This is a genomic window from Thalassospira sp. MCCC 1A02491, assembly GCF_001613785.1.
In the GTDB taxonomy this organism is placed as follows: domain Bacteria; phylum Pseudomonadota; class Alphaproteobacteria; order Rhodospirillales; family Thalassospiraceae; genus Thalassospira; species Thalassospira povalilytica.
The window spans coordinates 1-40,474 of the sequence record NZ_LPVX01000019.1; the positions used below are offsets into that span (position 1 = coordinate 1).

Here is a 40,474-nt window from a genome sequence, read left to right on the forward strand (position 1 = left end):
GACCAAGCGGACCAAAGACTTCTTCGCCCAGTTCATGGTTCGAAAGCCAGTTTTCACCGGTGGTTTCAAACAGATACGGCGTCGCATTGCGCAGATCACATGACGTGGTCAGAACTTCTTTCACGCCCGCAGTTGCGGCAACGCGCTTTGCCCCGGCACGATAGGTTTCCGCCATGCCATCGGTCAGCATGGTCTGGGCCGCCACACCCGAAAGGGCTTCCTTGGCAGCGCTTACAAAGGCATCGGCATCCGGACCATCAATCACAACCGCGATCCCCGGATTGGTGCAGAACTGCCCCGCCCCCATGGTCAGCGACCCTGCCCAGCCTTTGCCGAGCTCTGCGCCACGTGCGGCAACAGCCTTGGGCAGCAGGAACATCGGGTTGACCGAACCCAGTTCGCCAAAGAACGGGATCGGCTCCGGGCGCGATGCGCACAGATCAAACAGCGCACGACCACCGCCAAGCGATCCGGTAAAGCCGACCGCCTTGATCAGCGGATGCTGCACAAGCGACTGACCAACATCGCGTTTGCCACCCTGAATAAGGCTGAAGACGCCCGGATGGACGCCACATTTCTTGATCGCGGCATCAATGGCCTGGGCAACGATTTCACCGGTACCCGGATGGGCGGAATGGCCCTTGACCACAACCGGGCAACCAGCAGCCAGTGCCGATGCGGCATCACCACCGGCAACCGAGAATGCCAGCGGGAAGTTCGACGCGCCAAACACGGCAACCGGACCAATCGGACGCTGCATCAAACGCAGGTCGGGACGCGGCAGCGGCGCACGATCAGGCAATGCTTCGTCATAGCGACGATCCAGATAGGCACCGTCAAGAATGTGGCTGGCAAACAGGCGAAGCTGACCAACCGTACGGCCGCGTTCGCCCTGAAGACGGGCTTCGGGCAGGCCGGTTTCCTGGGTGCCGATTTCGGTGATTTCATCACCACGCGCATCGATTTCATCGGCAATAGTATTGAGGAACTTGGCGCGGTCTTCGCGGGTGGAATATCCGAAAGTCCAGAAGGCTTCTTCGGCGGCCTTGGCGGCCTGATCGACCAGATCAGGGGTGCCGACCGGGAACGTATTGGCCGGGCCGTGGGCCGGTTCGGACTGGAAGGTTGCGGCTCCGGCGACCCAGTCGCCCGCGATCAGATGTTTTCCTGTCAGGGTATAGGACATGGATGTCTCCTCTGTGCGGCGGGGCCGCTTATTTCACAAGATTGTTTTGACGCATGAAGCCAACCAGCTTGTCATGCTGCTTATCAGTCAACGGCCAGGCCGACGGCGGGCGGGTCGCACCGCAATCATCGCCAAGAAGCTTAAGGGCCGCTTTGACACCGGTCACGTTCGTACCGTTCATTTCTTCGGCGCGGACTTCTTCAAAGGCGCTCATATCGCGGATCAGATCGCGGGCCTTGGCATAGTCACCGGCCTCAAGGGCGGCATGGATTGCCATGGACCGTTCCGGCCAGACATTGATCAGCCCCGATGTAAAGCCACGCGCGCCAACCGCATAGAATGCCGGTGCCCAGGTTTCAGCCAGACCACCAACCCAGACAATATCCGGATCACAGGCATTGATCGCCTCGGACAATTTCATCGGGTTCGGGGTTGCCCATTTTACACCGGCCACACCTTCGATGGCACAAAGATCGGCAATCGCCTTGGTGCCAATCGCATCATTGCGCAGATACAGCATCATCGGAAGCCCGCCCGATGCATCGGCAATGCGTTTGATATATTCAACAACGCCACGCGGGGCGACAAAGGGATCTGGCGGCTGATGGATCATCAATGCTTCGGCCCCGGCTTCGGCAGATGCCTTGGCAAGTGCGCAGGCATCCTGTACGCCACGACCGATACCGGCCAGCATCGGCGCACGACCGTCAAGCATTTCGGCGACCGATTTGGCCATGGTGATGGCCTCAGCCGTGGTCAGTGCGTAAAACTCGCCGGTATTGCCATTCACCACCGGAAAATGAACACCCGCCGCAAGCGCGCGGTCGATAATCGGTTTCAGCTTGGCCGGTGCAATGTCGCCATTCTCGTCATAAGGGGTGACTAGAATGCCGGAAATACCTGACAGCACGCCACGCAGATCGGCTTTGGAAAGTGCCATGGGTCAATATCCCTGATTGATTTGGTTCGTGTCATTGCAACAGGGCGCAAATCACGCCCCGTTGCTGTTTCTGATGATGGTTTGCGGCAGCCTAGAAAATATCCGGCTCGCCCGCGGTTTCGCCAAATTCCGGCGACAGGAAGTCAAAGTCGCACCCTTCGTTGGCCTGGGTGACATGTTTGCCAAACATCCAGCCATATCCACGCTGATAGCGCGGCTCGGGCGTTTGCCAGGCTGCACGGCGACGCTCAAGCTCTTCCTCGTCGACCAGCATGTCGAGGCGACGGTTATCAAGATCAAGCTTGACGATATCGCCGGTTTTCAGAAGGGCAAGCGGACCACCGATATAGGATTCCGGTGCGACATGAAGCACACAAGCGCCATACGAGGTTCCCGACATACGAGCATCCGAAATGCGCAACATGTCACGGTGCCCCTGTTTGATCAGGGCTTTGGGGATCGGAAGCATGCCCCATTCCGGGAAGCCCGGACCACCGAGCGGACCGGCATTGCGCAGCACCATCACATGATCGGGCGTGATATCGAGATTTTCATCATCCACCGCCTTTTTCATTTCCGGGTAGCTGTCAAAGACAAGCGCCGGGCCCTGATGATTGCGGAACCGTTCATCACAGGCTGCCGGTTTGATCACCGCCCCGTCCGGGCAGAGATTGCCACGCAGAACCGCAAGCGATCCTTCATGATAGACCGGATTTGAAAGCGGGCGGATGACATCATCATTATAAACCGTCGCACCTTCGAGGGTCTGGGCAAGGGTTTTGCCCGTGACCGTGGTGACGGATGTATCGAGCTTGTCACCAAGCTGCGCCATCAGGGCGCGCAGGCCACCGGCATAGAAGAAATCTTCCATCAGGTAGTCGCCCTTGCCCGACGGGCGGATATTGGCGATCAGCGGCGTGGTGCGGCCAAGTTCATCAAGATCATCAAGGGTGATTTTAATTCCGGCACGACGCGCCATGGCCAGCAAATGCACAACAGCATTGGTCGAACAACCAGTTGCCATCGCAACCACGGCCGAGTTGCGCACAGATGCCGGGGTGACGACCTTGTTCGGGGTCAGATCTTCCCACACCATATCAACGATGCGACGGCCACACTGGGTCGACATACGGATATGACCGGCATCCGGTGCGGGGATCGACGATGCCCCCGGAAGGCAAAGGCCCATGGCCTCGGCAATTGCGGTCATGGTCGATGCCGTGCCCATGGTCATGCAGTGTCCATAGGAACGGGCAATCCCGCCTTCGACGCCGACCCATTCCTCGTCGCTGATGTTACCGGCACGGCGTTCATCCCAGTATTTCCAGGCATCAGAGCCCGAGCCCAGAATTTTACCGGCATAGTTGCCACGCAACATCGGACCGGCCGGAAGATAGATCATCGGAACACCGGCCGAAAGCGCGCCCATCACCAGACCCGGTGTGGTTTTGTCGCAGCCGCCCATCAGCACCACGCCATCAAGCGGGTGGGAGCGAATCATTTCCTCGGTCTCCATCGCAAGCAGGTTGCGATAGAGCATCGAAGTCGGCTTGGTAAAGGATTCGTCGACAGAAATGGTTGGCAGCTCAACCGGGAAACCACCGGCCTGATGAACGCCCTTTTTGACGTCGGCGGCACGTTCACGGAAATGCAGATGGCACGGGTTGATTTCAGACCAGGTATTGAGGATGCCGATCACCGGGCGACCGGTCCAGTCTTCGGGATCAAGCCCCATCTGCATCAGGCGTGAGCGATGCCCGAACGAACGAAGATCATCGGGCGCAAACCAGCGCGCACTTCTAAGATCTTCTGCGGATTTTTTGATTTTGTCGGACATGGCGTTCCTCCCGTCTCGCGATCGTCCCTGATCTTAACGCCAGCGGCTTGACCAGGACGACCTGCACTTTTGATTGATGCTTTATGTATGCGCATACACTAACAAGATGTCAAGCAAACTTACATGTCAAAAAGGTAGATTTATCCTACGCAAAACAGCCGAGAGATTCAGCAATTGACAGGCTTTGCAACAAGATGTATCAAAATATGTATGCGCATACATAAAGCTTGAAAGTTTACAAGCTGACTAACAACAAGAACAAGCAACACCAACGCCTTATGGGAACCACACCAGAAGGCATCACGGGGACATCCCCACCATTCAGGAATGCGTCATTCGGGAGGAATCTTATGACCGGACTTTTTAAATCCATCGCCGCCGCTGCCGGCTTTGCCGCCATGGTTGCAACGCCTGCTCTGGCGTCTGCTGCTGACCTGCCAAGCAACGTTCGCCTTGTCATCGGGTCGAAATCGACCGGTGGTGACACCTATCAGAACAGTGCCATTGTTGCAGAAGCGCTTGCCAAGAAACTCGACATCAATGTGAAGGTTGATGCAGTTGGCGCGGGCGAGGCATTCAAGGCATTGCAGCGCGATTCGCGCGGCACCACGATCATGATTTTCCATGATCAGTCCTATCTTGCGAACCTGTATGGCGTTCGCGGCTATGACGATATCTTTGAAAACTACGTTGTCGGACCGACGGTCGCGATCAATCCGGGCAATGCGTATCTGGTTGCCAAGAATTCGCCGATGCAGTCGATGGAAGACGTGTTTGCAGCAGCTGCTGCCGGCCAGCGCGTTCGCGTTGCCATTCAGGCCGGTGGCGTTTCCGAGATCGGTTTCTCGGCAATGAAAAATGCGGCCAAGGTCATGCATCCGGGATCGGAAGCAAACATCGTTCCGGTCAATACCGGTTCGCAGGCAGACAAAAACCAGCTGATGTTTGATGGTCAGGCTGATGTGATCAACGGATCGGTTCAGGCCAACGAACAGTTCACCCAGCTTGCCAATGACGACCAGAAAGCCATGCGCTTTATCTGGCTGACCGCACGTGAAGAAACCATTGAACAGGCAAATCCGGAAGGCATGGGCGACACCACCCGTGACGAACTTCTGGCATTTACCACTCCGAATGTCAGCGTTACGTTTGACGGGTCGAAAGACTTTACCTTCGACAAGGAATTCTTCTTCCTGTTCAACAAGGACATGGATGCAGAACAGATCGCCACGATCGACAATGCGCTGAAGGAAATCTATGCCGAAGGCGAGATCCAGAAAACGCAGAAGGCATCCTTCTTCATTCCGAACTACAAGCCGCAGGCAGAAGCCGCAGCTTACCTTAAGGCGAAACGCGACCAGTACCGCCAGGTCATCGACGCGATTGCAACCAACTAACTTCCCGGTTGGCCCGGCATATCAATGCCGGGCCCCTTTTGCCTGATCAGGTGGATGGATATTCTTCCACCCGCACGTCCCGCCATAACACCCCGACATGATTTCCATTCTGGTTGGAAATCAGTACCATGGGGAAAAACAGGCACATCCGGAGGCGTCCCATGTCGTTTGACTCCCCCTTTCATGTGACGATTGATTTCAACACGTCGCATATGATTTTCCCGACGATTATCGCCGTGATCCTGGGAATTCTTTTCGTTTCAATTCTGATCACACGCGGCAGCACCATTCTCGCCACGGTTAGCAATGGCAACTGGTGGCCTGCCGGCATCGACCACAAGCGTTTCTTTGGTACGATTGCCCTGACCGTGATCTATTTCATGGCCATGCCGGCAGTCGGGGACATTTTCCCCAATACCGGACTTGGATTTTACCTTTGCTCGATCCCGTATCTGTTCGCGCTTAGCACGCTTTACCTTCACGAGCGCAGCCGTCGAACATTGATGATCGCAGGCGCCAATGCGCTGATTGCGCCAAGCCTGGTCTGGTACATCCTGTCCGAACTTTTCAATATTTCGCTGCCATAAGGTGACCTGAACCCGGTTCTGGTCCCTGTTTGGCGCGGTATGATCCAAGAGATTTACCATGGAACTCCTATCCATTCTGACACCGATGTTCTTTGCGCTGGTTGCCGCGGGCACCGTGATCGGCATCATCTTCGGTGCAATTCCCGGCATGACGGCGACCATGGCGGTTGCTGTCTGTTTGCCACTGACCTATTCGCTGGGTCTTGAAAACGGTCTGGCACTTTTGCTGGGTCTTTATGTCGGGGGTATTTCCGGCGGCCTGGTCCCGGCCATTCTTCTGAACATCCCGGGAACGCCGTCATCGATCACCACCACCCTTGACGGGTACCCGATGACCCAGAATGGCGAAGGCGAACGCGCACTCAAGATCGGGATCACATCGTCACTGGTTGGTGGTCTGATCAGTCTTGCCGCGCTTTATCTGTTTGCCCCGGCACTGGCCGATTTTGCGATCAAGTTTTCCTATATCGAGAAATTCCTGATCATCTTCTTTGCCCTGACCGTGATGGCGGCCCTTTCCAACAGCTTGCTGGTCGGCATTTTCAGCGGTTTTCTTGGCATTTTCATCAGCCTGATCGGGGCTTATGACATTTCGCGCGGCGGCAATGGTGAATTGCGTCTGGTGCCGGAATTCCTTGAATATTACCTTGAAAGCGGCTTTTCGCTTTTGCCGGTTCTGATCGGTTTGTTCGGCCTTGCCACCATCCTGATCGAAGCCGAAGAAGGCATGAAGGAAGGAAAAGGTCTTTCGGGGGTGAAGATCGGCGGCAAGCCGTTCAAGATTTCCGTCTTCAAAGGCCAGATCGTCAACCTGATCCGGTCGTCATCAATCGGTACCTTTGTCGGCATCCTGCCCGGCGTTGGCGGCAGTGCGGCATCCATTCTTGCCTATAGCCAGGAAAAGAACTTTTCCAAGACACCGGAAAAATTCGGCAAAGGTGCGCCAGCCGGGGTGATTGCATCGGAAAGTGCCAATAACGGCCTGACGGGCGGCGCCCTGGTGCCGTTGCTGTCACTTGGCATTCCCGGGGATTCCACCACCGCCATTCTGATCGGTGCCTTTACCCTTCAAGGCATTCAGGTCGGCCCGCTGTTTATCGGCAACAATCCGGTGACGTGGGATGCGATGATCATTGCCATGCTGGCTGCCAATATCATCATGTTCCTGGTGATGGTCTTTGCCATTCGCCATCTGGCCAAGGTTGTGACGGTTCCGAAAAACATCCTGTTCCCGATCATTCTGATGATGTGTGTGGTCGGCGCCTATACCATCAATTACGGGGTGATGTTTGATGTCTGGACGCTTTTGATCTTTGGCCTGTTTGGTTATCTCGCCCACAAGATCCGGCTTGAAATTGCGCCCTTTATCATCGGCTTTATTCTGGGACCATCGGCGGAAATCTATTTCGTCAAAAGTCTGGAATCCTTTGGCACGTTTTCGATCTTCTTTACCAAAAGCTGGATCGCGGTGTTGCTGTGGATCCTGATTGCCCTGTCGATTGCGTTTTCGATTTCTGTCGCGCGCAAGAAAAAGCGCATGACCGACTAAACCAGAATACGTGCCCATAGCCGGGCTGTCACGGCAGCCCGGCCGCCCAACGACACCATCGGGCAAGAAGCAACAGCTCCCTCCCTGTGCTGTAAAGTGGTTCTCAGCCAAACCGCGCTTCTTGCCCACCTTTTTGTGCTGATGTAATGTCCGAAGCAGAACAGATTGGCTGACGTCGGACCAAAACCAAAGCCCGACCATTCCCGGTTCGGACATCAGATCAAGAGACCGTAACCCTTTGTCACTCGCGCCGAAAAATACAGACCAGACCACCATGGCCGAAATCAAAAGCGGCACCGTCACGATGGAAACCGTCGGACGGATAGCAGGTGTTTCGCAGGTCACGGTATCGCGCGCGCTGAATGACCCGAAAAAGGTTTCCGCCAAGACGCTGCAACGCATCCAGGATGCGATCGAGCTGACCGGATATGTGCCCAATATGGTGGCCGGTGCACTGGCGTCACGGCGCAGCAAACTGATTGCGGCCCTTGTGCCATCGATCACCAACGTCATCTATGCCGATCTGATGCAGAATTTCATCAATGTCATTCGCGGATCGGGCTATCACGTTCTGATGGCCGAAACCGGCTTTTCCCAGGATGAGGAACAGGCGGTTGTCTCCACGATGCTCAGCCGTCGCCCCGACGGCATCCTGTTGACCGGCATCCACCATTCGGCCGGCTGCAAACGCATGTTGCTGGGGGCTGGTATTCCGGTGATCGAAGTCTGGGATACGACGGAAAACCCACTTGATGTCTGTATCGGCTTTTCGCACATCAAGGCCGGCGAGGAAATGGCGCGCTATGCGGCGGGCAAAGGTTATCAGCAGGCACTGATCGTATCCGCCGGTGATGAACGCGCCCTGCGCCGCAAGGATTCCTTTGCCAGTCAGTTCAAACAAATGACCGGCAACGCGCCGATTGAAGTGCTTTATGAAGCAGGTGCGACCATCGAACGCGGTCGCAATGGCCTAAGCACCGGTCTGGAAAAAGGTTTTCGCAACGGCATCATCATGTGCAGTTCGGATCTTTTGGCCCATGGCATCCTGATCGAGGCGCAGGCACGCGGCTTGCGCGTACCACAAGACATGGCCGTTCTCGGTTTTGGCAATCAGGACTTTTCGCCCTTTACCCTGCCAGCCCTGACCACGGTCGAAGTCAATCGCGCCAATCTTGGCCGACGCGCCGCCGAGGCGCTGGTGGCACGGATCGAAAACGAACCGCTGCCGACCAAATCAATCGATGTCGGATTTGAAATCATCGAACGCGCATCAACCTGATCGCAACCTGATCGCGACCCGATCAGGCAAGTGCGCGGATCAGGCAAACCGGCGAAACAGTCCGCGCCGTTCACGACAAATCAGGGTAAGCCCCGCCTGCCGTGCAAGGTTCACCGCCGTCAGGGTCGGCCCCGACAGGGTCACAAGCCCGCCCACCCCGCATTGCACGGTTTTGGTGACGATTTCATAGGAACAGCGACTGGTCATCAGAACAAAGCCACCCGCAGTATCAATGCCCTGACGGGCAACCGCACCGAGCACCTTATCAAGGGCGTTATGACGTCCGATATCTTCGCGGACCAGCTTGATGTTACCGCTAACATCGACAAAGGCGCTGGCATGCAAAAGCCCGCCGCCTTCGCGGTTGCGGGTCTGATGATCGGGTAAGGCGTCGATGGCTTGCAACACGACATCCTGTGCCATATTGCCCGGCGTAACCTTGCCGATCTTGTCCATCGCGACGGCTTCAAGTGATTGCACCCCGCACAGACCACATCCCGACCGGCCTTCAAGGGTGCGTTGACGTTCATCAAGACGGTCAAACACATCTTCATGCAGGTCGGCTTCGATCACATAGCCCTGAAGGGTTTTTCGCACTTCGCGCAGCGTGATCTGGGAAATGTCATCAACGATGCCTTCGGACAGGGCAAAGCCGATCATGAAATCTTCGAGATCATGGGGCGATACCATCATCACCGCATGGGACTTGCCATTGAAAGTCAGAGCAGCCGGAACTTCCGGCTGCAACATCATCGGGGCATCGTCATTGGTATCATCACGCGAAATGGCACGGGCAAGATCAACATCGCGCCCGTCAAGGATGCGGTTCTCGGAAGGCTTGGGTGTCATGCAGGTTCCTTGACCTTGCGGATCATCGGGGCGGCTTCAAGCACAAGCGGGTCAATCCCGTCATACCCGTCCGCAATCAGGGCAAACAATTGTTTGCGCATGCGCGGTTCCCAGAAATCGCTGATATGGCCGGCAACACCGGCCACCCCTTCTTCGTGGGGTTTGGATTTGAAAAATGTCGCGATCTGATTGGCCATATAGACAAGCTTGTCAGGTGCCATTGTTCATTACTCTTTGGCTATGGTCTTTTTAACGGATACAGGATTTGCCAGATACTGTGCGCAAGGGAGTATAGCACAATATCTGGCAGGGCATCCTATTCGGCGGCATCGACACGCGGTTTGATCCGGCGCGCCTGTTCGGCCTGACGATCATATTCCACCTGCCATTCGGATGGTCCGTTTGATGCGGAAACCTGAACGGCGGTGACTTTGTATTCCGGACAGTTGGTTGCCCAGTCGGTAAAGTCAGTGGTGATCACGTTGGCCTGTGTCCCGGGATGGTGGAATGTGGTGTAAACCACGCCCGGTGCCACACGATCGGTAATGGTGGCGCGAAGGGATGTTTCGCCCGATCGCGATGCAAGGCGGATCCAGTCGCCTTCGCGAATGCCGCGCTGTTCGGCATCATGGGGATGGATTTCCAGAAGGTCTTCCTTGTGCCAGGCGGTATTTTCGGTACGGCGGGTCTGTGCGCCGACATTGTACTGACTCAGGATACGGCCGGTCGTCAGAAGCAGCGGGAAGCGCGGCCCGGTACGTTCATCGGTGGCGACATATTCGGTCACCACAAACTTGCCCTTGCCGCGGACGAAACCATCCATATGCATGACCGGTGTCCCCAGCGGGGCCTTGTCATTGCATGGCCATTGTACCGAACCTTCGCGTTCCAGAAGGTCATAGGTCACATTGGCAAAGCTTGGCGTGGTTGCCGCAATTTCGGCCATGACCTGTGACGGATGGGTGTAATTCCAGTTCTGCCCCATCGCACGGGCAAGGTTCTGGGTCACTTCCCAATCGGCAAAGCCGTTCTTTGGCGTCATCACCTTGCGCACGCGGTTGATGCGGCGTTCGGCGTTGGTAAACGTGCCATCCTTTTCAAGGAAGGTCGAACCGGGCAGGAACACATGGGCATAGTTCGCGGTTTCGTTCAGGAACAGGTCGTGGACGACAACACATTCCATCGCCGCCAAACCGGCTGCCACATGTTTGGTATCGGGATCGGATTGCAGGATATCCTCGCCCTGAATATAGATACCCTTGAACGTGCCTTCGACAGCGGCATCAAGCATGTTGGGGATCCGAAGCCCCGGTTCGTCATCAAGTTTAACCCCCCAGATATCTTCAAAAATATCGCGGGTGGCACTGTCCTGAATATGGCGATAGCCCGGCAATTCGTGCGGGAACGATCCCATGTCACAGGAACCCTGCACGTTGTTCTGACCACGCAGCGGGTTCACGCCAACGCCCGGACGGCCGATATTGCCGGTCGCCATGGCAAGGTTGGCAATTGCCATTACCGTGGTTGAACCCTGACTGTGTTCGGTCACGCCAAGCCCGTAATAGATCGCACCATTTCCACCCGTGGCAAAGGCCCGTGCGGCTTCGCGCATGGTCTGGGCATCAACACCGGTGACACCCGCAATGGCTTCGGGGCTGTGGCGCGGATCGGAAACAAATGTTGCCCAATCCTGGAATTCATCCCAGTCACAGCGTTCACGCACAAACGTTTCGTCAAACAGGCCTTCGGTCACAATCACATGGGCAAGTGACGTCAGAACCGCGACATTAGTTCCCGGACGCAGCGCCAGATGCGCGACAGCTTCGATATGCGGGGACCGGACCAGGTCAATCCGGCGCGGATCAATCACGATCAGTTTAGCACCCTGACGCAGACGTTTTTTCAAACGCGAGGCAAAAACAGGATGCCCGTCGGTCGGATTGGCCCCGATCAGGATGACCACATCGGTATGTTCGACAGAATCAAAATCCTGCGTCCCGGCCGATGTCCCAAACGTGGTTTTCAGGCCATACCCGGTTGGCGAGTGACAGACACGCGCACAGGTATCGACGTTGTTATTGCCGAACCCGGCACGGATCAGTTTCTGAACCAGGAAGGTTTCCTCGTTCGTGCAGCGAGATGACGTGATCCCGCCCAGCGCACCCTTGCCGTATTTGGCCTGGATGCCCTTGAACTTGTCAGCGGTAAAGCGAAGGGCTTCTTCCCAACTGACTTCCTGCCAGGGATCATTGACATTTTCGCGGATCATCGGATTGAGGATGCGGTCCTTGTGATTGGCATAACCATAGGCAAAGCGCCCCTTCACACAGGAATGCCCGCGGTTGGCCCGGCCATCCTTATAGGGGACCATGCGCACCAGTTCCTCGCCGCGCATTTCGGCCTTGAACGAACAGCCAACCCCGCAATAGGCACAGGTGGTAACGACCGAATGTTCAGGCTGACCGATTTCAATGACCGATTTTTCCTGAAGCGTTGCGGTCGGGCAGGCCTGAACACAGGCACCACAGGATACACATTCGGAATCAAGGAAATCTTCGTGCATGCCCGGTGACACACGGGATTCAAAACCGCGACCTTCGATGGTCAGGGCAAAGGTGCCCTGCACTTCTTCGCAGGCCCGCACACAGCGCGAACAGACAATGCATTTCGACGGGTCATAGGTGAAATACGGGTTGGTTTCATCCTTTGCCATATAGCGCGGATTTTCTTCACCATTCTGGCGGACCTCGACATGGTTGCCGCCGTCATAGCCATAGCGCACATCGCGCAGGCCAACCGCGCCTGCCATGTCCTGAAGTTCGCAATCACCATTGGCCGCACAGGTCAGGCAATCAAGCGGATGGTCGGAGATATAAAGTTCCATCACCCCTTTGCGGATTTTTTTAAGCCGCTCGGTCTGGGTGTGGACCACCATGCCGTCTGCCGCCGGTGTGGTACAGGATGCCGGGGTTCCGTTGCGGCCTTCGACTTCGACCAGACACAAACGGCAGGAACCGAATGCATCGACCATGTCGGTCGCACAGAGTTTGGGCACCTGAATGCCTGCTTCCATCGAGGCCCGCATAACCGATGTGCCTTCGGGCACGGTCACGTCCTTGCCATCAATGGTCAGCGTGACGGTTTTTTCGGATTTGGCGGCAGGAGTTCCGTAGTCGACTTCTTTGATCAAGGACATCGTATTACTCCGCAGCTATATCAAGCGCACGCGGCTTGAAATCATCAGGGAAATGGGTAATCGCGCTCATCACCGGATAGGGCGTAAATCCGCCGAGCGCGCACAACGATCCGAACTTCATGGTTTCACAAAGATCGCGCAGAAGATCGATCTGCAATTCCGGATCTTCGCCACGTTCAAGTTTGTCGACCACTTCGGTGCCACGGATCGATCCGATCCGGCACGGTGTGCATTTGCCACACGATTCAATGGCACAGAATTCCATGGCGAAACGCGCCTGTTTCATCATGTCGACCGTGTCGTCAAAAACGACCACACCAGCATGACCGATCAGGCCATCACGCTTGGCGAATTCTTCGTAGTCAAAGGGCGTGTCAAACAGTTCGCGGGGGAAATAGGCCCCCAAAGGACCGCCAACCTGAACCGCCTTGACCGGGCGTCCCGATGCGGTGCCACCGCCGATCTGTTCGACGATTTCACCCAGCGTCATGCCAAAGCCGATTTCATAAAGCCCGCCATGTTTGACATTGCCGGCAATCTGGATCGGGATGGTGCCGCGTGACCGGCCCATGCCGAAATCACGGTAATATTCCGGCCCCTTTTCAAGAATGACCGGCACCGAGCACAGCGAAATCACGTTATTGACAACCGTCGGACGGCCAAGGAAACCTTTCAGGGCGGGAAGCGGCGGCTTGGCGCGGACAACGCCACGCTTGCCTTCCATGCTGTTAAGAAGCGAGGTTTCCTCGCCACAGACATAGGCCCCTGCCCCCATACGGACTTCCATATCAAAGGTCTTTCCCGATCCGAGGATATTGGTGCCCAACACCCCGGCAGAACGGGCAACTTTTATGGCCTCGGTCATGATGCGGATGGCATCGGGATATTCCGAACGGGTATAGACATATCCCTTGGTCGCCCCGGTCGCGAGACCGGCAATGATCATGCCTTCGATCAGGACAAAGGGTTCGCCTTCCATGATCATGCGATCGGCAAAGGTGCCGCTGTCGCCTTCGTCAGCGTTACAGACGATGTATTTCTGATCACCTTCGGCTTCGCGCACCGTGTTCCATTTGATCCCGGTCGGGAAACCGGCACCCCCGCGTCCGCGAAGGCCGCTGTCAGTTACCGCCTTGACGATGTCGGCTGCCGACATTTTCAACGCGTTCTCAAGACCGGACAGACCGTCATGGGCGCGGTAATCATCAAGCGAAAGCGGATCAATGATGCCGCAACGCTGAAAGGTCAGACGCGACTGGCTTTTCAGGAACGGAATATCGCTGGTCCGGCCGAGATAAAGCTTGTGATCGCCGCCGGTCAGAAAATCTGCATCAAACAGGGTATCGATGTCATCGGTGCTGACCGGGCCATAGGCAACGCGACCGCGCGGTGTTTCCACCTCGACCATCGGTTCAAGCCAATACATGCCAAACGATCCGTTGCGCACGATTTTGATATCGGCACCGGACTTTGCGGCCTTGGTGGCAATCGCAGTTGCGACATCATCGGCCCCAAGGGCCACCGCACCGGAATCAAGCGGGACATAAACCTTGATCGTCATGCGCCCACCTCATTAAGAATGCGGTTCATACGATCACTGGTCACGCGCCCGACCACCTTGCCATCGACCATGGCGGCTGGTGCACAGGCACACAGGCCAAGACAGAAAACAGGTTCCAGCGTGATCTTGCGATCCGCCGTGGTTTGTGACCAATCCACCCGAAGATGACGGCGCACCTGATCGGCGAGCGCATCGGCCCCCATTGCCTGGCAGGCCTCGGCACGGCAAATCTTGATGATATGTTTGCCGGCCTTTTCTTCGCGGAAGTCGTGATAGAAACTGGCCACCCCGTGGACTTCGGCCCGGCTGAGGTTCAGTTTCTTGGCGATTGTTTGAAGTGCGCCTTCGGGGATATGGCCGAACTCTTCCTGCACTTCGTGCAAAATGGGAAGGAGCGGGCCTTCCATCGTGATCATCTGATCACAAATGGCCTCGACGCGGACATTCTGGTCCTCGGTCGTTTCCGACATGCAAGCCTCTCTCTCAAGCATGTTACAGTTATATTTATTGTTTTTAATAGTGTCGGGCATCTGTGGTGCCCGTTCAATAAAGCCATCCCGTTACGCGATAGCGAAAACCTATCAAGGCGCAATCAGGCGGTTTCGAGTTCCGAAATCAGCTTTGCCTCTTTCAGCAGGGCAGAGACCACCGGCGTTGCCGGTTCGCGTTTTGCGGTGATCAGTCCGACGGTATGGCTGGCGTCGGGATCGGTAATCGGGATGGATTTGACGCGATCGCGCATCCCGAAACTGTCGACCATTTTTTCGGGCATGATGCTGGCCCAGTTGCCGGTCTGAACATGGGTAAACAATGCGATCATGGAATCACTTTCCAGTGTCGCACTGACCTTGGCCCCGGCGGCATTAAGGTGCTGATCGATGATCCGGCGGTTCTGCATGTCTGGCGTCAGCAGACACAGGGGCAGTTGGGCTGCTTCGTGCCAGGTGATGTTTTTGCGATCCCCGAGATCATCAAGATTTGATGTCACCAGTTGATAGCGTTCGCGATAAAGCGGGATCGACGTCACACGACCAAGCGGTTCGTTATCAAGATAGGTAATGCCCGCATCGATCTGAAGATTGTCAAGCAGGGCCTGAATTTCGGTCGAGGTGCGCGACAGGATGGCGAAACTGACATCGGGATGTTTTTCGCGAAATGGCGTGGTCAGTTCATGAACCATGGCAAGTGCCGTCGGGATCACGGCAATTTGCACCTGCCCGGTCAGACCGGACCGCATGGCGCGCATTTCATCACGCATGGATCGGGTACTGCCAACAATATGGCGCGCCCATTCCAGAACACGTTCGCCTTCGGGTGTCAGACCCTGATAGCGCGACCCGCGCTTGACCAGGACCACACCAAGATGGTCTTCAAGCTGACGGAGTGCGCTGGACAAAGTCGGCTGGGTCACGCCGCATTCTTCGGCGGCATGTCCAAAATGCTGCTCACGGGCGAGCACCATAAACATTTCGAGTTTGTCGATCATATCACTTCCGGCAACCGGTTTCGCGGCATGCTTTTATCGGGCGTTGAAGTCGGCCAACTGTCGGGCCGAAGCGAGATTGGAAAACATGCGTTGTGACGCTTGTGTGTTCTGGTTGCAGGATAACCGATTACCTCGACGGGCAAAAAGGTTATTCCTGCAACAGAACGCAGGTCCGGGCTGGATGAACGGAACCCGGACCCAAGACATGACTGTGCCAATCATGCCCCCAAAATGACTGACAAGTTGGTGCGTCAGTCAAACGGGCGTCGATCACAGGGTGCGGCAATCGACGCCCAAGGTCGTTACGCTTTGGAAGTTGCTTCCTGTCCGGTGGTTGCACCACCGTCCTGCGTTTCCATGTAGTGCTTGTCGTCAATCGGACGGACCAGCTTGTTGGCAACAAGCGCAATCGCCAGAAGTGCCGCCATCGCATACATGGTGGTGTTATAGAGGCTCGACGTCGGATCAACCGTACCGGCCGGTGCGATTTCCATCAGACGACCGATGGTCACGGTTTTGGCCGCAACCAGCTGATCAAGCTGTTCGATACCGGCACCGAATTTGGCCTGGAATGCCGCCGGGTCGACCTTGCTTGCCAGATCCTTGATCGAATTGGTGACAGAGGTCTGACGCAGCTGGGTGATTGCCAGCGGGCCAAGAACGCCAGCCGTGCTCCATGCGGTCAGAAGACGCCCATGGATACCGCCGACATATTTGGTGCCGAACACGTCCGCCAGATAGGCCGGAATGGTTGCAAAACCACCGCCATACATCGTGAAGATGATCATGGTTGCGGCATAGAACATCACAAGCCAGGTGACAGCCGGGTTGATGCTGACCTGTTCTGCGGCAAACGGGATCGACAGATAAAGTGCGATACCCAGAATGAAGAAGCAGTAATAGGTGTTCTTGCGACCGATATAGTCCGACATGGACGCCCAGAAGAAGCGGCCACACATGTTAAAGACCGAAATCATGAACACATAGGTCGCCGCAAAGGCCGAGTTGACCACCAGCGGCAAGGTCGTGCCAAAGATTTCCGACATCATGGTTTTGGCAACGCCAATCACCCCGATGCCCGCCGTCACGTTGAAGCACAGAACAATCCACAGCAGATAGAATTGCGGGGTTTTCAGTGCCTGATCGATATGGACGTTTTTCTGCGTGATCATGCGCTTGGATGCGGTGTCTGCGGTCGGCGGGGTCCAGCCTTTGGGCAGCCAGCCATCACGCGGCACACGATACGAGAAGGATGCGATGATCATGACGATGAAATAGGCAATCCCGAGCGTGAAGAAGGTGCTGGCAGCACCGGTATTACCCGTGCCGGCGACATAGACGCCTTCTTCGATCGGAACCGGTGCGGCAGCAACCTGTGCTGCACCTGCCACAACGACTTCGACCATCTGGCCACCGACTTCGGCCATGCGCTTGCCACCTTCGGTAACAAGGTTAACCGCACTTTCCGGGCCAAGATATTCAGGAACCTTGTAGAAAGCCGAAAGCAGGCCTTCCTTGATCGGGGTTGCGATCATCGCACCACCGCCAAAGCCCATGATGGCCATGCCCGTTGCCATCCCGCGCCGGTCCGGGAACCAGCGGATCAGGGTCGAGACCGGCGACACATAGCCAAGGCCAAGCCCGGCCCCGCCAATCACGCCATAGCCAAGATAGACAAGCCACAATTGATGGCTGGCAATACCAAGACCGCCAATAATGAAACCACCGCCCCAGCAGAAAGCTGCGACAACGCCGACCATACGCGGGCCGACTTCTTCAAGCCACTTGCCGCCAAATGCAGCAGCAAGACCCAGGCTTACGATCGCAACAGAGAAAATCCAGACAACGGATTGCAGGCCCCAGTCACCGGAACTTGCTGCAACCACGCCGAATTCCTTGATCAGTGGCGGGTTAAAAATGCTCCATGCATACACAGAGCCAATACATAGATGAATTGCAATAGACGCTGGCGGCACCTTCCAGCGGTTAAAATCGTCGCTGGCGACGATATGTTCTTTTTTAAGCTTATCAAACATGTCGTTGTTACCTCCCGGCATTTTGATCTTCTTGCCTTGCCCACCCCCGGTTGAAGGCATTGTGCAGGGCAACCACGGTAGAACCCCGAACCCTCTTTATCGCAATCGCTGTGCCATCCGAAAAAATGCCATGATTTCCGCCACTTCGTCCTTAAATTGCCCCATATTGCACCGCACGCGCATGGACAAAATGTCCAACTTTTTCCACCCGCCAAGGTGGTATCAAGACAAAATGTCCACTCGCAAATGCAACATTTCACAGTGCATCTCTGCCCGGGCAGCAGGAATTTCGGTGATACGGACCTTGCTTTTTCACGCCGATCTGGTAGCCATTAAGGGTCAAAAACAGGTTAGGTCGGTGCGGTTGGCCCGGCCCCCGCAGATGCGGGTCCTTCCGTTGCACTGTAACGGCCCATGACTTTCAGGATGTGTGCAATGTGCGCACGCCAACAGAAAGGAATGGCCATGCAACAGCAAATCTCTGTCATTACGCTTGGAATCAACGATCTTGACCGGTCGCGGCGCTTTTATCAGCGCGGCTTTGGCTGGGTCCCGGTGTTTGAAAATGCCGATATCAGTTTTTACCAGATGAACGGGTTCGTTCTGGGGACCTGGTTAAAGGACGCGTTGCTTGATGATATGCAACGCCCCGAAGGCGATGGTCCATCGGCCTTTTCACTTGCCCATAATGTCGCAGATGGCCATCAGGTCGGGGAACTGATGGATCGGCTGATCGCGGCGGGTGGCAAAATGTTGCGCCCGGCCGATGCACCACCCTATGGCGGATTGCGGGGCTATGTTGCCGACCCGGACGGACATGCATGGGAAATCGCATGGAACCCGGCCTGGGCCATTGATGCCAACGGACATGTCCATTTTGGTGTTTGAGGGCATCTGTTACGCCCGCAAACCGGTGGCCGGGTCTTTGCCCTAGCCTGCTTCGGGCAGCCAGATGGTAAAGGTTGTGCCCTTTTGCGATGCGCTTTGAACATCAAGTCGGCCGCCCTGGCGATCAATCAGGGTCTTGGTGATCGACAGACCAAGACCCGTTCCCTGCTGTCGCTTGGTTGTATAGAACGGATCGAAAATCCGGTTCAGGACATCTTCGCTCATGCCAATGCCGGTATCGCGCACGGTGATGCGTATCCCCGGACGGCCATCGTGATCGGCGTCTTCGTCAATCAGGGTCAATGTGCCGCGGTCCGGCATTGCGTGCAGGGCATTGACCATCAGATTGACCAGCACCTGTTGCAGTTCGGTCCGATTCATCAGAACCAGTCGGGTTGACTGATGTTCGCGCACGACCTCGATATCGGCACGGCTGAGCAAATGGGCAACCAGCGGCATGCAGTCATCAATGACCTGTGCGACACTGTGGCGTTCGACAAAGCCTGCATATTCTTCGGGTTTGGCAAATTGCAGAAGCTTGGTCACGATCAGATTGATCCGGTTGACCTGTTCATCAATCAGGCGAAATTCCGTATTGGCGATCTTTGCATGATCGCCAAGCAGATCACGCACCACATCAAGATTGCCCTGAAGAACGGCGACCGGATTGTTGATTTCGTGGGCCACACCGGCGGTAATTTCGCCGATCGCGGCCAGCTTTTCGGACATGATCAGCTGTTTGGTCGTGGTTTCAAGCGCCCGATTGGCATCGCGCAATTCGCGGGTGCGCGCATCGACCCGGGCATTGAGCTGATCATTCCAGGCGCGAAGACGTTTGTCGCGTTCCTGAACCTGATCAAGCAGATCATCAAGATGATCGGCAACCAAAGTGATTTCGTCCTGCACCTGATCAAGGTTGGTTCGCGCCGACAAATCACCGCTTTCCACCCGGCCAATGGTGTTGGCCATGCGTTCAAGCGGTTTGAAGATGCCGCGCGCCCAGCGCAGGAAGATCGGCACCGACATTGCCGCCACAAACAAAAATGCCCCGATCAGGATCAAAAGGCTTTCATATTTGGTCTGGGCAAAGGGGGCTTCAAGGAAACCGACATACAGCATCCCGACCCGTTTGCCGAAACTGTCCTTGATCGGTTCATAGGCCGAAATATACCAGTCATTTACCACAAAGGCGCGATCAAGCCAGACCCGGCCGTCTTCAAGAACAGTTTTGCGCACGACACTTGAAACACGGGTGCCCAGCGCACGACGGTCGGCAAACAGCCGGACATTGGTGCTGATGCGCACATCATCAAGAAACAGGGTTGCGGTCCCCTGACTGCCTTCGGGCAGGCTGCTTTGCCGATAGACAAGATCATTGATCGTATCGATGAAGCCCAAATTCTGGTTCAGCAATATCCCGCCGACCAGGGCCGCCCGTTTGCCCGATGGCAATTCAACCGGACTTGCCGAATGGACCACCATGCCGCGGGTTTCGGCATTGCGCGTGGTCGGAACCGCATTGGGCGTATCAATCAGATCAACCCGCGCCCGTGCCGCAAGATCGGGTGAAAAACCCATCAGGTCGGTATTGCTGAAAATATCGATGCTGGTTGATGAACGTCCGGCAAAGGCGCTGGCAATGACCGGCCAGTCACCGGTCGTTTGTCCCGATGTTCCGCCATCAGCAAGATAAAGAAAATCAAGACCAAGCGCCTGTTTGCGTTGGGCCAGAAGCGATGCCAGCGCATCGGGATCATTCGCAGTCAGGACATTGCGAAAGGCGACAGATTGTCCAAGGGCAGCGATCTGTTCGCCGGTGTTATCAAGAATGTGGGTGAAATATTGATGGGCAATCGTCAAATCGCCGCTGACTTTCGAGGTCAGCAGTGCATCAAACTTGGAGTTCCAGCGCACCATCATCACGCCAAGCAACAGTGGCAAAATGACAAGCGTTGGCAAAAGTGCAATCGCCAAAAGCTTGAAACGCACAGAACGTGTGCGTTTTGGCCGATCAACAGATGATCCGGAAAACAGTATCATTCCTGTTCCCAGCTGGCGCATTTGCGGTCGATCGTCTTGCGCGAAACGCCAAGCCGCCGGGCCGCTTCATTCCGGTTGCCACCGGTTTTGTGCAACATCGCCAGAATGTGACGGCGTTCCATTTCATCAAGGGTTTCGTCGCTTTCGACCGCGGCATCCTGATCGCCATGGTCCCCGTGATCGGCAGTTTCGTCGCGAAATTCGTTGGGAAACCGTCCAAGGATCAATGTCCGTTCAATCAGGTTGCGCAATTCACGCACATTGCCCGGCCAGTCATAGCGCGTCAGCCCGGCACGCACGGCACTGTCCATCGCGACCTGGCGCACGCCCAGCTGTTTGGACAATTTGGCCATGAACAATTCAGCCAGTTCAAGCACGTCATCCCCGCGTTCGCGCAAGGGCGGCATTTCGATATGCATGACATTGATGCGGTAAAACAGATCGGCACGGAAACGCCCGGCTTCGACTTCGGCCTCAAGATCGGCATTGGTCGCAAAGATAAAGCGCAGATCGACCGGCGCTTCGCGTTCGGATCCGACCGGACGGATACGGCGACTTTCGATCGCACGCAAAAGCTTGCTTTGGGTGGCCAGTGACAATTCGCCGACCTCATCAAGAAACAGGGTGCCGCCCTGGGCATGCATGAACAGACCGTCGCGTGCGGTCTGTGCACCGGTAAAGGCACCTTTGACATGACCAAACAGCTCCGCCTCGATCATTTCGGACGGAATGGCGGCACAGTTGATCGGCACAAACGGCTTTTGCGCGCGGTCCGACAGGGCATGCAGCGAACGGGCGGTGACTTCCTTGCCCGTACCGCTTTGTCCCGAAATCAGGATTGATGTCGGAAGCGGTGCCACACGCGCAATGGTTTCGCGGATTTCCTGAATTTGCGGGGAATAGCCGATCAGTTTGTCACGCAGCAGCACGTGATCGGATGTTGCGCGCAATTCATGGCGCAACACATGGTTTTCCCGCCGCAAGCGCATCCGGTCCAGACAGCGGGCGACCGCGTTCAAAATCTGGTTGGACCGGAAAGGTTTGAGAACAAAATCAACCGCCCCGGCGCGCAGGGCCTTGATCGCGGTATCAAGATCGGCATAGGCCGTCATCAGGATGGCGTCGGAAAAGAAGCCGATTTCGCGTTGTTCGGTCAGCCATTCGACACCGCTTTTGCCCGGCATGATGTTATCAAGGATCACGACATCAAAATGGTGCTGATCCAGCAAGGCGGTTGCCTGTTCGCAATCCGCGGCTTCTTCGACCCGTTTGGCGCGCGGGCCCAATGTGCGGACCAGAAAGTTGCGCATGCCCGGTTCGTCATCGACGATCAGAATTGATGCCTTTTCAAGCCACGGACCGAATTCCGGTCCCGGCGCATTAAAAGCCGTGTCATTGCCAACAGTTGGCGCCGTCCCGTCCGATGCGCCCATAACGGTCGATCTCATGACGTCCTCCGCAGAAACTTATTATTGTTTTTATTATAGGTCTTACTCAGTCGAGTACAGTTCGCAAAAGCTTAGTGCAGCTATACATGAAATGCAAAACGTCGCCCCATGCCCCCGAACCCCGCCGGTTCGCAAGGCTTTGCGGTATTTACAATTGTTCCCACAAATCACAAAAGGCGGCCTTAAAGCCGCCTTTTGCATCATCACCTGGTTGAATTACCCGGGTTAACTAGTTCGGAATTACCGCCGTGGCTTCGATTTCAAGCAGGGCTTCGTCTTCGACAAGGGCGCTGACCACGACCATGGTCATGGCCGGGAAGTTCTTGCCAAGAACATCGCGGTAAGCACGGCCAACTTCGCGCTGCTTGGCGAGATATTCCTGTTTGTCGGTGACATACCAGGTCAGGCGGGTCAGATGTTCGGGCTTGCCGCCCGCCGCATCAAGAACTGCGGCAATGTTTTTAAGCGCCTGTTCCATCTGTCCGACAAAGTCCTTGGCAACGAAGACCTGATCTTCGTTCCAGCCAATTTGTCCGCCGATATACAGGGTGGCACCTTGTGCAAGGACACCGTTTGCATATCCCTTGGGCTCTTTCCATCCGTCTGGCTGAACGATTTTATGCATTGTTTTCTACCACTTGATTGATTTCTTTTTCGATTTTGGCACGCAAATCATCTGGCCATGCCACTGACTTTCCGGCCCCTTTTTTGGTAAAGACCAGTGTTACCGTTGTTTTCAGGCGTTGCTCGTCACCTGCGAAAGCTGCGATTTCCAGCTCAAGACTTGATCGTCCGATCCGGATCGGTTCCAGACGAAATTCCAGCTGATCACCCAACATGCTTGGCGCGGTAAAGGCGATGGTCAGCCCCGCCGTCGGAACGGCGGCCTGCATCGGGCCATGCATGGTCGGAAACCCGCATCCGATGACCGCGTCAAACCATTCTTCGACCGTCGCGTTCACCATTTCGAAATAGCGCGGATAAAAGACAATCCCCGCCGGATCGCAATGTTGAAACAGGACTTTCTGCCGATAGGTGAAGACAGCCATATCAGACCCCCAGATACCGGTCGGCCAGATCGTCGGTCAGTTCGTTCACCGCACCGGTCCAGGCGGTAACGCCCTTTTCAACGACGACATAGCGATCAGCCACACCGGAAAGTTCCTTGAGCGACTTATCGACCACCAGGATTGTCAGACCCGATTGTTTGAGCTGATTGATCGCCGCCCAGATTTCCTGACGCACCACGGGGGCCAGCCCCTCGGTTGCTTCATCCAGGATCAGCAAGCGCGGATTGGTCATCAATGCGCGCCCGATGGCCAGCATCTGCTGTTCACCACCCGAAAGGGTCATGGCCTTTTGATCGCGCCGTTCGGCCAGGCGCGGGAACAGTTCCGCGACCTTGTCAAAATCCCATTCCCCGGAACGGGCAGCGGCAATCAGGTTTTCAGTCACACTGAGGCGGGCAAAGCACCGGCGTCCTTCGGGCACCAGACCAAGGCCCAGACGGGCGGCCTTATGCGATGGCATCTTTGCTAGATCATGACCGGCAAAGCGGATCGAACCATCACGATGTTCCATCATGCGACAGATGGTTTTGATCGTGGTGGTCTTTCCCATGCCGTTACGGCCCATAAGGGCAACGGCCTCGCCCTCATTGAGCGTCAAATCAATACCAAACAACGCCTGCGATGCGCCGTAAAAGGCGGTCACGCCACTCAGTTCGAGAAGTGCAGTCATATCAGGCTTCCTCCCCGAGATAGGCACGTTTGACATCTTCGTTGCCGCGGATTTCATCGACCGTGCCGGTCGCAATAATCCGGCCATAGACCAGAACCGAAATCCGGTCGGCGAGCGCAAAGACCGCATCCATGTCATGTTCGACCAGAAGGATCGGCGCCTGCGCACGCAAACCATCAAGGAACCCGGTCAGGCGTTTGGAACCTTCCGGCCCCATACCGGCCATCGGTTCATCAAGAAGGAACGCCTTGGGTTCAAGGGCAAGGGCCACGGCCATTTCAAGCTGACGGCGTTCGCCATGCGAAATATCGGCCGCACGCATCTGTGCACGATCGGCCAAGCCGACCCGTTCAAGCTGTGCCATCGCCGGTTCGACAAGTGATTTGTCACCGAGAACCGGGCGGAAAAAGCGAAATACCTTTCCACTGACCGACTGGCGCGCCAACATCACATTTTGCAAAACCGAGAATTCCGGCATCAGGGATGACACCTGAAACGTTCGGGCAAGACCCATGCGCGAGCGGGCAACCGCATCAAATTCGTTGATCAGCTGACCATCGAAATGAATGTTACCGCTGTCAGATTGGATTTCGCCCGCGATCTGTTTGATCAGGGTCGATTTACCCGCCCCGTTCGGACCGATCAGGGCATGAATTTCACCGGGACGCAGATCAAGGGTCACATCATCACTGGCAAGTAACGATCCGAACTGTTTGGTGATGTTTGAAAGCGAAAGAATGGCATCAGGCATGTTTACGCTCCCCGGCCAGAACACCGACCAAACCACCGCGGGCAAACAGCACCACAATCAGCAACAACACACCAAGCGGCAGTTGCCAGAATTCCCACACACCGCCAAGCAGATGTTCGAGAATGATATAAAGTGCCGCACCGGCCAGCGGACCGAACAAACGTCCAACCCCGCCCAGAATGACAAAGATCATGATTTCGCCCGACATGTGCCAGGACAGCATGGTCGGGCTGACAAAGCGGTTAAGATCGGCATATAGCGCCCCGGCAAGGGCGGTAATCATTGCCGAAATCACAAAGGCAACCAGACGGATACGGAACGGCGCAATGCCCACCGCCGTCATGCGTTGCGCATTCTGGCGTGCGCCCTGAAGGGCAAGACCAAAGCGTGACCGGATCAGGACTGCCGAAAACAGCATGACAATCCCCAGCATCACCGCGCAAAGGGCAAAGAAGCTGATCGGATCCAGGGTATTGAGCCCCGGGAAACCATTGCGCACATAGATCGACAATCCGTCTTCGCCGCCATAAGCCGGCCAGGAAATGGCGAAGTAATAGATCATCTGGGCAAAGGCCAGGGTGATCATGATGAAATAGACGCCACTGGTCCGAAGCGTGATCGCCCCGATCGCCAGCGCAACAAGTGCCGATACCACAAGGGCCACGATCCAGATCACGATCATCTGGGTGGTGCCTTCGATCAGGAACGGGCTTTCCATGATCGGTTCATAATTGAGCGCATGGCTGGCAAGAATGCCCGCGGCATAGCCGCCAATGCCAAAGAACGCCGCATGACCGAATGATACAAGGCCGCCAAAACCAAGAACAAGGTTAAGTCCGACCCCGGCCATGGCAAAGATCGCCACCTTGGTTGCAAGGGTAATGATAAAGGGTTCATCCATCCCCATCGCAATCAGCGGCACAGCTACAAGTGCAATGGCCAGAATGGAATTGATAAGTGTTTCGCGGTTCATGGTCATATCAGGCTTCCGTCCCGAACAAACCGCTTGGACGCAGGAACAGAACCAGCGCCATCACGATATAAATCAACATGGATGCAAGTGCCGACCCGATTGCCGTCGCACTTGACGGATCAAGGAAGGTGGCAAAGGCATGCGGCAACAGGAAACGCCCCATCGTGTCGGTAAACCCGACCAGAAGCGATCCAACCAGCGCGCCCTTGATTGAGCCGATACCGCCAATAACAATCACGACAAAGGCCAGAATAAGCACGGGTTCACCCATGCCGACCTGAACCGACTGGGTGGTGCCGACAAAGGCACCGGCAAGCCCGGCCAACGCCGCGCCGAGCGCAAAGACAACCGTATAAAGACGGTCGATATTGACGCCGAGGGCAGCGATCATGCCACGATCTGCCTCACCCGCGCGGATGCGCACCCCAAGACGGGTCTTGCCAATCAAAAGGAACAGGCCGACCGCAACCAGAAGCCCGGCAATAATGATCGCCAGACGGAAAATCGGATATTCAAGCGCGCCGGGCAGAACGACCGTACCGGTCAGGATATCGGGGACGCTCAGGAAAAGCGGGAAGGAACCGAAAAGCCAGCGGGTCCCTTCGGAAAAAACCAAAATAAGGGCAAAAGTCGCCAACACCTGATCAAGATGATCACGGTTATACAAGCGGCGAATAATCAGCATTTCAACCAGAACACCGGCAAGTGCAGCGGCCATCAGACTTGCAACAAGACCAAGCCAGAATGAGCCGGTCCAGGCCGCAACAGCAGCACAGGCAAACGCACCAACCATATAGAGCGAGCCGTGGGCAAGGTTAATCAGCCCCATCACACCGAAAACCAGCGTCAGCCCCGATGCCATCAAAAACAGCATCAGACCGGACTGAAGGCTGTTTAACAGCTGCTCCAGAAAAAGAGAGAACATTATTGGAAACTCCGTCACAAGGTGGTCGGGGGCCGGTCATTGACCGTGACCGGCCCCCACCGTCTTGTCAGCTCGTCATTACATCGAGCATTCCGACGCATAGGCGTCAGAGTGGTCTTTAAGGGCGACACCAACGATCTTGTTGGTCAGAACGTCACCTTCCTTCACGACTTCACGAACATAGATGTCCTGAATCGGGTGCTGGTTCGGGCCAAAGATGAAGTTGCCACGCACCGAATTGAAATCGGCAGAACGCAGGGCGTCACGGAACGCTTCCTTATCGGAAATGCTTGCCTTGCCCATTGCTGAGAGCAGCAGGTTTGCCGTGTCAAAGCCATAGGATGCATAAAGCGACGGCAGACGACCATATTCGGCCTGGAAGGTTTCAACGAATGCCGCATTCGTCGGGTTGTCGATGTCTTTTGACCAGTTCGAGGTGTTTTTCACACCAAGTGCTGCATCACCAACAGCGCCGAGAATGCCCTGATCCATCGAGAATGCCGGACCGATCAGCGGAATATCAACACCGGACTGGGCGTACTGTTTCATGAACGCGATGCCCATGCCGCCCGGAAGGAAGAAGAAGACGCTGTCTGCACCCGATGCACGGATCTGTGCGATTTCGGCGGCATAGTCGGTCTGGCCAAGCTTGGTGTAAACTTCTTCGGCGATATCACCCATGAAGAAGCGTTTGAAACCAGCCAGGGAGTCCTTACCGGCCGGATAGTTCGGCGCAAGAATGAAGGCCTTCTGGTAACCGGCACTTGATGCATAGCCACCGGCTGCTTCATGCAGGTTGTCGTTCTGATAGGAAACGCTGAAATAGTTTTTGTTGCAGCCCTTGCCGGCAAGCTGCGACGGGGCAGCGTTGACCGACAGATAGATTTTGTCCTGTGCAACTGCGGACGGTACAACCGCCATGGCCAGGTTCGACCAGATGATACCGGTCAGAACATCAACCTTTTCCTGCTGGATCATTTTGTCAGCCAGCTGAACTGCAACGTCCGGTTTGCGCTGATCGTCTTCGATCACGACCTGCAGGTCCGGATTGTTTGCCTGTTTGACAGCCAGCATAAAGCCGTCACGTGCATCGATCCCCAGACCGGCACCGCCACCCGAAAGCGTCGTGATCATGCCGACCTTGACCGGATCAGCGTGCGCCGCCCCGGCTGCAAGCAAAGCAGCAACTGCTGCGATGGTTGTCTTGATACCCTTCATTAAAGCCTCCGTGTTAATACGATTTTTCATTTAGCAACACGTTGATCCCACGACATTTATGTCTTTTTGCGTCGTGGTTTTCGTGAACCTGATGCCTGCCCCTGATCTTGCAGTATTTGCATCGGGTCCGTCCATCCTCAAAGCGTGGTTCGCACCCGCCAGAGTTCCGGAAACAGTTCTACTTCCAGCATTTTCTTAAGATAACTGACACCACCGGTTCCGCCGGTCCCGCGTTTGAAACCAATAACGCGTTCGACCGTGGTCACATGGTTAAAGCGCCAGCGACGGAAGTAATCTTCGAAATCGACCAGCTTTTCAGCCAGTTCATAAAGCGACCAGTGCTTTGCCGGGTCGCTGTAAACCTTGTGCCAGGCGGCAATCACCGCATCATCTGGCGTGTAGGGGGCCGAAACATCGCGGTTCAGAATATGATCGGGAATATCAATCCCCTCGCCCGCGACAAGATTAAGCGCCGCGTCATACAGGCTTGGCGTTGCCAGTTCGGCCTTGAGCATTTCCATGATGTCTTCGCGATGCGCATGCGGGCGCAACATCGCGTGATTGCGATTGCCCAGCATGAATTCGATCTGACGATACTGATAGGACTGGAAACCCGATGACGGGCCAAGCGCATCACGGAACGTCGTATAGTCACTTGGCGTCATGGTGCGCAAAACGTCCCATGCGTTATTAAGCTGTTCGAAAATCCGCGACACACGGGCCAGCATTTTAAAGGCCGGGCGCAAATCCCCACCCCGAATGGCCTTGCGCGCAGCCGCAATTTCGCGGATCGCCAGTTTCATCCAAAGTTCGGATGTCTGGTGCTGAATGATGAACAGCAATTCGTCATGGGCATCCGATTGCGGATGCTGGGCGGTCAGGATCGCATCAAGGGACAGATAATCCCCATAGGACATCTGATCGGAGAAATCCGTGCGGGCACCTTCGGTGCTGGGATCATAGGGGGTGGTCGGTTTTGCCATGATCAGGTCACCGCATTGCGTTTGTGAAATTCCGGCTTGTCCCAAGCCCGGGTTTCCATGATTTCAGCAAGGATTTTGACCGCACCATCAACATCGGTATTATCGATATAAAGCGGGGTAAAGCCAAAACGGATCACATCAGGGGCACGGAAATCACCAATCACGCCGCGTGCAATCAATGCCTGCATCACCGCATAGCCCTGATCAAACCTGAACGAGACCTGTGATCCACGGTTTGCGGCATCACGCGGACTTGCAAGTTCCAGCATCGGGCAGCTTGCCTCGACCCCCGCGATGAATTGTTCACAAAGTTCGATGCTGCGTGCACGGATATCGGTCATTTCAACGCCGTCCCATGCCTTCATTGCTTCTTCCAGAACTGTCATCTGGATCACCGGCGGGGTGCCAACCCGCATGCGCGACACATCGGGTGCGGGGGTGTAATCCGGGTCAAAGGCAAAGGGGGCAGCATGACCAAGCCAGCCCGACAGTGCCGGGCGGGCAACCTTGGCATGATCGGGACGGACATAGATAAAGGCCGGCGCACCGGGACCGCCATTGAGATATTTATAGGTACATCCCACTGCGAAATCGGCATTGCACCCGGCCAGATCCACCGGAACCGCACCTGCCGAATGGGCAAGATCCCAGATCACCAGGGCACCCGCGGCATGCGCAAGTTCGGTTATGCGTTTCATGTCATGCATGCGGCCCGTGCGATAATCCACCTGGGTCAGCATCAGCACAGCCAGATCTTCGTTGATCAGGCTTTCGACATCTTCGGGATTTGGGGTTTTAAGAACATGCCCCTTATCCAGACTTTTGATCAGGCCATCGGCCATATAAAGATCGGTCGGGAAGTTGCCGTTATCAGAAACAACAACCTTGCGATCCGGGCGCATTTCAAGCGCACTTGCCAAGGCCTGATAGACCTTGATCGACAGGGTATCGCCCATCACGACCGTACCGGGTGCCGCCCCGATCAAACGTGCGACAAGATTGCCGACACGTTCGGGTTGCTCCATCCATTTGGCTTCGTTCCAGCCACGGATAAGCATTTCCCCCCATTCATCCTCGATCATCGCCTTGGCGCGGTTTGCAGCCGTTTTCGGCAGCACGCCAAGCGAGTTCCCGTCAAGGTAAATCACACCTTTGGGGATATGGAACAGGGATTTGGTGGCGGCAAAGTCGGTCATGCAGACATTTCCTGTTTCAGTCTGAAGCGCTGGATTTTTCCAGTCGCGGTTTTTGGCAGTGTCTCGATAAAGACGACGGAGCGCGGATATTTGAACGGCGCGATCGTCGCTTTTACATGATCCTGAAGCAGTTTGGCCATCTCGGGTGTCGGGTGGAAACCGTCCGCCAGAACGATATGGGCCTGAACGATGGTGCCGCGTTCTTCATCGGGGGCACCGATCACGGCACATTCTGCCACGGCCGCGTGGGACAGAAGCGCCGCTTCGACTTCGGGACCGGCAATGTTATAGCCCGATGAAACGATCATATCGTCATTGCGCGCCGCGAAATGGTAATAGCCCTTTTCATCGACAAAGAACGCATCCCCGGTCAGGTTCCAGCCATCGCGAACATAGACGGCCTGACGAACATCATCCAGATAACGACAACCCGTCGGACCACGCACGGCAAGACGCCCGACCGTGCCGACCGGCACTTCATTCATGTCATGATCGACAATCTTGGCCTCATACCCGGAAACCGGACGCCCGGTGCAGGCCGGATGGCTGTCGCCAAAACGGTTGGAAATAAAGATATGGAGCATCTCGGTCGCGCCAATGCCATCAAGCATCGGCTTTCCGGTTTTGGCCATCCATGCCTCATAGACCGGGGCCGGAAGCGTTTCACCAGCCGAAACAGCGGCACGCAAGGATGAAAGATCCGCCCCGTCATCCATCGCCGAAAGCATCACCCGATAGGCGGTCGGGGCGGTAAAGCAAACCGTCGCCTTATAGGTTTCGATGATTTCGATCATGTTGGGCGGGGATGCCTTTTCAAGCAGTGTCGCCGTTGCCCCGAAACGCAGCGGGAAGATCGCAAGCCCGCCCAGACCAAAGGTAAAGGCAAGCGGCGGCGATCCGACAAACACATCATCGGGCGTCACATTGAGCACTTCCTTGGCATAGCCATCCGCAATGATCAGAAGATCACGGTGGAAATGCATGGTGGCCTTGGGGCTGCCGGTGGTGCCCGATGTAAAGCCAAGCAATGCCACATCATCACGCCCGGTTTTAACCGCCTCGAACTTGACCGATTTGGTCAGGGCAATGCGATCAAGTTCGGCATCATGATTGGCCGTGCCATCAAACCCGATGACCTTTTTAAGGAACTTGCTGTCCTTGGCGCAGGCCACCAGTTCATCCATCAGACGCGTATCGCAAAGAGCAAATTCAATTTCGGCCTTATCGACAATCTGGCCCAACTCGCCGGCACGCAGCATCGGCATGGTATTGACCACAACTGCCCCGGCCTTGGTCGCCGCCAGCCAGCACGCCACCATTGCCGGGTTGTTGGCCGAACGGATCAGAATGCGGTTGCCGGGCTTGACGCCGTAATCTTCGACCAGCGCATGGGCAATGCGGTTGGTCCAGTCAGCCAGTTCCTTGTAAGTACGCTGGCGACCATTGCCGATCAGGGCGGTGTTATCGCCAAAACCCTGTTCGACCATTTTATCGGTCAGCTCAACACCGGCATTCAGATATTCGGGATAGTCGAACCCATCCAGATTGATTTCCGGCCATTCATTGAGCGGCGGGAGCTTGTCCCGGGTGAAGCTATCGGTATGTGCGGTTGGTCCGAGCATTGTGAAGTCCCTGATACAGCCATTATTGCGCCAGCGTTTGCCGTGCGATGATTATTTTCTGGACGTCGGATGCGCCTTCATAAATACGAAGGGCGCGAATTTCCCGGTAAAGCGATTCAACGATGTGGCCACTGCGCACACCATCGCCGCCATGAATTTGCACCGCCTTGTCTATGACGGTTTGTGCATGATCGGTGGAATAAAGTTTGGCCATCGCCGCTTCGCGGCTGACCCGTGCGGCACCGCTGTCTTTCAGCCACGCGGCCCGGTAAACCAGAAGTGCCGACGCATCGATATCAAGCGCCATGTCCGCGACATGCCCCTGCACCATCTGAAGATCAAATAACGGTGCGCCAAACAGTTCGCGTTCCTGAACCCGCGTGATGGTTTCATCAAGGGCACGGCGCGCAAAGCCAAGGGCCGCCGCCGCCACGGTCGAACGGAAAACATCAAGCACCGACATGGCGATCTTGAAACCATCCCCGCCCTTGCCAATCAGGCTTGATGCCGGAATACGGCAATCGGTGAATTTCAGGCGCGCAAGTGGATGCGGGGCAATGGTATGCAAACGTTCAGCAATTTCAAACCCGGGAATACCGGCCGGGATCACAAAGGCCGAAAGCCCCTTTGCCCCGGGTGCTTCGTCGGTGCGCGCAAAGACGCAATAGAAATCGGCAATGCCACCATTGGAAATCCAGGTTTTTTCGCCATTCAGAACAAAGTCATCACCATCGCGCCGGGCATCCAGGGCGATATTGGCAACGTCTGATCCCGACTTTGGTTCAGTCAGGGCAAAGGCAGCGATCCCCTTGCCGGAACGTACTTTTGGAAGCCACTCCCTCTGATGGGCTTCCGTTCCAAACAAGGAGATCGCGCCACTCCCCAAGCCCTGCATTGCAAATGCGAAATCGGCCAGACCGTCATAGCGTGCCAGTGTCTCGCGGATCAGGCACAGCGACCTGACATCAAGTTTCGAATTGGGATCTGTGTCATCAATCGCGGCATGGCGAAGCCATTCGCCCCCGGCAAGACGCCCCACAAGATCCCGACACGCGGCATCGACATTACCATGATCAATGCCATCAAGGTTGGCCGATGCCCATGCATCAAGACGCGTCGCCAGTTCACGGTGGCGATCTTCGAAAAACGGCCAGTCAAGGTAGGATGTATCAGCCATCAATTGCCCTCAAACACCGGTTTTTCCTTGGCGACAAAGGCCTTGTAGGCGCGGTTGAAATCTTCGGTCTGCATGCAGATCGCCTGCGCCTGTGCTTCGGCCTCGATGGCCTGTTCAATCGACATGTTCCATTCCTGGGCCAGCATGGTCTTGGTCATCATGTGACCGAAATTCGGACCCTGGGAAATACGGGTGGCAAGGGCGATGGCTTCTGCTTCGAGAACATCGGCCTCGACCAGACGGTTATAGAACCCCCACCGTTCGCCTTCCTCGGCCGACATGGAACGACCGGTATAAAGAAGTTCGGCGGCACGACCTTGACCGATGATGCGTGGCAGGATCGCACATGCGCCCATATCGCATCCGGCAAGGCCGACCCGGGTAAACAGGAAGGCAGTTTTGGATGCTGCGGTTGCCAGACGCAGGTCGGATGCCATGGCAATGATTGCCCCCGCACCCACACAAACGCCATCCACAGCCGCAATCACCGGCTTGCCACAGCCAATGATCGCCTTGACCAGATCACCGGTCATGCGGGTGAATTCCAGAAGGCCCTTCATGTCCTTTTTGATCAGCGGACCGATAATGTCATGCACATCCCCGCCAGAGCAGAAATTGCCACCGTTCGAACCAAACACCACGGCCTTGACGTCATCGGCATAGACCAGATCGCGGAACGTATCGCGAAGCTCGGCATAGCTTTCAAAGGTCAGCGGGTTTTTACGATCCGGCCGGTCCAGTGAAATGACGGCAACGTCGCCTTCCATACGCCAATTGAAATGGGTCGGTGTGATGTTGGCCATCCTAGTCATGGTGGGGCGCCTCGTTATGGTGGGAGATGGTGCGAAGAATACGAATAAGGGCATCGGCATCCGATGACGACAGATCGGAAAACAGATCGGAAACCCAGCTTTCATGAACCAGTGCGCGTTCGGCGAAATCCTTTTCGCCTGCCTCGGTCAGTCGTACGATCGATGCCCGGCGATCATTTTCGACCGGCAGGCGGACCACCAGTCCCTCTGCCACAAGCCGGTCCACGATACCGGTGACATTGCCGTTCGAAACCATCAGCGATTTTGAAAGTTCGCTCATACGCATGCCATCGCGTTCGCGATAAAGGGCCGCCAACACATCAAAGCGCGGCAAGGTCGATCCGAACTCGACCCGCATTTTTTCGCGAAGTTCGCCTTCGATCTTGCGCGACACTTTCAGGATTTGCAGCCAGGCCCGCAAGCGTGCCTTGGAGATATCAGACGTTTCGTTTCCGCCCGGTCCGGTGGCATTTTCGGATTTGTTCATATTCATGCTTCTCCTCCCGACACGGAAATTGTCTGGCCGGTGATCGATCCCGCATTCGGGCTGCACAGCCACATCACGGTTTCTGCTACCTCGTCTGGTTGAATGAACCGGTTCTGCGGATTGATTTTGGCAAGGCTTGCACGAGCCTGATCACGGGTCATGCCGGTTTTCGCAACGATGTTTGCCACCGATTTTTCAAGCATCGGTGTTTCCATAAAGCCCGGGCAAACCGCATTGACGGTGATCGGGCTGCTGGCAAGCTCAACGGCCATCCCCTTGATCAGGCCGACAACACCATGCTTTGCCGCACAATAGGCGGTGACATAGGCATAACCTTTTAGCCCCGCGGTCGAGGCGATCGAAATCAGTCGCCCCGGCTTGGCCTTGTCCATCACGGCAAGCCCTTCGCGGAAGGTCAGAAACGTTCCGGTCAGATTGACATCAATGGTGCGTTTCCAAAGATCGACCGAGGTTTTTCCGATCGGCGCACTTTCAGCCATACCGGCATTGGCAATCACCAGATCGGGTGCCCCCATGGTTTCGACCATGGTGGTGAACATGTCGCGCACAGATGTTTCATCGGTAACGTCTGCTGCGATCGCCATGATGTTTTCATGCTGGGCGACCTCGGCCAGAACATCGGTCCGGCGGCCGGAAACGGCAACCTTGACCCCGGCATCGGCCAGCATCCGGGCCATAACCGCCCCGACACCTGAACCGCCCCCGGTTATCAATGCACGCTGAATGGCAAGATCACCCATCACGACTTACACCTTTCCGGTCATGACATCGGCCCGCTCAGAAAGACGCCACAACTGATCACGCCCGGCATAATAAGGGGCCGGCCAGTTTTCGGTGCGATTGCCAAGCTGGGCTGCCTGATGCAACGTCCAGTACGGATCGGCCAGATGCGGACGAGCCAGACAGACAAGATCCGCACGCCCCGCCATCAGGATCGAATTGACGTGATCGGGTTCGTAAATATTGCCAACCGCCATGGTCGCCATTTTGGCTTCGTTGCGGATACGGTCAGAAAACGGCGTCTGGAACATGCGGCCATAAACCGGGCGCGCATCCCTTGTCGTCTGACCGGCAGAAACGTCACAAATATCAACATCATGGGCCTGAAGAATGCGGGCAATCTCAACCGCTTCTTCGGGTGTGACCCCGGCATCCCCGACCCAGTCATTGGCCGAAATACGCACCGACATCGGCTTGTTGGCAGGCCAGACCGCACGCACGGCATTGATGACTTCAAGCGGGTAACGCATCCGGTTTTCAAGCGATCCGCCATATTCATCATCGCGCGTATTGCTGACCGGGCTGATGAAGGATGACAGAAGATACCCATGCGCGGCATGGACTTCGATCATGTCAAATCCGGCGCGGTCGGCCATTTTGGCCCCGGCAACGAACTGGTCACGGACCATATCCATATCTTCGCGTGTCATGGCCTTGGGAACCGCATTGCGATCAGACCAGGCAATGGCGGATGCCGACAAAAGCGGCCAGTTGCCGTCTTTTAACGGCGCATCCATTTCTTCCCAACCCAGCTGGGTTGACCCCTTGCGTCCCGAATGACCGATCTGCATGCAGATTTTCGCATCCGTTTCGCCATGAACGAAATCGGTGATCCGTTTCCAGGCCGCTTCATGGGCATCATCATAGACACCCGGGCAGCCCGGCGTGATCCGGCCATCGGCCGAGACACAGGTCATTTCGGTATAAACCAGCCCCGCACCGCCCTTGGCACGTTCGGCATAATGGATCAGATGCCAGTCGGTCGGGCAACCATCAACGGCCTTGTATTGCGCCATCGGGGAAACAACGATCCGGTTTTTCAGTTCCATATCGCGCAGTTTGAACGGCACAAACATCGGATGACGGACCGGTTCGGATGACGGCAATCCTGCCTTGCGCTGGAACCAGCTTTCAGCACTTTCCAGCCATTTGGCATCGCGCATGCGCAGGTTTTCGTGGCTGATACGTTGCGACCGGGTCAGAAGCGAATAGGTGAACTGGACCGGATCGAAATCAAAGTAACGTTCGATCTCTTCGAACCATTCCATCGAGTTGCGCGCAGCTGACTGCAGGCGCAGTACCTCAAGACGGCGTTCGTCTTCATACTTGCCAAAGGCCGATTTCAGATCGGGCTCGGAATGCAGGTAATTGGCCAGCGCAATCGCACTTTCAAGCGCAAGCTTGGTTCCCGATCCAATCGAAAAATGCGCGGTCGCCGCCGCATCGCCCATCAGGACGATATTTTCATGGGACCAGCTTTTGCACAGAACGCGCGGGAAACTCAGCCAGGCCGAACCACGAATATGATGGGCATTGCTGATCAGGGCATGACCACCAAGATGATCCTTGAAAATCGCCTCGCAGGTCGCAATCGACTCTTCCTTGGACATCTCGCCAAAGCCGTATGCGTCCCAGGTTTCCTGCGAGCATTCGACAATAAAGGTCGCGGTTTCGTCATCAAACTGATAGGCGTGCGCCCAGACCCAGCCCTTGTCGGTCTGTTCGAAGATGAAGGTAAAGGCATCGTCGAACTTCTGATGCGTTCCAAGCCAGACAAATTTGCATTTGCGGGTATCAATATCGGGCTGGAACTGATCGGCAAACTCGCTGCGGGTTTTGGAATTCAACCCGTCGCTGGCAACCACAAGATCAAATTCCTTGGCATAGCTTGCCGCACTTTCGGCCTCGGTCTCGAACCGCAATTCAACACCAAGCTCACGCGCACGTTGCTGAAGCAGGATCAGAAGCTTTTTGCGGCCAATACCGCAGAAGCCATGACCGGTCGAAACAGTCTTTTCGCCGCGATACTGAACCGCAACATCATCCCAATAGGAAAAGCTGGCACGAATGGCCTCGGCACTTTTGGCATCATTTTCGGCCAAATTATCCAGCGTCTCGTCAGAAAGCACCACACCCCAGCCGAATGTGTCATCGGGCTTGTTGCGTTCAATCACCACCACCTCATTGGCGGGATCGCGCAATTTCATCGAGATTGCAAAATAAAGTCCCGCAGGACCGCCACCCAGACAAGCTACTCTCACCAGCTTTTCCCTTCCTGATTTGTTTGGTTGTTTCGGGAAACTGATAAAACGGTACGCCTCGTTCTGTTTTATTTCAAGCACAAATATTTTAAGTTTGAAATATCTGTGAAGTTGCCTAGAATTTGTCCTATAACCAGAATGCGCAAGCCCGCCTTTGACCGCGGGACCGAACCGCCTCCACATCGAATATCAGGGAAGAAGTCACATGATTACCGACTGGGATGATGCTTATGCCAATGGCGACCATATTGCCGATGCCGGATCCTTTCCGGGCATGTGGGCTGAACAATCCTCCCGGTTCCGCGATGCCCTGATTGCCGATGGCCGGGCCGAACTTGATGTTCCCTATGGTTCTGCTGATCGCGAAAAATATGATCTGTTCCTGCCTGGCGGCGCACCAAAGGGCCTGGTCGTTTTCGTTCATGGTGGCTATTGGAAGGCCTTTGACAAATCAAGCTGGTCGCATCTTGCCAATGGCGCGGTCGCCAGGGGTTGGGCTGTTTGCCTGCCAAGCTATACGCTCGCACCTGATGCCCGCCTGTCCCAGATCACCCGACAGGTTGCCGGGGCAATCAATCATGTTGCGGGCCGCATATCCGGTCCCATTCACCTGACCGGGCATTCGGCGGGCGGGCATCTTGTCAGCCGGATGGTTTCAAACACCTCGCCCTTGGCACCCGGTGTTCTGGCACGGGTTGAAAACACGGTGTCAATTTCCGGCCTTCATGATTTGCGACCGCTTTTGAACACATCGATGAATGATGTTCTGGGCCTTGATGAAGAAGAAGCGGCAACCGAAAGTGCGGCCCTTCTCAAACCAACCCTGCCCTGCTCGATCACCTGCTGGGTTGGAGCCGATGAACGTCCGGAATTTGTCCGCCAGAATGATTTGCTTGCCAATATCTGGATCGGGCTTGGCGCATCGACCCGTTCGGTTCATGCCCCGGACAAGCATCATTTCGATGTCATTGCCGATCTTGCCGATCCCGAGTCTGATCTGACGGCCTGCCTTTTGACACCGATCAGCGGGGAGGATGACTGATATGACCACCGTCACCCTGACCCGTGAAGACCATATCGGCATCATCACAATCAACAACCCGCCGATCAACGCCACCAGCCATCCGGTGCGGGCCGGCATCGTTGATGCCCTTGATCAAGTCGATCATGATCCGGCCATCCGGATCGCGATCCTGATCTGTGGCGGCAAAACCTTTATCGCCGGGGCCGATGTGACGGAATTTGGCCAACCGCCCAAAGACCCGATCCTTCCCGATGTGATCAAACGGCTCGAAGCAGCAACCAAACCGGTTATTGCCGCCATTCACGGTCATGCCCTTGGCGGCGGGCTCGAAGTCGCGCTGGGATGTCATTACCGGATTGCAGACAAATCGGCCAAACTTGGCCTTCCGGAAGTCAATCTTGGCCTGATCCCCGGTGCGGGCGGCTCGGTTCGCCTGCCCCGTCTGGTCCCTGTGACTGAGGCCATTAACATCATCACGTCCGGCAAACCTGTTTCAAGCACCAAGGCCAACGAAATTGGCCTGATCGATGCGATTTGCCACGGCGCGCTGCTTGATGCCGCCAAGGACTTTGCCCAGACGATCCTTGATCGCGATATGCCGGTCGCCCTTGTTGATCGTCCGCCGGTCGATGTACCCGACAGTTCCGCATGGGACGACATTGTCGCAACCGCCCGTAAAAACGCCCGCGGCCAGATTGCACCGCTTGCGGCCATTGATGTCCTGCGTACCGGCCTTGAAAAGGGCGCCAAAGACGGTCTTGCCTATGAGCGCCAAACTTTTATCGAGCTGCGCGACAGCGATCAGTCAAAGGCGCTTCGTCACATCTTCTTTGCCGAACGTTCGGTTGGCAAATTGCCCGAGCTTTCCGGTGTCGATCCCGCCCCCATTACCGATATCGGCGTGATTGGCGGCGGCATCATGGGGGCGGGCATTGCAACCGCATCGCTGCTTGCGGGCTTTAAGGTCACGATCATTGAACGCAATGAAGATGCCTGTGCGAATGGCCGCAACACGGTCGAAAAGCATCTTTCAGGAAGCCTCAAGCGCGGATTGATCACTCAGGACCGCTTTGATCAGTTGATGGCTGCCCTTTCAACCAGTACGGACTATGCCGCCCTGGCTTCGGCCGATCTGGTGGTTGAGGCCGTCTTTGAAGATATGGCGGTCAAGCATGACGTGTTTGGCAAACTGTCCCTTCATTGCAAACCCGATGCGGTTCTGGCATCCAACACGTCCTATCTTGATATCAACGAGATCGCGGTAAAATGCGTTAATCCGGGGCGTGTGATCGGGCTTCATTTCTTCTCGCCTGCCCATATCATGAAGCTACTGGAAATCGTCCGAACCAAGCAGGCCGACGCGAAAAGCCTTGCGACCGCCTTTGCCTTTGGCCGTTCTCTTGGCAAAATTGCTGTTCCATGCGGCGTCTGTGACGGCTTTATTGGCAATCGCATCATGTCGGCCTATCGCAAGCATTGCGAATATATGCTCGAAGACGGTGCTCTTCCCCATCAGATCGATGCTGCCATGGTCGAATTTGGCTTCCCGATGGGCCTGTTTGCCATGCAGGATATGGCTGGTCTCGAAATTTCCTGGGCCACGCGCAAACGCCTTGCCCCCTTCCGTGATCCGGCAGAACGCTATGTCGCACTGGGTGATTACCTGTGCGAAATGGGACGTTTTGGCAAAAAGAACGGCCTTGGATGGTATCGCTATGACGAACATGGCAAAGCCCAACCGGACCCGGAAGTCGACGCGCTGGTCATTGCCGAGTCAGAAAAGAAGGGCATCACACGCCGCGACTTTTCCCATGATGAAATCATCGACACCATCCTCGCGGCCATGCGCAATGAAGGCGACAAGATCCTGAGCGAAGGCATCGCCAACAGCCCAGATGCCATCGACGTTGTGATGGTCAATGGCTATGGCTTCCCAAGACATAAGGGCGGGCCGATGTTTTTGACGCGCTCTGACAAGTAGGGATTGCGGCGACGGCAACGGGATTTGGTTATGACTGCTCTTGTCTCTTGCCTTTGCAAAGAACCTGCAAACAGGTATCGGATAGATGTGTTGATGCCCTACGAGCGCAGTCTGCGCGCGGCTGTCGCCGTGCTCGACCTTCAGCTTAAAATCGCTCCACTGGAGCGATTTCTTAACAGCTTCAGCCTTCAAGTTGGCTCGTAACGCAGGAGGATCGCAGGTTCAAAGACTGTTCCTGCGGGCA

At 55.8% G+C, this 40,474-nt stretch carries 34 protein-coding genes; 7 read left to right on the forward strand and 27 right to left on the reverse strand.

The window, feature by feature from the left end:
• The 3 genes from AUQ42_RS07330 to araD form a co-directional block, all read right to left on the reverse strand.
• On the reverse strand, positions 1 to 1,186 hold a 1,186-nt coding region (locus AUQ42_RS07330), incomplete at its 3' end, for an aldehyde dehydrogenase (NADP(+)) (protein WP_068518442.1).
• Positions 1,187 to 1,214: 28 nt separating this feature from the next.
• Positions 1,215 to 2,126: a dihydrodipicolinate synthase family protein gene (locus AUQ42_RS07335; protein WP_068518443.1), complete on the reverse strand. Its 912-nt coding sequence runs from the start codon at positions 2,124 to 2,126 to the stop codon at positions 1,215 to 1,217.
• A 91-nt stretch (positions 2,127 to 2,217) separates the two neighbouring features.
• The gene (gene araD, locus AUQ42_RS07340; protein WP_068518444.1) at positions 2,218 to 3,963 is read right to left on the reverse strand and encodes an L-arabinonate dehydratase; all 1,746 of its coding nucleotides are present in this window, start codon (positions 3,961 to 3,963) and stop codon (positions 2,218 to 2,220) included.
• 350 nt (positions 3,964 to 4,313) lie between these two features.
• Between araD and AUQ42_RS07345 the strand changes: the two genes are divergently transcribed.
• From AUQ42_RS07345 to AUQ42_RS07360, 4 genes are all read left to right on the forward strand, one after another.
• On the forward strand, positions 4,314 to 5,360 hold the full coding sequence (locus AUQ42_RS07345) for a hypothetical protein (RefSeq protein WP_197460802.1): 1,047 nt from the start codon (positions 4,314 to 4,316) through the stop codon (positions 5,358 to 5,360).
• Positions 5,361 to 5,521: 161 nt separating this feature from the next.
• Positions 5,522 to 5,947, forward strand: a complete 426-nt coding sequence (locus AUQ42_RS07350; protein WP_068518445.1) for a tripartite tricarboxylate transporter TctB family protein — start codon at positions 5,522 to 5,524, stop codon at positions 5,945 to 5,947.
• A 58-nt stretch (positions 5,948 to 6,005) separates the two neighbouring features.
• Positions 6,006 to 7,496, forward strand: coding sequence for a tripartite tricarboxylate transporter permease (locus AUQ42_RS07355; RefSeq protein ID WP_068518446.1), 1,491 nt, complete (start codon positions 6,006 to 6,008; stop codon positions 7,494 to 7,496).
• A 274-nt stretch (positions 7,497 to 7,770) separates the two neighbouring features.
• Positions 7,771 to 8,775, forward strand: a complete 1,005-nt coding sequence (locus AUQ42_RS07360; protein ID WP_197460803.1) for a LacI family DNA-binding transcriptional regulator — start codon at positions 7,771 to 7,773, stop codon at positions 8,773 to 8,775.
• 39 nt (positions 8,776 to 8,814) lie between these two features.
• Here the strand turns inward: AUQ42_RS07360 and fdhD are convergent, their stop codons facing one another.
• From fdhD to AUQ42_RS07395, 7 genes are all read right to left on the reverse strand, one after another.
• Entirely contained in the window at positions 8,815 to 9,624 is an 810-nt protein-coding gene (gene fdhD, locus AUQ42_RS07365; protein ID WP_068518447.1) for a formate dehydrogenase accessory sulfurtransferase FdhD, read from the reverse strand.
• Positions 9,621 to 9,845, reverse strand: coding sequence for a formate dehydrogenase subunit delta (locus AUQ42_RS07370; protein ID WP_068518448.1), 225 nt, complete (start codon positions 9,843 to 9,845; stop codon positions 9,621 to 9,623). The genes fdhD and AUQ42_RS07370 overlap by 4 nt, the downstream gene beginning before the upstream one ends.
• A gap of 95 nt (positions 9,846 to 9,940) precedes the next feature.
• Positions 9,941 to 12,820, reverse strand: coding sequence for a formate dehydrogenase subunit alpha (gene fdhF / locus AUQ42_RS07375; RefSeq protein WP_068518449.1), 2,880 nt, complete (start codon positions 12,818 to 12,820; stop codon positions 9,941 to 9,943).
• A 4-nt stretch (positions 12,821 to 12,824) separates the two neighbouring features.
• A complete protein-coding gene (locus tag AUQ42_RS07380; RefSeq protein WP_068518450.1) occupies positions 12,825 to 14,381 on the reverse strand; it encodes an NADH-quinone oxidoreductase subunit NuoF in 1,557 nt (518 codons plus the stop codon).
• Complete coding sequence (locus AUQ42_RS07385; RefSeq protein WP_068518451.1) at positions 14,378 to 14,851, reverse strand: formate dehydrogenase subunit gamma; 474 nt, start codon at positions 14,849 to 14,851, stop codon at positions 14,378 to 14,380. The genes AUQ42_RS07380 and AUQ42_RS07385 overlap by 4 nt, the downstream gene beginning before the upstream one ends.
• Positions 14,852 to 14,973: 122 nt before the next feature.
• Positions 14,974 to 15,867, reverse strand: a complete 894-nt coding sequence (locus tag AUQ42_RS07390) for a LysR family transcriptional regulator (protein WP_068518452.1) — start codon at positions 15,865 to 15,867, stop codon at positions 14,974 to 14,976.
• Positions 15,868 to 16,169: 302 nt separating this feature from the next.
• Complete coding sequence (locus tag AUQ42_RS07395; protein WP_082817776.1) at positions 16,170 to 17,903, reverse strand: OFA family MFS transporter; 1,734 nt, start codon at positions 17,901 to 17,903, stop codon at positions 16,170 to 16,172.
• 465 nt (positions 17,904 to 18,368) lie between these two features.
• Here AUQ42_RS07395 and AUQ42_RS07400 point away from each other — a divergent pair, with 465 nt between their 5' ends.
• A complete protein-coding gene (locus AUQ42_RS07400) occupies positions 18,369 to 18,791 on the forward strand; it encodes a VOC family protein (RefSeq protein WP_068518454.1) in 423 nt (140 codons plus the stop codon).
• A gap of 42 nt (positions 18,792 to 18,833) precedes the next feature.
• Here the strand turns inward: AUQ42_RS07400 and AUQ42_RS07405 are convergent, their stop codons facing one another.
• The 17 genes from AUQ42_RS07405 to AUQ42_RS07485 form a co-directional block, all read right to left on the reverse strand.
• Positions 18,834 to 20,831: a HAMP domain-containing sensor histidine kinase gene (locus AUQ42_RS07405; RefSeq protein ID WP_068518455.1), complete on the reverse strand. Its 1,998-nt coding sequence runs from the start codon at positions 20,829 to 20,831 to the stop codon at positions 18,834 to 18,836.
• Positions 20,828 to 22,279, reverse strand: a complete 1,452-nt coding sequence (locus tag AUQ42_RS07410) for a sigma-54 dependent transcriptional regulator (RefSeq protein ID WP_068518456.1) — start codon at positions 22,277 to 22,279, stop codon at positions 20,828 to 20,830. Before AUQ42_RS07410 ends, AUQ42_RS07405 begins: the two co-directional genes overlap by 4 nt.
• Before the next feature lie 229 nt (positions 22,280 to 22,508).
• Entirely contained in the window at positions 22,509 to 22,904 is a 396-nt protein-coding gene (locus AUQ42_RS07415) for a RidA family protein (protein ID WP_068518457.1), read from the reverse strand.
• The gene (locus tag AUQ42_RS07420) at positions 22,897 to 23,328 is read right to left on the reverse strand and encodes a thioesterase family protein (RefSeq protein WP_068518458.1); all 432 of its coding nucleotides are present in this window, start codon (positions 23,326 to 23,328) and stop codon (positions 22,897 to 22,899) included. The genes AUQ42_RS07415 and AUQ42_RS07420 overlap by 8 nt, the downstream gene beginning before the upstream one ends.
• A gap of 1 nt (position 23,329) precedes the next feature.
• Positions 23,330 to 24,019, reverse strand: coding sequence for an ABC transporter ATP-binding protein (locus AUQ42_RS07425; protein WP_068518459.1), 690 nt, complete (start codon positions 24,017 to 24,019; stop codon positions 23,330 to 23,332).
• A gap of 1 nt (position 24,020) precedes the next feature.
• On the reverse strand, positions 24,021 to 24,770 hold the full coding sequence (locus AUQ42_RS07430) for an ABC transporter ATP-binding protein (RefSeq protein ID WP_068518460.1): 750 nt from the start codon (positions 24,768 to 24,770) through the stop codon (positions 24,021 to 24,023).
• Entirely contained in the window at positions 24,763 to 25,749 is a 987-nt protein-coding gene (locus AUQ42_RS07435; protein WP_068518461.1) for a branched-chain amino acid ABC transporter permease, read from the reverse strand. The genes AUQ42_RS07430 and AUQ42_RS07435 overlap by 8 nt, the downstream gene beginning before the upstream one ends.
• A 1-nt stretch (position 25,750) precedes the next feature.
• Complete coding sequence (locus AUQ42_RS07440) at positions 25,751 to 26,668, reverse strand: branched-chain amino acid ABC transporter permease (RefSeq protein WP_068518462.1); 918 nt, start codon at positions 26,666 to 26,668, stop codon at positions 25,751 to 25,753.
• A 78-nt stretch (positions 26,669 to 26,746) separates the two neighbouring features.
• Complete coding sequence (locus AUQ42_RS07445) at positions 26,747 to 27,886, reverse strand: ABC transporter substrate-binding protein (protein WP_068518463.1); 1,140 nt, start codon at positions 27,884 to 27,886, stop codon at positions 26,747 to 26,749.
• A 137-nt stretch (positions 27,887 to 28,023) separates the two neighbouring features.
• Positions 28,024 to 28,869, reverse strand: a complete 846-nt coding sequence (gene kynA, locus AUQ42_RS07450; RefSeq protein WP_068518464.1) for a tryptophan 2,3-dioxygenase — start codon at positions 28,867 to 28,869, stop codon at positions 28,024 to 28,026.
• A gap of 2 nt (positions 28,870 to 28,871) precedes the next feature.
• Positions 28,872 to 30,065, reverse strand: a complete 1,194-nt coding sequence (gene kynU / locus AUQ42_RS07455) for a kynureninase (RefSeq protein WP_068518465.1) — start codon at positions 30,063 to 30,065, stop codon at positions 28,872 to 28,874.
• Positions 30,062 to 31,687 (reverse strand): AMP-binding protein, encoded by a 1,626-nt coding sequence (locus AUQ42_RS07460; RefSeq protein WP_068518466.1) that lies wholly within the window; start codon positions 31,685 to 31,687, stop codon positions 30,062 to 30,064. The genes kynU and AUQ42_RS07460 overlap by 4 nt, the downstream gene beginning before the upstream one ends.
• Positions 31,688 to 31,709: 22 nt before the next feature.
• On the reverse strand, positions 31,710 to 32,864 hold the full coding sequence (locus AUQ42_RS07465; protein WP_068518467.1) for an acyl-CoA dehydrogenase family protein: 1,155 nt from the start codon (positions 32,862 to 32,864) through the stop codon (positions 31,710 to 31,712).
• Positions 32,864 to 33,676 carry an enoyl-CoA hydratase family protein gene (locus tag AUQ42_RS07470; protein WP_068518468.1) on the reverse strand — a complete coding sequence of 271 codons (813 nt, stop codon included), beginning with the start codon at positions 33,674 to 33,676 and terminating at the stop codon, positions 32,864 to 32,866. Before AUQ42_RS07470 ends, AUQ42_RS07465 begins: the two co-directional genes overlap by 1 nt.
• Positions 33,669 to 34,169 (reverse strand): MarR family winged helix-turn-helix transcriptional regulator, encoded by a 501-nt coding sequence (locus AUQ42_RS07475; protein WP_068518469.1) that lies wholly within the window; start codon positions 34,167 to 34,169, stop codon positions 33,669 to 33,671. The genes AUQ42_RS07470 and AUQ42_RS07475 overlap by 8 nt, the downstream gene beginning before the upstream one ends.
• The gene (locus tag AUQ42_RS07480) at positions 34,166 to 34,924 is read right to left on the reverse strand and encodes an SDR family NAD(P)-dependent oxidoreductase (protein WP_068518470.1); all 759 of its coding nucleotides are present in this window, start codon (positions 34,922 to 34,924) and stop codon (positions 34,166 to 34,168) included. Before AUQ42_RS07480 ends, AUQ42_RS07475 begins: the two co-directional genes overlap by 4 nt.
• A gap of 6 nt (positions 34,925 to 34,930) precedes the next feature.
• A complete protein-coding gene (locus AUQ42_RS07485; RefSeq protein ID WP_068518471.1) occupies positions 34,931 to 37,225 on the reverse strand; it encodes a bifunctional salicylyl-CoA 5-hydroxylase/oxidoreductase in 2,295 nt (764 codons plus the stop codon).
• A 205-nt stretch (positions 37,226 to 37,430) separates the two neighbouring features.
• Here AUQ42_RS07485 and AUQ42_RS07490 point away from each other — a divergent pair, with 205 nt between their 5' ends.
• Together AUQ42_RS07490 and AUQ42_RS07495 are read left to right on the forward strand one after the other, a co-directional pair.
• Entirely contained in the window at positions 37,431 to 38,267 is an 837-nt protein-coding gene (locus AUQ42_RS07490; RefSeq protein WP_068518472.1) for an alpha/beta hydrolase, read from the forward strand.
• A 1-nt stretch (position 38,268) separates the two neighbouring features.
• Positions 38,269 to 40,230, forward strand: a complete 1,962-nt coding sequence (locus tag AUQ42_RS07495) for an FAD-dependent oxidoreductase (RefSeq protein ID WP_068518473.1) — start codon at positions 38,269 to 38,271, stop codon at positions 40,228 to 40,230.
• Positions 40,231 to 40,474: the final 244 nt, after the last annotated feature.

Coding starts and splice junctions, on each gene's coding strand:
- AUQ42_RS07360 (WP_197460803.1), top strand. CDS start 7,771: ATGGCCGAAATCAAAAGCGGCACCGTCACGATGGAAACCGTCGGACGG.
- AUQ42_RS07415 (WP_068518457.1), bottom strand. CDS start 22,904: ATGCATAAAATCGTTCAGCCAGACGGATGGAAAGAGCCCAAGGGATAT.
- AUQ42_RS07370 (WP_068518448.1), bottom strand. CDS start 9,845: ATGGCACCTGACAAGCTTGTCTATATGGCCAATCAGATCGCGACATTT.
- araD (WP_068518444.1), bottom strand. CDS start 3,963: ATGTCCGACAAAATCAAAAAATCCGCAGAAGATCTTAGAAGTGCGCGC.
- AUQ42_RS07475 (WP_068518469.1), bottom strand. CDS start 34,169: ATGAATATGAACAAATCCGAAAATGCCACCGGACCGGGCGGAAACGAA.
- AUQ42_RS07425 (WP_068518459.1), bottom strand. CDS start 24,019: ATGACTGCACTTCTCGAACTGAGTGGCGTGACCGCCTTTTACGGCGCA.
- AUQ42_RS07355 (WP_068518446.1), top strand. CDS start 6,006: ATGGAACTCCTATCCATTCTGACACCGATGTTCTTTGCGCTGGTTGCC.
- AUQ42_RS07470 (WP_068518468.1), bottom strand. CDS start 33,676: ATGACTAGGATGGCCAACATCACACCGACCCATTTCAATTGGCGTATG.
- AUQ42_RS07335 (WP_068518443.1), bottom strand. CDS start 2,126: ATGGCACTTTCCAAAGCCGATCTGCGTGGCGTGCTGTCAGGTATTTCC.
- AUQ42_RS07495 (WP_068518473.1), top strand. CDS start 38,269: ATGACCACCGTCACCCTGACCCGTGAAGACCATATCGGCATCATCACA.
- AUQ42_RS07345 (WP_197460802.1), top strand. CDS start 4,314: ATGACCGGACTTTTTAAATCCATCGCCGCCGCTGCCGGCTTTGCCGCC.
- AUQ42_RS07410 (WP_068518456.1), bottom strand. CDS start 22,279: ATGAGATCGACCGTTATGGGCGCATCGGACGGGACGGCGCCAACTGTT.
- AUQ42_RS07490 (WP_068518472.1), top strand. CDS start 37,431: ATGATTACCGACTGGGATGATGCTTATGCCAATGGCGACCATATTGCC.
- kynU (WP_068518465.1), bottom strand. CDS start 30,065: ATGACCGACTTTGCCGCCACCAAATCCCTGTTCCATATCCCCAAAGGT.
- AUQ42_RS07405 (WP_068518455.1), bottom strand. CDS start 20,831: ATGATACTGTTTTCCGGATCATCTGTTGATCGGCCAAAACGCACACGT.
- AUQ42_RS07440 (WP_068518462.1), bottom strand. CDS start 26,668: ATGTTCTCTCTTTTTCTGGAGCAGCTGTTAAACAGCCTTCAGTCCGGT.
- AUQ42_RS07435 (WP_068518461.1), bottom strand. CDS start 25,749: ATGACCATGAACCGCGAAACACTTATCAATTCCATTCTGGCCATTGCA.
- AUQ42_RS07380 (WP_068518450.1), bottom strand. CDS start 14,381: ATGACGATCAAGGTTTATGTCCCGCTTGATTCCGGTGCGGTGGCCCTT.
- AUQ42_RS07350 (WP_068518445.1), top strand. CDS start 5,522: ATGTCGTTTGACTCCCCCTTTCATGTGACGATTGATTTCAACACGTCG.
- fdhD (WP_068518447.1), bottom strand. CDS start 9,624: ATGACACCCAAGCCTTCCGAGAACCGCATCCTTGACGGGCGCGATGTT.
- AUQ42_RS07420 (WP_068518458.1), bottom strand. CDS start 23,328: ATGGCTGTCTTCACCTATCGGCAGAAAGTCCTGTTTCAACATTGCGAT.
- AUQ42_RS07480 (WP_068518470.1), bottom strand. CDS start 34,924: ATGGGTGATCTTGCCATTCAGCGTGCATTGATAACCGGGGGCGGTTCA.
- AUQ42_RS07395 (WP_082817776.1), bottom strand. CDS start 17,903: ATGTTTGATAAGCTTAAAAAAGAACATATCGTCGCCAGCGACGATTTT.
- AUQ42_RS07465 (WP_068518467.1), bottom strand. CDS start 32,864: ATGGCTGATACATCCTACCTTGACTGGCCGTTTTTCGAAGATCGCCAC.
- AUQ42_RS07400 (WP_068518454.1), top strand. CDS start 18,369: ATGCAACAGCAAATCTCTGTCATTACGCTTGGAATCAACGATCTTGAC.
- fdhF (WP_068518449.1), bottom strand. CDS start 12,820: ATGTCCTTGATCAAAGAAGTCGACTACGGAACTCCTGCCGCCAAATCC.
- AUQ42_RS07385 (WP_068518451.1), bottom strand. CDS start 14,851: ATGTCGGAAACGACCGAGGACCAGAATGTCCGCGTCGAGGCCATTTGT.
- AUQ42_RS07430 (WP_068518460.1), bottom strand. CDS start 24,770: ATGCCTGATGCCATTCTTTCGCTTTCAAACATCACCAAACAGTTCGGA.
- AUQ42_RS07390 (WP_068518452.1), bottom strand. CDS start 15,867: ATGATCGACAAACTCGAAATGTTTATGGTGCTCGCCCGTGAGCAGCAT.
- kynA (WP_068518464.1), bottom strand. CDS start 28,869: ATGGCAAAACCGACCACCCCCTATGATCCCAGCACCGAAGGTGCCCGC.
- AUQ42_RS07460 (WP_068518466.1), bottom strand. CDS start 31,687: ATGCTCGGACCAACCGCACATACCGATAGCTTCACCCGGGACAAGCTC.
- AUQ42_RS07445 (WP_068518463.1), bottom strand. CDS start 27,886: ATGAAGGGTATCAAGACAACCATCGCAGCAGTTGCTGCTTTGCTTGCA.